The sequence below is a fragment of the Micromonospora sp. DT31 genome, assembly GCF_049841795.1.
Lineage (GTDB): Bacteria > Actinomycetota > Actinomycetes > Mycobacteriales > Micromonosporaceae > Micromonospora.
This window is the reverse complement of sequence record NZ_JBNCKZ010000019.1, coordinates 1-56,340: the sequence shown is the minus strand read 5'-3', so window position 1 is coordinate 56,340 and position 56,340 is coordinate 1. Positions and strand designations below refer to the sequence as shown.

52 protein-coding genes (1 of these 52 only partly in view) are annotated in these 56,340 nt (G+C 74.0%); 28 read left to right on the top strand and 24 right to left on the bottom strand.

Annotation, left to right across the window (positions count from 1 at the left end; all coding sequences use genetic code 11):
- The 4 genes from ACLQ2X_RS24140 to ACLQ2X_RS24125 all read right to left on the bottom strand — a co-directional run.
- Positions 1-1,164 carry the 5' portion of a cytochrome b N-terminal domain-containing protein gene (locus ACLQ2X_RS24140; protein WP_425683380.1) on the bottom strand. Its footprint begins 468 nt before the window's first position, so 1,164 of the gene's 1,632 nt are visible here — the first part of the coding sequence; it begins with the start codon at positions 1,162-1,164; its stop codon lies beyond the left edge, outside the window.
- Complete coding sequence (locus ACLQ2X_RS24135) at positions 1,161-2,249, bottom strand: ubiquinol-cytochrome c reductase iron-sulfur subunit (protein WP_425683379.1); 1,089 nt, start codon at positions 2,247-2,249, stop codon at positions 1,161-1,163. Before ACLQ2X_RS24135 ends, ACLQ2X_RS24140 begins: the two co-directional genes overlap by 4 nt.
- Positions 2,250-2,316: 67 nt before the next feature.
- Complete coding sequence (locus ACLQ2X_RS24130) at positions 2,317-3,150, bottom strand: cytochrome c (RefSeq protein ID WP_425683378.1); 834 nt, start codon at positions 3,148-3,150, stop codon at positions 2,317-2,319.
- Positions 3,151-3,222: 72 nt separating this feature from the next.
- Complete coding sequence (locus ACLQ2X_RS24125; RefSeq protein WP_425683377.1) at positions 3,223-3,822, bottom strand: cytochrome c oxidase subunit 3; 600 nt, start codon at positions 3,820-3,822, stop codon at positions 3,223-3,225.
- A gap of 108 nt (positions 3,823-3,930) precedes the next feature.
- On the opposite strand from ACLQ2X_RS24125, the gene ACLQ2X_RS24120 reads away from it, so the two are divergent.
- The 4 genes from ACLQ2X_RS24120 to ACLQ2X_RS24105 all read left to right on the top strand — a co-directional run bounded on the left by ACLQ2X_RS24120 (position 3,931) and on the right by ACLQ2X_RS24105 (position 6,856).
- Entirely contained in the window at positions 3,931-4,884 is a 954-nt protein-coding gene (locus ACLQ2X_RS24120) for a cytochrome c oxidase assembly protein (protein WP_425683376.1), read from the top strand.
- A 103-nt stretch (positions 4,885-4,987) separates the two neighbouring features.
- Positions 4,988-5,386 carry a hypothetical protein gene (locus ACLQ2X_RS24115; protein WP_425683375.1) on the top strand — a complete coding sequence of 133 codons (399 nt, stop codon included), beginning with the start codon at positions 4,988-4,990 and terminating at the stop codon, positions 5,384-5,386.
- An 84-nt stretch (positions 5,387-5,470) separates the two neighbouring features.
- Complete coding sequence (gene trpD / locus ACLQ2X_RS24110) at positions 5,471-6,517, top strand: anthranilate phosphoribosyltransferase (protein ID WP_425683374.1); 1,047 nt, start codon at positions 5,471-5,473, stop codon at positions 6,515-6,517.
- A gap of 132 nt (positions 6,518-6,649) precedes the next feature.
- Complete coding sequence (locus ACLQ2X_RS24105) at positions 6,650-6,856, top strand: hypothetical protein (RefSeq protein WP_425683373.1); 207 nt, start codon at positions 6,650-6,652, stop codon at positions 6,854-6,856.
- Between the two features lie 122 nt (positions 6,857-6,978).
- On the opposite strand, the gene ACLQ2X_RS24100 is transcribed toward ACLQ2X_RS24105, so the two are convergent.
- Together ACLQ2X_RS24100 and coxB are read right to left on the bottom strand one after the other, a co-directional pair.
- Positions 6,979-7,407 (bottom strand): cytochrome c oxidase subunit 4, encoded by a 429-nt coding sequence (locus ACLQ2X_RS24100; protein ID WP_425683372.1) that lies wholly within the window; start codon positions 7,405-7,407, stop codon positions 6,979-6,981.
- Positions 7,408-7,417: 10 nt separating this feature from the next.
- Positions 7,418-8,377, bottom strand: a complete 960-nt coding sequence (gene coxB, locus ACLQ2X_RS24095) for a cytochrome c oxidase subunit II (RefSeq protein ID WP_425683371.1) — start codon at positions 8,375-8,377, stop codon at positions 7,418-7,420.
- 170 nt (positions 8,378-8,547) lie between these two features.
- Between coxB and ACLQ2X_RS24090 the strand changes: the two genes are divergently transcribed.
- Together ACLQ2X_RS24090 and ACLQ2X_RS24085 are read left to right on the top strand one after the other, a co-directional pair.
- A complete protein-coding gene (locus tag ACLQ2X_RS24090; RefSeq protein WP_425683370.1) occupies positions 8,548-9,699 on the top strand; it encodes a cysteine desulfurase family protein in 1,152 nt (383 codons plus the stop codon).
- Entirely contained in the window at positions 9,696-9,932 is a 237-nt protein-coding gene (locus ACLQ2X_RS24085; RefSeq protein ID WP_425683369.1) for a sulfurtransferase TusA family protein, read from the top strand. The genes ACLQ2X_RS24090 and ACLQ2X_RS24085 overlap by 4 nt, the downstream gene beginning before the upstream one ends.
- 40 nt (positions 9,933-9,972) lie before the next feature.
- Here ACLQ2X_RS24085 and ACLQ2X_RS24080 read toward each other — a convergent pair whose 3' ends face one another.
- The 4 genes from ACLQ2X_RS24080 to ACLQ2X_RS24065 form a co-directional block, all read right to left on the bottom strand.
- A complete protein-coding gene (locus tag ACLQ2X_RS24080) occupies positions 9,973-10,518 on the bottom strand; it encodes an AAA family ATPase (protein WP_425683368.1) in 546 nt (181 codons plus the stop codon).
- Positions 10,515-11,489, bottom strand: a complete 975-nt coding sequence (locus tag ACLQ2X_RS24075) for a carbohydrate kinase family protein (RefSeq protein WP_425683367.1) — start codon at positions 11,487-11,489, stop codon at positions 10,515-10,517. The genes ACLQ2X_RS24080 and ACLQ2X_RS24075 overlap by 4 nt, the downstream gene beginning before the upstream one ends.
- A 164-nt stretch (positions 11,490-11,653) precedes the next feature.
- A complete protein-coding gene (gene erpA, locus ACLQ2X_RS24070; RefSeq protein WP_425683366.1) occupies positions 11,654-12,025 on the bottom strand; it encodes an iron-sulfur cluster insertion protein ErpA in 372 nt (123 codons plus the stop codon).
- A 139-nt stretch (positions 12,026-12,164) separates the two neighbouring features.
- Positions 12,165-13,325: a glycerate kinase gene (locus tag ACLQ2X_RS24065; RefSeq protein ID WP_425683365.1), complete on the bottom strand. Its 1,161-nt coding sequence runs from the start codon at positions 13,323-13,325 to the stop codon at positions 12,165-12,167.
- Between the two features lie 43 nt (positions 13,326-13,368).
- On the opposite strand from ACLQ2X_RS24065, the gene nadA reads away from it, so the two are divergent.
- From nadA to ACLQ2X_RS24050, 3 genes are all read left to right on the top strand, one after another.
- The gene (nadA, locus tag ACLQ2X_RS24060; protein ID WP_425683364.1) at positions 13,369-14,544 is read left to right on the top strand and encodes a quinolinate synthase NadA; all 1,176 of its coding nucleotides are present in this window, start codon (positions 13,369-13,371) and stop codon (positions 14,542-14,544) included.
- Positions 14,545-14,701: 157 nt separating this feature from the next.
- The gene (murA, locus tag ACLQ2X_RS24055) at positions 14,702-16,114 is read left to right on the top strand and encodes a UDP-N-acetylglucosamine 1-carboxyvinyltransferase (protein WP_425683363.1); all 1,413 of its coding nucleotides are present in this window, start codon (positions 14,702-14,704) and stop codon (positions 16,112-16,114) included.
- 70 nt (positions 16,115-16,184) lie between these two features.
- Positions 16,185-16,793, top strand: a complete 609-nt coding sequence (locus ACLQ2X_RS24050; RefSeq protein ID WP_425683362.1) for a DUF3043 domain-containing protein — start codon at positions 16,185-16,187, stop codon at positions 16,791-16,793.
- Between the two features lie 58 nt (positions 16,794-16,851).
- Here the strand turns inward: ACLQ2X_RS24050 and ACLQ2X_RS24045 are convergent, their stop codons facing one another.
- The gene (locus tag ACLQ2X_RS24045; protein ID WP_425683361.1) at positions 16,852-17,160 is read right to left on the bottom strand and encodes an AzlD domain-containing protein; all 309 of its coding nucleotides are present in this window, start codon (positions 17,158-17,160) and stop codon (positions 16,852-16,854) included.
- Positions 17,154-17,951 carry an AzlC family ABC transporter permease gene (locus ACLQ2X_RS24040; RefSeq protein ID WP_425683360.1) on the bottom strand — a complete coding sequence of 266 codons (798 nt, stop codon included), beginning with the start codon at positions 17,949-17,951 and terminating at the stop codon, positions 17,154-17,156. The genes ACLQ2X_RS24045 and ACLQ2X_RS24040 overlap by 7 nt, the downstream gene beginning before the upstream one ends.
- Positions 17,952-18,019: 68 nt before the next feature.
- Between ACLQ2X_RS24040 and ACLQ2X_RS24035 the strand changes: the two genes are divergently transcribed.
- Positions 18,020-18,580 carry a helix-turn-helix domain-containing protein gene (locus ACLQ2X_RS24035; protein WP_425683359.1) on the top strand — a complete coding sequence of 187 codons (561 nt, stop codon included), beginning with the start codon at positions 18,020-18,022 and terminating at the stop codon, positions 18,578-18,580.
- Here the strand turns inward: ACLQ2X_RS24035 and ACLQ2X_RS24030 are convergent.
- The 3 genes from ACLQ2X_RS24030 to ACLQ2X_RS24020 form a co-directional block, all read right to left on the bottom strand.
- On the bottom strand, positions 18,564-19,559 hold the full coding sequence (locus ACLQ2X_RS24030; protein ID WP_425683358.1) for an ABC transporter ATP-binding protein: 996 nt from the start codon (positions 19,557-19,559) through the stop codon (positions 18,564-18,566). The genes ACLQ2X_RS24035 and ACLQ2X_RS24030 overlap by 17 nt on opposite strands.
- Complete coding sequence (locus ACLQ2X_RS24025; protein ID WP_425683357.1) at positions 19,556-20,395, bottom strand: ABC transporter permease; 840 nt, start codon at positions 20,393-20,395, stop codon at positions 19,556-19,558. The genes ACLQ2X_RS24030 and ACLQ2X_RS24025 overlap by 4 nt, the downstream gene beginning before the upstream one ends.
- Positions 20,396-20,468: 73 nt before the next feature.
- Complete coding sequence (locus ACLQ2X_RS24020; protein ID WP_425683356.1) at positions 20,469-21,320, bottom strand: ABC transporter permease; 852 nt, start codon at positions 21,318-21,320, stop codon at positions 20,469-20,471.
- A gap of 162 nt (positions 21,321-21,482) precedes the next feature.
- On the opposite strand from ACLQ2X_RS24020, the gene ACLQ2X_RS24015 reads away from it, so the two are divergent.
- Together ACLQ2X_RS24015 and ACLQ2X_RS24010 are read left to right on the top strand one after the other, a co-directional pair.
- The gene (locus ACLQ2X_RS24015) at positions 21,483-26,186 is read left to right on the top strand and encodes a WG repeat-containing protein (RefSeq protein WP_425683355.1); all 4,704 of its coding nucleotides are present in this window, start codon (positions 21,483-21,485) and stop codon (positions 26,184-26,186) included.
- A 25-nt stretch (positions 26,187-26,211) separates the two neighbouring features.
- On the top strand, positions 26,212-27,210 hold the full coding sequence (locus ACLQ2X_RS24010; protein WP_425683354.1) for an aldo/keto reductase family protein: 999 nt from the start codon (positions 26,212-26,214) through the stop codon (positions 27,208-27,210).
- Between the two features lie 49 nt (positions 27,211-27,259).
- On the opposite strand, the gene ACLQ2X_RS24005 is transcribed toward ACLQ2X_RS24010, so the two are convergent.
- Positions 27,260-28,057 (bottom strand): site-2 protease family protein, encoded by a 798-nt coding sequence (locus ACLQ2X_RS24005; RefSeq protein ID WP_425683353.1) that lies wholly within the window; start codon positions 28,055-28,057, stop codon positions 27,260-27,262.
- Positions 28,054-28,254 carry a hypothetical protein gene (locus ACLQ2X_RS24000; protein WP_425683352.1) on the bottom strand — a complete coding sequence of 67 codons (201 nt, stop codon included), beginning with the start codon at positions 28,252-28,254 and terminating at the stop codon, positions 28,054-28,056. Before ACLQ2X_RS24000 ends, ACLQ2X_RS24005 begins: the two co-directional genes overlap by 4 nt.
- Before the next feature lie 154 nt (positions 28,255-28,408).
- Here ACLQ2X_RS24000 and ACLQ2X_RS23995 point away from each other — a divergent pair, with 154 nt between their 5' ends.
- From ACLQ2X_RS23995 to ACLQ2X_RS23985, 3 genes are all read left to right on the top strand, one after another.
- Positions 28,409-30,352, top strand: coding sequence for a bifunctional adenosylcobinamide kinase/adenosylcobinamide-phosphate guanylyltransferase (locus tag ACLQ2X_RS23995; protein ID WP_425683351.1), 1,944 nt, complete (start codon positions 28,409-28,411; stop codon positions 30,350-30,352).
- Positions 30,342-31,115: an adenosylcobinamide-GDP ribazoletransferase gene (locus tag ACLQ2X_RS23990; RefSeq protein ID WP_425683350.1), complete on the top strand. Its 774-nt coding sequence runs from the start codon at positions 30,342-30,344 to the stop codon at positions 31,113-31,115. The genes ACLQ2X_RS23995 and ACLQ2X_RS23990 overlap by 11 nt, the downstream gene beginning before the upstream one ends.
- A 62-nt stretch (positions 31,116-31,177) precedes the next feature.
- A complete protein-coding gene (locus ACLQ2X_RS23985) occupies positions 31,178-32,467 on the top strand; it encodes a DUF2314 domain-containing protein (RefSeq protein ID WP_425683349.1) in 1,290 nt (429 codons plus the stop codon).
- Between the two features lie 10 nt (positions 32,468-32,477).
- On the opposite strand, the gene gcvT is transcribed toward ACLQ2X_RS23985, so the two are convergent.
- Entirely contained in the window at positions 32,478-33,602 is a 1,125-nt protein-coding gene (gene gcvT, locus ACLQ2X_RS23980) for a glycine cleavage system aminomethyltransferase GcvT (protein WP_425683348.1), read from the bottom strand.
- Positions 33,603-33,767: 165 nt separating this feature from the next.
- On the opposite strand from gcvT, the gene ACLQ2X_RS23975 reads away from it, so the two are divergent.
- Positions 33,768-35,336, top strand: a complete 1,569-nt coding sequence (locus ACLQ2X_RS23975; protein WP_425683347.1) for a leucyl aminopeptidase — start codon at positions 33,768-33,770, stop codon at positions 35,334-35,336.
- 66 nt (positions 35,337-35,402) lie between these two features.
- Here the strand turns inward: ACLQ2X_RS23975 and ACLQ2X_RS23970 are convergent, their stop codons facing one another.
- Positions 35,403-35,732, bottom strand: coding sequence for a hypothetical protein (locus tag ACLQ2X_RS23970; protein ID WP_425683404.1), 330 nt, complete (start codon positions 35,730-35,732; stop codon positions 35,403-35,405).
- A gap of 179 nt (positions 35,733-35,911) precedes the next feature.
- Here ACLQ2X_RS23970 and lpdA point away from each other — a divergent pair, with 179 nt between their 5' ends.
- From lpdA to ACLQ2X_RS23940, 6 genes are all read left to right on the top strand, one after another.
- Positions 35,912-37,303 carry a dihydrolipoyl dehydrogenase gene (gene lpdA, locus ACLQ2X_RS23965; RefSeq protein ID WP_425683346.1) on the top strand — a complete coding sequence of 464 codons (1,392 nt, stop codon included), beginning with the start codon at positions 35,912-35,914 and terminating at the stop codon, positions 37,301-37,303.
- Between the two features lie 67 nt (positions 37,304-37,370).
- Positions 37,371-39,230, top strand: a complete 1,860-nt coding sequence (gene sucB, locus ACLQ2X_RS23960; RefSeq protein WP_425683345.1) for a 2-oxoglutarate dehydrogenase, E2 component, dihydrolipoamide succinyltransferase — start codon at positions 37,371-37,373, stop codon at positions 39,228-39,230.
- Between the two features lie 155 nt (positions 39,231-39,385).
- Complete coding sequence (locus ACLQ2X_RS23955; RefSeq protein ID WP_425683344.1) at positions 39,386-39,643, top strand: hypothetical protein; 258 nt, start codon at positions 39,386-39,388, stop codon at positions 39,641-39,643.
- Between the two features lie 66 nt (positions 39,644-39,709).
- Positions 39,710-40,072, top strand: a complete 363-nt coding sequence (locus tag ACLQ2X_RS23950; protein ID WP_425683343.1) for a DUF6086 family protein — start codon at positions 39,710-39,712, stop codon at positions 40,070-40,072.
- Positions 40,073-40,194: 122 nt separating this feature from the next.
- Positions 40,195-41,142, top strand: a complete 948-nt coding sequence (locus ACLQ2X_RS23945) for an LLM class flavin-dependent oxidoreductase (protein ID WP_425683342.1) — start codon at positions 40,195-40,197, stop codon at positions 41,140-41,142.
- Positions 41,143-41,260: 118 nt separating this feature from the next.
- Positions 41,261-42,160, top strand: a complete 900-nt coding sequence (locus ACLQ2X_RS23940; protein WP_425683341.1) for a TIGR01777 family oxidoreductase — start codon at positions 41,261-41,263, stop codon at positions 42,158-42,160.
- Between the two features lie 28 nt (positions 42,161-42,188).
- On the opposite strand, the gene ACLQ2X_RS23935 is transcribed toward ACLQ2X_RS23940, so the two are convergent.
- Entirely contained in the window at positions 42,189-43,439 is a 1,251-nt protein-coding gene (locus ACLQ2X_RS23935; protein WP_425683340.1) for an extracellular catalytic domain type 1 short-chain-length polyhydroxyalkanoate depolymerase, read from the bottom strand.
- 170 nt (positions 43,440-43,609) lie between these two features.
- Here ACLQ2X_RS23935 and ACLQ2X_RS23930 point away from each other — a divergent pair, with 170 nt between their 5' ends.
- Genes ACLQ2X_RS23930 through ACLQ2X_RS23920 form a run of 3 tightly spaced genes read left to right on the top strand, consistent with a single transcriptional unit; the run spans position 43,610 to position 46,519 of the window.
- Positions 43,610-45,427 carry a DUF2079 domain-containing protein gene (locus ACLQ2X_RS23930; protein WP_425683339.1) on the top strand — a complete coding sequence of 606 codons (1,818 nt, stop codon included), beginning with the start codon at positions 43,610-43,612 and terminating at the stop codon, positions 45,425-45,427.
- 52 nt (positions 45,428-45,479) lie between these two features.
- Positions 45,480-46,121, top strand: a complete 642-nt coding sequence (lipB, locus tag ACLQ2X_RS23925; protein ID WP_425683338.1) for a lipoyl(octanoyl) transferase LipB — start codon at positions 45,480-45,482, stop codon at positions 46,119-46,121.
- A gap of 5 nt (positions 46,122-46,126) precedes the next feature.
- Positions 46,127-46,519 carry a VOC family protein gene (locus ACLQ2X_RS23920; RefSeq protein WP_425683337.1) on the top strand — a complete coding sequence of 131 codons (393 nt, stop codon included), beginning with the start codon at positions 46,127-46,129 and terminating at the stop codon, positions 46,517-46,519.
- Between the two features lie 368 nt (positions 46,520-46,887).
- Here ACLQ2X_RS23920 and aspS read toward each other — a convergent pair whose 3' ends face one another.
- Positions 46,888-48,174 (bottom strand): aspartate--tRNA(Asn) ligase, encoded by a 1,287-nt coding sequence (gene aspS, locus ACLQ2X_RS23915; RefSeq protein ID WP_425683403.1) that lies wholly within the window; start codon positions 48,172-48,174, stop codon positions 46,888-46,890.
- 357 nt (positions 48,175-48,531) lie between these two features.
- Between aspS and lipA the strand changes: the two genes are divergently transcribed.
- Positions 48,532-49,578: a lipoyl synthase gene (gene lipA / locus ACLQ2X_RS23910; RefSeq protein WP_425683336.1), complete on the top strand. Its 1,047-nt coding sequence runs from the start codon at positions 48,532-48,534 to the stop codon at positions 49,576-49,578.
- Positions 49,579-49,638: 60 nt separating this feature from the next.
- Entirely contained in the window at positions 49,639-51,345 is a 1,707-nt protein-coding gene (locus ACLQ2X_RS23905) for a DUF423 domain-containing protein (RefSeq protein WP_425683335.1), read from the top strand.
- 98 nt (positions 51,346-51,443) lie between these two features.
- Here the strand turns inward: ACLQ2X_RS23905 and ACLQ2X_RS23900 are convergent, their stop codons facing one another.
- Both ACLQ2X_RS23900 and ACLQ2X_RS23895 read right to left on the bottom strand, forming a co-directional pair.
- Positions 51,444-54,368, bottom strand: coding sequence for an ATP-binding protein (locus tag ACLQ2X_RS23900; protein ID WP_425683334.1), 2,925 nt, complete (start codon positions 54,366-54,368; stop codon positions 51,444-51,446).
- Between the two features lie 185 nt (positions 54,369-54,553).
- A complete protein-coding gene (locus tag ACLQ2X_RS23895) occupies positions 54,554-54,724 on the bottom strand; it encodes a hypothetical protein (RefSeq protein ID WP_425683333.1) in 171 nt (56 codons plus the stop codon).
- A gap of 213 nt (positions 54,725-54,937) precedes the next feature.
- On the opposite strand from ACLQ2X_RS23895, the gene ACLQ2X_RS23890 reads away from it, so the two are divergent.
- Entirely contained in the window at positions 54,938-55,627 is a 690-nt protein-coding gene (locus tag ACLQ2X_RS23890) for a DUF4191 domain-containing protein (protein ID WP_425683332.1), read from the top strand.
- Positions 55,628-55,684: 57 nt separating this feature from the next.
- Here the strand turns inward: ACLQ2X_RS23890 and ACLQ2X_RS23885 are convergent, their stop codons facing one another.
- Positions 55,685-56,086, bottom strand: coding sequence for an RDD family protein (locus ACLQ2X_RS23885; protein WP_425683331.1), 402 nt, complete (start codon positions 56,084-56,086; stop codon positions 55,685-55,687).
- Between the last annotated feature and the right edge of the window lie 254 nt (positions 56,087-56,340).

Below are 56,340 nucleotides of genomic sequence, written 5' to 3'. Positions count from 1 at the left end.
GGCCAGCGCCATGGCGCCCACCGCGGTGCGCGCCGGCACGTCCCGGGGCCGCTGGAGCAGGTTGTGGTGCTTGTGGTCCTTGAGGCGACGCGCCTCCAGGAACGGGTACATCGTCGACAGGCCCACCAGGATGCCCGGGAGCACGACCGTCGGCCAGAACAGCGGTGGGATGACGTACCCGTCGCCGATCGGGATGCTGATCTCCCAACCCGGCATGAGTCGGGTCGAGCCGTCGAGGAACATGACGTACCAGTCGGGCTGGCTGGCCGCGGAGACCACCCACGCCTCGTACGGGCCGAACAGCCAGATCGGGTTGATCTGGAACAGACCGCCCATCAGCGCGATGACGCCGAAGACGACCATGAAGAAGCCGCCCTGCTTGAGCGCGTAGCGCGGGAACATCCGCTCGCCGACCACGTTGTCGTTGGTCCGGCCGGGGCCGGGCCACTGGGTGTGCTTCTGCTTGAACACCAGGCCCAGGTGCACGCTGATCAGCGCCACCAGCAGGCCCGGGACGAGCAGCACGTGGGCGATGAAGAAGCGGCTGATGATGATGGTGCCGGGGAACTCCCCGCCGAAGATCGACGAACTGACCCACGAGCCGATCACCGGGATCGACAGGATGATCGCGGAGGCGATCCGCAGGCCGGTGCCGGACAGGCCGTCGTCCGGCAGCGAGTAGCCGGTGAAGCCGGCGAGGAAGCCGACCCAGAACAGCAGCGAACCGATGATCCAGTTGGTTTCCCGCGGCTTGCGGAACGCGCCGGTGAAGAAGACCCGCAGCATGTGCACGACGATCGCGGCCATGAACAGCAGCGCCGACCAGTGGTGCATCTGCCGCATGATCAGACCACCGCGGACATCGAACGAGATGTCCAGGCTGGAGGCGTAGGCGGCCGACATCGGGGTGCCCCGCAGCGGGGCGTAGCTGCCGTTGTAGATGACCTCGGTCATCGCCGGCTCGAAGAAGAACGTCAGGAAGACGCCGGTCAGCAGCAGGACGATGAACGAGAAGAGCGCGATCTCACCGAGCAGGAACGACCAGTGGTCGGGGAAGACCTTGTTCAGCAGCTTGCGCAGGGGCGTGGCCACCTGGAAGCGGTCGTCCACCGCCCGCGCGCTCTTGGCCGGCAGCGCGGCCGCATCAAACTTTCGGCGCTTCATGGCCGCTCCCAGAAGTCGGGACCGATGGTCTCGGTGTAGTCGGACTTCGCCACGAAGAAGCCTTCCCCGTCCACCTCGATCGGCAGCTGCGGCAGCGGCCGGTTCGCCGGGCCGAAGATCGGCTTGGCGTTGTCGGTGATGAGGAACTGGGACTGGTGGCAGGGGCAGAGCAGACGGTTGGTCTGCTGCTCGTAGAGGCTCGCCGGGCAGCCGGCGTGCGTGCAGATCTTGGAGTATGCGACGAAGTTGCCCCACATGTAGTCGCCGTGCCCCTTACGGGCGTTCGCCTCCCGCGACTTCTCCGCGTCGTCCTCGCGCAGGTGGATCAGCAGGGTGGGCGAGTCGGCGTGCAGGTTGCTGACGCCGCCGTCGATGCCGGGGAACACGGTGAGCTGGCCGCCGACGCTGACGTCCGCCGGGCGGATGGGTCGGCCGTCCTCGCGGATCAGCCGGATCTTCTCGCCGCCCTCGCCCGGCTGGAAGCCGGTGGTGAACATCTGGTTGTTCTTGTGCGGCTGCTCGATCAGACCGCCGATCAGCGGCGCCGCGGCCACCGCGCCGACCGGCGCGAGACCGGCCAGCAGCGAGATGCCCAGCAGCGGACGACGCTTCACACCCAGCTCGTCGGCCAGGTAGAGCATGGTCTGACCGGTGACCTTGCGGTCTTCCGGGTTGTCGACCTGGTCGTGCCGGCCCTGGACCGAGACCTCCTTGGGCAGCAGCTTCTTGCCCCAGGTCAGGATGCCGAAGCCGATGCCCAGCAGCGCCAGGCCCAGGGTCAGGCCGAGCAGTGGGGTGTAGAGCTTGTCGCCGCCGCGACCCGGCTCCCACTGCCACGGCCACCAGATGAAGATCACCAGGAAGGCGGTGGCGGCGGCGCCGGTCAGCAGGAACATCAGCGCGACGGTACGGGTCAGCCGGCGCTCGGCCTTGCTGCCCGGGACCACCTGTGGCTCGTAGTGAACGATCTCGATGTCGTCGCGCCGGGCGCCTTCCTGGACGACGTCGAACCGGGAGAGCCCGGGATCGTTCACGTCGACCGGCTCCCGGCCCGGCTGGGCCTGGTGCTCGGTGTGGGTGCTCATGCCGTCACCTCGCTACGGGTGGCGTCGGGTGCCGACGTCACAGCGCTCGAACCATTGATCCGCCCGGTCACGACTTGCCCGCAATCCACAGGCTCGCGAAGACCAGTGCCACGATGCCGACCAGGAAGATCGCCAGACCCTCGGTCGACGGGCCGTACCGGCCCAGGTTGAAGCCGCCCGGGTCACCGTCGTGCTTCAGCGTCTCCTGGATGTAGGCGATGATGTCCGCCTTCTCCTGCGGGGTGATCTGGTTGTCGCCGAACACCGGCATGTTCTGCGGGCCGCTCAGCATGGCGGCGTAGATCTGCCGGTCGCTGGCCGGGGCCAGGCTCGGGGCGTACTTGCCGGAGGACAGCGCGCCGCCGCCACCGCCGAAGGCGTGGCACTGGGAGCAGTTGATCCGGAACAGCTCGCCGCCGGTGGACAGGTTGGCGCCCTCACGAAGGTCGCCGTTGGGCACCTCCGGGCCACCGCCGAGCTCCTGGACGTACTGCGCGAGCTGGCGCACCTGCTCGTCGGTGAACTGCGGCGGCTTGCGCATGGCCTGGGCCTCCTGCCGGGCCATCGGCATGCGACCGCTGCTGACCTGGAACTCCACCGAGGCCCCGCCGACACCGATCAGGCTGGGGCCCCGGCCCTCGACGCCCTGGGCGTTGCGACCGTGGCAGGTCACACAGCTCACGTCGAACAGCGCCTTGCCCTCGTTGCCGGCGGCCGTCAACGGCGGGTTGTCCTGCGCCTGCACCCCGGGGGCGAAGACGGTGTAGGCACCGCCGGCCAGCATCAGCGCGGCGAACAGCCGGACCGCGGCACCCAGCCGGCGGCGGCCCCTGCTGCGCGCTGCGGGCCGCCCGCGCAGCCGCGCGAGCAGACCGCGTCGGCGGTCGTTGTCAGAAGTCATGACCTGTGTCCTTAACCGGTTGGACCTTGTCTCAGGGGACGGAGCAGCGGCGCGGTTCGTGACGCGCCAAGATCACTGGAGCCAGTAGATCATGCCGTAGAGCCCGATCCACACGACGTCGACGAAGTGCCAGTAGTAGGACACGACGATCGCCGAGGTCGCCTGGGCCGGGGTGAACCGGCCCATGGTGGTGCGGATCATGAAGATGATGAAGGCGATCAGACCGCCCGTCACGTGCAGACCGTGGAAGCCGGTCGTGAGGTAGAACACCGACCCGTAACCGTCTTCGTTGATCTTCACACCCTCGTGCACCAGGGTCCGGTACTCGTTCAGCTGACCGAGCACGAAGATCAGACCCATGATGAAGGTGATCGTGAACCACCGACGCAGGGCGTGGACGTCGCCACGCTCGGCCGCGAACACGCCGATCTGACAGGTGATCGAGGAGAGCACCAGGATCACCGTGAACGTGGTCGCGTACGGGATGTTCAGCACCTCGGTGTGCTTCTCCCACTGCTCCGGCGCGGCGGCGCGGATGGAGAAGTACATCGCGAACAGCGCCGCGAAGAACATGAGTTCGCTGGAGAGCCACACGATCGTCCCGACGCTGACCATGTTGGGTCGGGTCAGGGAGTGGATCCGGCTCTTGTCAATGGCTGGGGCCGCAGTCACGCGGTCATTATTGCCCCTGACCGGGACCGACGATCAGCGGGGTGGCAAACCTGGCCCTTCCGTGGCCCGATCGTGGTGGTCCGCTTCGTCTGACCTACCCTGAAAAGCGTGCTGCACGTCGATCAGATCCGCGCCGTCGCCTCGGTCGTTCCGGCGACTCTGGCCGCGGGGGGCGAGGGCGCCCCACCGCCGTTCACCGTCGCTCGGGTGTTCACCGAGACCCGGCTGGACAGCTGGCTCATGCTGGGCATCGTGCTGGCCGCCGGCCTCTACCTCTACGGGGTGCACCGGCTGCGGCTGCGCGGCGACCGCTGGCCGGTCATCCGCACCGTGGCGTTCCTCGGCCCCGGCCTCGGCGGCATCGCGGCGGTCACGGTCAGCGGCCTCGGCGCGTACGACACCGCGCTGATCTCGGTGCACATGGTGCAGCACATGGTGTTGTCGATGATCGCGCCGATCTTCCTGGCGCTCGGCGCCCCGGTGACGCTGGCGCTGCGCACGCTGCCGGTACGCCCGCGCAAGCGGCTGCTCGCGATCGTGCACAGCCGGGTGATCCGGATCTACAGCTTCCCCCTGGTGGCGTTCGCCATCTTCGTGGTGAACCCGTTCGCGCTCTACTTCACCGACCTCTACGAGGTCACCCTGCGCAACGAACTGGCGCACGAGCTGGTGCACGCGCACTTCATCGCCACCGGCTGCGTGTTCTTCTGGCCGCTGCTCGGCCTGGACCCGCTGCCCGGCCGCTGGCCGTACCCGGCGCGGGCGCTGCTCATGCTGCTCTCGGTGCCGTTCCACACCGTGCTCGGGCTCACCATCATGCAGAGCACCACCCTGCTCGGCGGCGACTGGTACCAGTCGCTGAACCTGTCCTGGTCCGACCCCTGGAACGACCAGGTGGTCGCCGGTGGCATCCTCTGGGCCGGCGGCGAGTTCGTCAGCATCACCATGCTGGCCGTGCTGGTCGTCCAGTGGGTCAAGCAGTCCGAGCGGGAGGCCCGCCGGCTGGACCGTGAGCTGGACCGGCAGGAGGCCCGCCAGCGGGCCGCGGAGGCGAGCGTCTGAAGCTTTGCCCGGGGTACGTCCCGGGCACGCCCGGACAGGTGACCGGGCCGGATGTGACGCCCGCTACGATCAGCGGGCAGCTACGAAGGGGAGCCACGTCACGATGAGCGATCGTCTTTGCACCGTCCTGCTCTACAGCGACGACCCGAAGATCCGGGACCGGATGCGGCTCGCCGTCGGCACCCGACCGGCCCCCGGCATCGAGATCGAGTTCGTCGAGGCCGACGACTACGCCGGCTGCATCCGGCTGGTCGACGACTACGAGATCGACCTGCTCCTGCTCGACGGCGAGGCGAGCCCCGGCGGCGGCATCGGCATCGCCCGCCAGGTCAAGGACGACCGGGACGACTCGCCGCCGACCTGCGTGGTGCTGGCCCGGGCGGCCGACCGCTGGCTGGCCGCGTACGCCGAGGTCGACGCCACGCTCACCCACCCGCTGGACCCGGTGGTCGCCGGCAGCACCGTGGCCGAGCTGCTGCGCAACACCCGCGCCGCGGCCTGACCCCCGCGCACACCCGCGCCGCGGCGACGCGGCCGTGGCGCACCCCCCCCAACCGCTTTCCTCACGCCGCTCGGGAGGCCCGCCGTGGGCGAACGGACCTGGCCGCTTCTGCTCAACGCGCTGCTGCGCGGCGAGGAACTCCCCACCGCCGACACCGCCTGGGCGATGGGCGAGATCATGGCCGGCTCGGCCAGCCCGGCGCAGATCGCCGGCTTCGCCGTGGCGCTGCGCAGCAAGGGCGAGACGCCCGCCGAACTGGGCGGGCTGGTGGAGACCATGCTGACCCGCGCGGTGCCGGTGCGGCTGCCCGAGGACGTCCGGGCCACCGCGCTGGACGTGGTCGGCACCGGCGGCGACCTCGCCCACACCGTGAACATCTCCACCATGGCGGCACTGGTGGTCGCCGGGGCCGGGGTGCGCGTGGTCAAGCACGGCAACCGGGCCGCCTCCTCCTCCTGCGGCACGGCGGACGTGCTGGAGCAGCTCGGCGTGCCGCTCGACCTGGGGCCCGAACAGGTGGCCCGGTGCGTGACCGAGGCCGGCATCGGTTTCTGCTTCGCCGCCCGGTTCCACCCGGGTATGCGCCACACCGGGCCGGTCCGGCGGGAGATCGGCGTACCCACCGCCTTCAACTTCCTCGGCCCGCTGACCAACCCGGCGCGGCCCCGCGCGGGCGCGGTGGGCTGCTTCGACAGGCGGATGGCGCCGGTGATGGCCGCCGTGTTCGCGGGCCGGGGCGACTCGGTGATCGTGGTACGCGGCGAGGACGGCCTGGACGAGGTCAGCACCGGCGCACCCACCCGGGTGTGGGTGGCGCAGCAGGGCACCGTCAGGGAGGCGCTGCTGGACGCCGCGGACCTGGGGGTCCCCCGGGCCACCCTGGCCGACCTGCGCGGCGGAGACGCCGTCCACAACGCCGACGTGGTGCGCCGGCTGCTCGCCGGCGAGACCGGCCCGGTGCGGGACGCGGTGCTCGTCAACGCCGCGGTGGCGCTGGCCACCCAGGGCCCGCTGGACGGGGACCTGCACGAGGCGGTGCGGGCCAACCTGGACCGGGCGGCCGAGTCGGTCGACTCCGGTTCCGCCGCCGCCGCTCTGGAGCGCTGGCTGGAGGTGGCGCGCTCCGCCTGACGCGGAGTCCCACCCGGCTTGTTGTCGTACCCGCGTGCCAAACTACACGGGAGTTATTTTCCGTTTTCGGTCTTTGGTCCGGCCGCCCGGCGCTTCCCGCCGCGGCCGGCACCGGAGCGAGAGGAGACACCCGTGTCGAACCGCGAGCTGCACTGCGACACGTGCGAGGGCGTCGTGCTGTTCGAGGCGCCGCCCTGCGGCGACGGGCACGACGCCGACTGCCCCGAGCTGGTCTGCACCGGCTGCGGCACGGCCGTGGTGATCGCCACGTTCGCCTTCCACCCGACGCGCCTGTCCGGCCGCCGCACCCCCCGCACGTCCCACCCCCGGGCGGCCTGACCCCCACTCGACGGCCCGCGGAACCGACCCGAACGCGTTGCTCGCCAAGGCGAGGGCGGACGGGAAGCAGTCAGGCCCGCGCCCCTGGGGGGGCGCGGGCCTGACTGCGAGAAGGGGTCGGGTCAGTGCTCGGCGGTGCGGCGGGTGCCCGAGTAGTACTCGAACAGCAGCCCGCAGGCGGCCAGGATCACCGCCACCAGGCCCAGGCCGAGCAGCCAGAACTGCCAGAACACCAGTCCCAGGCCGGCGAGGGCCGCGGCCATCGCCAGACCGAACGGCCAGTAGCTGCCGGGGCTGAAGAACCCGACCTCACCGGCGCCGTCGGCGATCTCGCCGTCCGGCCGGTCCTCCGGGCGCAGGTCGATACGCCGGGAGACGAACCAGAAGAAGCCGCCGCACATGGCGCAGAGCAGGAACGACAGCAGCAGCGCCACGGTGCCGATCCACTCGACGTGACCGTCGCTGTCGGCGTACGTCCACGCGCCGTAGAGGATGGTCGCGCCGAGGAGGAACGTGGCGATGGTCAGGAAGATCTTCCACTCGGTCTTCATGCCGAACCCCTCAGCTTCCCGCGTCGGACGGGTTGAAGTTGGCGCCGTCCCGCCGGGTGTCGAACGGCTTCGTCTCGGTGGCGTACTCGGGCTCACCGATCTCGCCGAGCGCCTCCTGGGTCGACTTGCCGGCCTTCTTCGCCGCCAGGAACTGCTCGTACTTCTCCGGCGAGACCACCCGCATCTCGAAGTTCATGAAGGCGTGGTAGCTGCCGCACAGCTCGGCGCAGCGGCCGACGAACGCGCCCTCCTGGTCGATGCTGGAGACCTCGAAGCTGTTGCGCACGTTGCCGGGCATGACGTCCCGCTTGAACAGCAGCTCCGGCACCCAGAACGAGTGGATGACGTCGCGGCTGTGCTCCTCGAAGCGGACCGAGCGGCCGCTGGGCAGCACCAGCACCGGGATGACCTCGCTGGTGCCCAGCACCGAGGCGACGGTGTTGGCCTCGGGCCCCTGGCCGTCGCGGTAGTTGAACTGCCAGTTCCACTTGAACGCCACGACCTCGACGGTGACGTCCGGGTTCTTCGACTGCTTGTTCACGTCGGTCTGCACGACCGCCGTGTAGTAGAAGAGCACGGAGACCACGAGGATCGGCGCGATGGTGTAGAGGAACTCCATCGGCAGGTTGTAACGGGTCTGCACCGGCAGCTCGTTGCCGCGCTTGCGGTAGCGGACCACGCACCAGAAGATCAGGCCCCAGACGAACACGCCGACGGCGAGCGCCGCGATGCAGGACGCGATCCACAGGTCGTACATCTGGTTCGCCTCGGGGGTGATGCCCCCCTGCGGCCAGCCGAACCCGCCGAACGCCTTGCCAACGTCACAACCGGTGAGCAGAACCAGCAGCGCCGCCCCGCCGAGACCGAGCCCGGCGACTCGACCAGCACCACGCCGCCGGCGTCCACCGACCCCTGGGGAAGCGCTGTGCCGTACGGCCGACGGCCGTACCTCCGAACTCCTTGCGACCACCTGGTCCTGCCTCCCTAGCGCGCCGCGGCGGTTGTTCTCCCTGAACCGACGGCAAAGGCGTCACCGACGGTCGCAGATTACTCGACCATGGCGGACCTGGCCGTGGTGGGGTCGTCCTGCACCCCTATCGGGGGGATCTTGGACGTAACCGGACGATAACGTGGGGCGTCATGAGCGTCTCCCCGGTCTACCTGGACGCGGCCACCGCCGCTCCGCTGCATCCGGTCGCGCGGCAGGCGATGCTGGCCGCCCTGGACGACGGCTGGGCCGACCCGGCCCGGCTCTACGCGTCGGCCCGCCGGGCCCGCCAACTCCTCGACGCCGCCCGGGAGGCCGCCGCGCAGACGCTCGGCGTCCGCGCCGACGAACTGTCCTTCACCCCCAGCGGTACGGCGGCAGCGCACGCCGCGGTGCTTGGTGGCCTGGCCGGGCGGCGGCGGGCCGGGGCGGCACTTGTGCACTCGGCGATCGAGCACTCGGCGGTGCTGCACGCCGCGCAGCGGCACACCGCGGGCGGCGGCGCGGCGGTGTCCGTACCTGTGGACCGGCTGGGCCGGCTGGACCTGGACGCCTGGGCGGCGGCGGTGGCCGGGCCCGGCGTGGCCCTGGCCGCGCTGATCGGGGCCAGTCACGAGGTGGGCACCGCGCAGCCGGTGCCGGCGGCGGCGGAACTGTGCGCCGAGGCGGGCGTGCCGCTGTACGTGGACGCGGCGCAACTGGCCGGCCGGGTGCCGCTGCCGTCGGGCTGGTCGGTGCTGAGCGCCAGCGCGCACAAGTGGGGCGGGCCGCCCGGCGTGGGGCTGCTGGTGGTGCGCAAGGGCACCCGGTGGGAGTCGCCGTACCCGCCCGACGAACGGGAGTCGGGGCGTACCCCGGGGGTGGTGAACCTGCCGGCGGTGGTCGCGGCGGCGGCGAGCCTGCGCGCGGCGGCGGCCGACGCGGCGGTCGAGGCGGCCCGGCTGGGGCCGCTGGTGGACCGCATCCGGGCCCGGGTGGCGGCGGAGGTGCCGGATGTGGAGGTGGTCGGCGACCCGGTGGACCGGCTGCCCCACCTGGTGACGTTCTCCTGCCTGTACGTGGACGGGGAGGCGCTGCTGCACGCGCTGGACCGGCGCGGGTTCGCGGTGTCCTCCGGCTCGTCCTGCACCTCGTCGACGGTGCGCCCGTCGCACGTGCTGGAGGCGATGGGGGTGCTGTCGCACGGCAACGTGCGGGTGTCGCTGCACCGGGAGACCACCGCGGCGGACGTGGACCGGTTCCTGGCCGAGCTGCCGGGAATCGTCGCCGATCTGCGGGCGCAGGCGGGGGTGACGGGCCTGTGAGCGAACCGGACGAGGTGCTGGACTGTCGCGGGCAGCGCTGCCCGCTACCGGTGATCAATCTCGCCCGGCTGGTGCCCGGCCTGCCGGCCGGCACGGTGGTGCGGGTGCTCGCCGACGACCCGGCGGCGGCGGTGGACATCCCGGCGTGGTGCCGGATGCGCGGCCACGAGTTCCTCACCGCGCACCCGGGCCCCGCCTACGACGTCCGGGTGCAAGGAAGGGCCCCTTCCTAACGCCTGCGGTAGAGGAAGGGCCCCTTCTTAACAGCGGCGCTCAGCGCAGGTAGGCGAGGATGCCGGGGAGGGGATCGGTGGCCACGGCGGTGTCGACCACCAGGCGCGGGCCGATCAGTGGCTCGTACTCCGCGCGGCGGCGCAGCGTCTGCTCCCAGGTGCCGTGCTCCTCGGGCGGCCGGGCCTCGACCCGACGCCGGTGTTCCGCCTCGTCGCCGCAGTGCACCTCGATCACCCGCAGCGGCACCCCGGCCCGTTCGGCCACGTCGTGCCAGAGGCCGCGGGCGCCGGCGACCGGGTTGACCGCGTCGACCACCACGCTCAACCCGAGACCGAGCTGCACCTCGGCCAGCCCGGCGACCGCGCCGTACGCGGCCATGCCCGGCACGTCACCGGTGAGGCCGTAGCGGTGCAGCGCCCGCTCGACCGGGTCGACCGGCAGGACGGGTGCGTGCAGGGCGATGCCGACCCGGGTGGCCAGGGTGGTCTTGCCCACGCCGGGCAGACCGGCGAAGGCGACCAGCACCGGTGAGCCGGAGCCGGGGCGGACCGCCTCCGGGTCCACCCGACCGGCCGGCCCGCTCACAGCAGGTGCGGCCGGACGTCCTCAGCGGCCGCGTCACCGTACGACTCGGCGAGTCGCTTCACGAACAGGTCCCGGCGGACCGTGTACTCCTGGCCGCCGAAGTTCTCCAGCACCAGCGTGGCCAGCAGGCAGCCCACCTGCGCGGCGCGCTCCAGGCCGACACCCCAGTCGAGGGCGGCGAAGAAACCGGCCCGGAAGCCGTCGCCGACACCTGTCGGGTCGGCCGCCTGGATCTCCCGCGCGATCGGCACCCGGATGACGCCGGTGTCCCGGCCGGCGATCTCCACCCCCTGCTTGCCCAGCGTGGTGACCCGCACCTTCACCCGGTCCAGCAGTTGCTCGTCGCTCAGGCCGGCTTTGCTCTGCAGCAGCGACTTCTCGTACTCGTTGGTCATCAGGTACTCGGCGCCCTCGATCAGGCCGAGCACGTCCTCGCCGTCCATCCGGGCGAGCTGCTGGGACGGGTCGGCGACGAAGGCGTACCCCCGGTCCCGGCACTCGGCGGAGTGGCGGGTCATCGCGGCCGGGTCGTTGGCGCTGACCAGGACCAGGTCCAGCCCGCCGAGACGCTGCGCCACCGGGTGCAGCTCGATGTTGCGAGCCTCGCTCATCGCACCGGCGTAGAAAGAGGCGATCTGGCACATGTCGGTGTCGGTGGTGCAGACGAAGCGCGCGGTGTGCGCGACCTCGCTGACGTGCACCGAGTCGCAGTCGACGCCGTGGCGTTCCAGCCAGGAGCGGTAGTCGGCGAAGTCCGCGCCGACCGCGCCGAGCAGCACCGGGCGCAGCCCGAGCTGGGCCATGCCGAAGGCGATGTTGGCAGCGGTGCCGCCGCGCCGCAGCACCAGCTCGTCGACGAGGAAGGAAAGCGAGACCTTGTCGAGCTGGTCGGCGATGAGCTGGTCGGCGAACCGGCCGGGGAAGCTCATCAGGTGGTCGGTCGCGATCGAGCCGGTCACGGCGATCTTCATGTCAACCCTCGTGGTCGGAAGCACGGCGCGGTCAGCCTACCGGTCCCGCTGGGCGGACAGGCCGCTCGGACCACCGGGCGACCGGGGGCGCCGCCGCACGGGTACGACGAACCGGCGGGCCTCCCCTTCCGGGGTGGCCCGCCGGTTGCGGTCGGCCCGCAGACTCAGCTGAACGAGTCGCCGCAGGCGCAGGAGCTGCCGGCGTTCGGGTTGTCGATGGTGAAGCCCTGGGCGTCGATCCGGTCGGCGAAGTCGATGGTGGCGCCGGTCAGGTAGGGGGCGCTCATCCGGTCGACGACGACCTCGACACCGTCGTAGTCGGTCACGACGTCGCCGTCGAGCGAGCGCTCGTCGAAGAACAACTGGTACCGCAGGCCGGAGCAGCCGCCCGGCTGCACGGCGACCCGGAGCCGCAGGTCGTCGCGGCCCTCCTGCTCGATCAGGGCCTTGACCTTCTGCGCCGCGACGTCGGTGAGGACGACGGTGCTGGGGGCCTCCTTGGCCTCGGTCGACTCGGTCTGCGCTGGCGTGGTCACGTGGAAGTCTCCCTGCGCGGTATGAGGTCCGGACGTCCTGGCCAACGCCGCACGTCCGCCAGTGATTCCCGGTGTGGTCCGTCCTCCGATCGTACGCCGCTGCCGGCGTGGTCACCCGGCGGCGTGAACAGCCGGGGGTTCAGCGGCTCCACTGGCCGGCGAGGCGGGCGCCGAGCGCCCGCAGTCCCTGCGCCGGACGGGTCATCGCCGCGTCCACTCCCCCGCGCTGCTCGCCGCCGAAGTGTTCGACCAGGCTGTGCGTCTCGGTCACGCCCGCGGCGGCGGCCTCCCGCCGCCCGGTGCTCACCCGTCCCGCCAGCACCACGCAGGGCACCCCGCGGTCGCGGGCGGCGCCGGCCACCCCGGCCACCACCTTGCCGCGCAGCGACTGGTGGTCGAACGAACCCTCCCCGGTGACCACCAGGTCGGCGGCGTCCAGCGCGGCGTCCAGCCGCACCGCGCGGGTGACCAGTCCGATACCGGACTCGCACCGGCCGCCCAGCGCCAGCACGGCCGCGCCGAGGCCACCGGCCGCGCCACCGCCGGGCAGTACGCCCAGCCCGGGCGGGCAGCCGGGCAGCCCTTCGGTCAGCACCTCGGCCCAGCGTTGCAGCGCGGCGTCGAGCAGCAGCACGTCGGCCCGGGTGGCGCCCTTCTGCGGGCCGAACACGCTGCTCGCGCCGTGCAGCCCGAGCAGCGGGTTGTCCACGTCGGTGGCGGCGACAAGCGTCGCGCCGCGCAGTCGTGGCACGCCGTCGAGCGCGGCCACCGCGGCCAGGGCCGCCCCGCCGTACGGCAGTGCCCGGCCGCCGCCGTCCAGCGGGGTGACGCCGAGGGGGACGAGCATCCCGGCGCCCCCGTCGTTGGTGGCGGAGCCGCCCAGCCCCACCACCACGGTCCGCGCGCCCGCCTCGACCGCGGCGGCGATCAGCAGCCCCAGCCCGTACGAGGTGGTGGCCTTCGGGTCCCGCTCGGCGGCGGACAGCAGGTGCAGCCCGCACGCCTGGGCGCTCTCCAGGTAGGCCACCCCGTCGTCGGTGAGCAGGATCTCACCGGCGGCGGGGCGGCCCAGCGGATCGACCGTGGGCACCGGCAGCAGGCGCCCGCCGAGCGCCTCGGCGAGCACGGGGACGAACCCGGGACCGCCGTCGGCCAGCGGCCGGACCAGCAGTTCGTCACCGGGTGCGACCTCGCGCCAACCCTCGGCCACCGCGGCGGCCACCTCGAGGGCGGACAGCGTGCCGGCGAACTTGTCGGGGCAGAGCAGCACGCGCATGGGAAGCAGTGTGGCAGGCCACATCGGCGATCGATGCGCGGCGGGCGCGCTGTGGGACCATGGGAGCGTGACGTCGACCTGGGTTGAGCCCTCCAACACCGCCACTGCGCTGCTGCTTCTCGGCCGCGGCAGCGACCCCGCCACCGAGCGTGGCGTGGAGTGTCCGGGTGATCTCCCGGCGCCCAGCGATCCCGACCTGGTGGCTCGCGCCGCCGCGGCGAAGGCCGCGCTCGGCACCCGGGTGTTCGTGCTGGGGCACCACTACCAGCGCGACGAGGTGATCCAGTTCGCCGACGTGACGGGTGACTCGTTCAAGCTGGCCCGGGAGGCGGCGGCCCGCCCGGACGCGGAGTACATCGTCTTCTGCGGCGTGCACTTCATGGCGGAGAGCGCCGACATCCTCACCTCGGACGCGCAGAAGGTGATCCTGCCGGATCTGGCCGCCGGCTGTTCGATGGCGGACATGGCGGTGCTGTCGCAGGTCGAGGCGGCCTGGGACGCGCTGACCGACCTGGGAGTGGCCGCCGAGACGGTCCCGGTGACGTACATGAACTCCTCGGCCGACATCAAGGGTTTCGTCGGCCGGCACGGCGGTGTGGTCTGCACCTCGTCGAACGCCAGGCGGGCGCTGGACTGGGCGTTCGAGCAGGGCCGCCGGGTGCTGTTCCTGCCCGACCAGCACCTGGGCCGCAATACGGCGGTGCTGGAGATGGGCTTCTCGCTGGACGACTGCGTGCTCTACGACCCGCACAAGCCCCATGGCGGGCTCACCGCGGAGCAGGTACGCGACGCGAAGATGATCCTGTGGCGGGGGCACTGCTCGGTGCACGGCCGCTTCACGCTGGACAGCGTGCACGACGTGCGGTCGCGGGTGCCGGGGGTGAACGTGCTGGTGCACCCGGAGTGCCGGCACGAGGTGGTCACCGCCGCCGACCTGGTGGGCTCGACCGAGTTCATCATCAAGGCCATCGAGGCGGCCCCGGCCGGGTCGGCGTGGGCGGTGGGCACCGAGCTGAACCTGGTCCGCCGGCTGGCGCTGGCCCACCCGGACAAGCAGATCATGTTCCTGGACCGGGCGGTCTGCTACTGCTCCACGATGAACCGGATCGATCTGCCGCACCTGGTGTGGGCGTTGGAGGAACTCGTCGCCGGCCGGGTGGTGAACCGGATCACCGTCGACCCGGACACCGCCCGACACGCCCGGACGGCGCTGGACCAGATGCTCGCGCTTCCCGGGACCTGATCACCATCGGTGACCGTCCTGGCACGGAAACGCACCGGTAGCCCCGGTTCGTTCCCTGATTGGTGATGTGACCGATTCCATTTTCGTCACCGAGGGCTATGCTGCCGGGGCGACGACACACGCGGCCCGTTTTCCCGTGACCGCGTACCGGGTAGCGATGAACTTCGTGGGCCCCCTCTCTTACCCGGCAACACCCAACGCGCTGGAGGTTGCGTTGACCGATGACGTCCTGGTCGTACACGGAGGCACTCCGCTGGAAGGGCGGATCCGCGTGCGCGGCGCGAAGAACCTGGTCTCCAAGGCGATGGTCGCCGCGCTGCTCGGTGACACACCCAGCCGGCTGTTCGACGTGCCGCGGATCCGCGACGTCGAGGTGGTCCGCGGGCTGCTGGGCCTGCACGGGGTCAAGGTCAGCGACGGCGACGAAGAGGGCGAGCTGGTCTTCGACCCCTCGAACGTCGAGAGCGCCAGCACCGACCAGATCAACGTGCACGCCGGGTCCAGCCGGATCCCGATCCTGTTCTGCGGTCCGCTGCTGCACCGCCTCGGCCACGCCTTCATCCCCGACCTGGGCGGCTGCCACATCGGCCCGCGCCCGATCGACTTCCACCTCCAGGCGCTGCGCGAGTTCGGCGCCACCATCGAGAAGACCCCGGAAGGGCTGCACCTGTCCGCGCCCAACGGGCTGCACGGCACGAAGTTCTCGCTGCCGTACCCGAGCGTGGGCGCCACCGAGCAGGTGCTGCTCACCGCGGTGATGGCCGAGGGCGTCACCGAGCTGCGCAACGCGGCCGTCGAGCCGGAGATCGTCGACCTCATCTGCGTGCTGCAGAAGATGGGCGCGATCATCAAGGTGCACACCGACCGGGTGATCGAGATCCAGGGCGTCAAGAAGCTGCACGGCTACATGCACCGGCCGATCCCGGACCGGATCGAGGCGGCGAGCTGGGCGGCGGCCGCGCTGGCCACCCGCGGCCACGTCGAGGTGCTGGGCGCCCAGCAGGCCGACATGATGACGTTCCTGAACATCTTCCGCTCCGTCGGCGGCGAGTACGAGGTCACCGACCTGCGTCCGCCGCGCGGCGGCGGCCCGGGCCAGGAGGGCGGCATCCGGTTCTGGCACCCGGGCGGCGAGCTGAACGCGGTGGCGTTGGAGACCGACGTGCACCCCGGCTTCATGACCGACTGGCAGCAGCCGCTGGTGGTCGCGCTCACCCAGGCCCGGGGCCTGTCGATCGTCCACGAGACGGTCTACGAGCAGCGACTCGGCTACACCGAGGCGCTGAACACGATGGGCGCCAACATCCAGGTCTACCGGGACTGCCTGGGCGGCACCCCGTGCCGCTTCGGCCGGCGCAACTTCAAGCACTCCGCGGTGATCGCCGGCCCGAGCAAGCTGCACGCGGCCGACCTGGTCATCCCGGACCTGCGGGCCGGGTTCAGCCACCTCATCGCGGCGCTGGCCGCCGAGGGCACCTCCCGGGTCTACGGGGTGGACCTGATCAACCGGGGCTACGAGGACTTCGAGGCCAAGCTGGCCGACCTCGGCGCGCACGTCGAGCGCCCCTGAGCACCGCCTCCCCGGCGTCCGGCGCACCGCGATGTGCACCGGACGCCGGGGCTTGGCTACCCTTGCCGACGTGCCGTCGCTGTTTCGCCGCAAGTCCGCCGACCTCGTCGAGGAGTCCGTCACCACGGTGACGACCGACGAGGAGTCCGCCGCCGCCCGCCCCCGGGGCTACACGCCCAGCAAGAAGGAACTCGGGCAGGTCACGCCGAAACGTCCGGTCGCCGGTCGCCGGCCGACCGCGCCGGCCCGACCGCTGACCAAGCAGGAGGCCCGCGAGCAGCGCCGCGCCGCGCGCGCCGAGGCCGCCGCCGAGTTCCGCCGCGAGGGCGGCCCGCGGGACCGGGGACCGGAACGGCTGCTGGCCCGCAACGTGGTCGACTCCCGGCGTACGGTCGGCACCTGGTTCTTCGGCGGCGCGCTGATCGTGCTCGTCGGTTCCAACCAGGCCATGCCGCCGATCGTGCGACTGGTGTCCAACCTGCTCTGGGGGGCGCTGGCGCTCGGCGTGCTGATCGACTCGGTGCTGATCGCCCGGAAGATCAAGAGGCTGGTCCGGGAGCGCTTCCCGAAGAGCACCGTCAAGCTCGGCTCGCTCTACTTCTACGCGATCATGCGGTCGATCACGTTCCGCCGGATGCGCGCGCCGGCCCCCCGGGTCAACATCGGCGACCAGGTCTGACCGGGGCGACCCGGAGCCGGCCTCTCCCCGCCCTGGCGGGGAGAGGCCGATGTCGTCGTCAGGCCACGCCGAGCAGGCGCAGCAGCGCGGTGGTTCCCGCCGCCGCGACCACGATCAGGACGAAGGGCGCCCGGCGCCAGGCGAGCAGCAGGCCGACCAGCACGCCGGCCGGCCGGGCGAGGCCGGCGAAGCCGCCGGCCTCGGTGAGCGCCGCGGTGGCGGCGAGCGCGGCCAGCAACGCGGCGGCGCCGACCGGCAGCAGCCGGCGGGCCCACTCGGGCAGGTCCAGCCGGTCCCGCAGCAGCACCCCGGCGACGCGGAACCCGTAGGTGCCGGCGGCCAGGGCGAGGATCACGGCGATCAGCACGGCACGTCCCCGGCCCGCGCACCCCGCCCGGCCCTGTCGCCGTGCGGTCCGCCGCCGGTCCCGGCCGGCCCGGCACCGTCAGAACCCGGCGCGGGATCGGGGCCGGTCGGAGTGGTGGGCGGGCGGTGGCGGCGCAGCAGGAGCGGTACCAGCGCGGCGAGCGCGAGCAGCACCGGCAGCCCGGCCGGCAGCAGCGGGGTCGCCAGCACGGCCAGGCCGGCACCGGTGAGTGCCACCCGGCGGGTCTCCCGGTCGCGCAGGCTGGGCAGCAGCAGGGCGGCCAGCCCGGCCGGGAAGGCGGCGTCGAGCCCCAGGGCGGCCGGGTCGCCGACCGCGCCACCGGCGAGCACGCCGAGCGCGGTGCCGGCGTTCCAGGCCAGGAAGAGCAGCACCCCGGCCAGCCAGAACGCCCGATGCCGCCCCGGTCCGGCCGGGCGGGCCAGCGCGAACGCGGTCGTCTCGTCGGTCATCAGGTGGCTGCCGAGCAGCCGCTGACCGCGCCGGGAGCCCAGGGCACCCCCGAGGGCCAGGCCGAAGGGCAGGTGCCGGGCGTTGAGCAGCAGGCCGGCGAGGACCGCCGCGAGCGGGCTGCCGGCGGCGACGAGGCCCACGGCCATGAACTGGGCGCCGCCGGCGTAGACGAGCGCCGACATGGCCAGGGTGGCCCAGGCGGGCAGGCCGGCGGCCACCGCCACGGCCCCGAACGACGCCCCCACGGCGAGCATCGCCGCCCCGATGGCGGCGATGTCGCGGAGCAACCGGGCGTCGCCCGTTCGGTACGCCGTACGCATGGTCCATTATCCTGAACGCACACGCGCTGGTTCGTCAAACCGAACAAATCGATTGATGGAGCGAACACATGGCGATCGACCCCGCTCCCCCGCTCGCCACCATCGCCGCGGCGCTGCGCCGCGAACGAGACCGGGCGGGACTGTCCCTGACCGAGCTGGCCCGCCGCGCCGGCATCGCCAAATCCACCCTGTCCCAACTGGAGTCGGGCGCCGGGAACCCCAGCGTGGAGACGCTCTGGGCGCTCGGCGTGGCACTGGACGTGCCGTTCAGCCGCCTGGTCGAACCGCCGACCGTGGCCGTGCGGGTCGTCCGCGCCGGGCAGGGCCCCCGGTTCCGCTCAGAGCACGCCGACTTCTCCGCCACCCTGCTCGCCGCCGGCGCGCCGCACGCCAGGCGGGACGTCTACCTGATGGAGCTGGAGCCCGGGGCCGTACGGCTCGCCGAGGCACACACCCCGCGCAGCGTCGAGCACGTCGTGGTCGCCGCCGGGGGGATGCGCGTCGGCCCCGAGACCGACCTGGTCGAGCTGGGACCGGGCGACTACGCCACGTTCCCCGGCGACACCCCGCACCGGTACGAGGCCCTGTCCCCCGGCACCTTCGCCGTGCTCGTCATGGAGCACCCGTGACCGCGGACGCCCCGCCCGGCCCGGCCGGCGCACGGTAGAGCCGGGCCACCACCTCCTCGATGTCCGGCTCTACGATCGAGATGTCACGCAACGTGGCCAGGCCGGCCAGCCCCGCCACCACCTCGGCCACGCTCGCGTGCTCCAACGCGTAGAACAGCCGCCGCCCCTCCGCCTCCACCCGCTGCACCGGCGCGCCGGGCAGCACCGGCGGCTCGGGCAGTGCGGCGTCCAGCTCGGCCACCACCATCCGGCGCGAGCCGTACCGGCGGTGCAGCTCGGCTATCGACCCGTCGTGCACCACCCGCCCGTGGTCGATCACCACGAGCCGCCGGCAGAGCCGCTCGATGTCGGCCAGGTCGTGCGTGGTGAGCACAAGCGTGGTGTCCCCGGCCCGGCCCAGCTCCGCCAGGAAACCGCGCACCGCCTGCTTGCTCACCACGTCCAGCCCGATGGTCGGCTCGTCGAGGAAGAGCACCTCCGGTCCGTGCAGCAGCGCCGCGGTCAGCTCGCCGCGCATCCGCTGCCCCAGGGAGAGCTGGCGCACCGGGACGTCCAGGAAACCGTCCAGGTCGAGCAACTCCCGGCAGCGGGCCAGCCGCGCGGCGTGCGCGCCGGCCGGCACCCGGTAGACGTACCGCAGCAGGTCGAACGACTCCCGTAGCGGCAGGTCCCACCACAGTTGCGAGCGCTGCCCGAACACCACCCCGATCCGCAGCGCCAGCCGGGTCCGGTCGGGCACCGGTCGCAGCCCGCAGACGCGGGCCGCACCGGCCGACGGCATCAACACGCCGGTGAGCATCTTCAACGTGGTCGACTTCCCGGCCCCGTTCGGGCCGATGTAGCCGAGCATCTCGCCGCGCTCCACCCGCAGGTCGACCCCGTCGACCGCGGTCACCGTCCGCTTGCGCCGGCGCAGCGGCCCGGCCTTGACCCGGACCGTGAACTCCTTGCGCAGCCCGTCCATCTCGATGACGTTCATGACCCCGTACTCCGGTAGTGGCGGACCCCGACGCGCCAGGCCGTGGCCGCGACCGCCGCCGCGACCAGCGCGACAGCCGGCGACGCCCAGCCCGCCCAGGGCGGCAGGCCCAGCGGGTCGGCGCGGCCCAGCAGGGCCAGCGCCGGGTGGTAACTGACGAAGGCGAACCCCATGCCGTACGCGAACAACGCGCGGAACCAGCCGCCGTAGACGGTGATCGGGTACGAGGTGAAGTCGCGCCCACCGTAGGTCACCGAGTTGGCCAGCTCGCCGGAGTCGACCCAGTAGAACGACACCGTGGCGGTGGTGACGAAGACGGAGGCGAAGAAGACCACCGCAGCCGGCGGGGCGACCACGGCCAACGCCACCCGGCCCGGCGTCCAGTCGATCCCCGCCGAGGCGAGCGCGAACAGCAGCACGGCCAGCCCGAACCCGGCCCGGGACAGTTTGCGCAGCGGCAGGTCCATCAGCAGCAGTTGGGGCAGCGCCCCGAGCGGGCGCACCAGCACGGCGTCGAGAAGCCCGGTACGCACGTACCGGGGAAGCCGTTCGATGTTGCCGACCAGCAGGTCGGCGGCGGCGAACCCGCACGACGACAGCCCGACCACGACGAGCGTCTCGCGCAGCGTGAACCCGCCCAGCTCCCGGGTCACCCCGAAGATCACCAGGACGGTGACCACGTCGAACACGGTCGCGCCCACGTTGCCGACCAGGTCCACCACGAACGAGGTGCGGTAGGACGCCTGTGCGCGCGCCTGCGCACCGAGCAGGGCCCGGTACGCCCGCAGCACACCCCCACGCCCGCTCGGCCCGGCGGCGCTGCCGCCCTCAACCACCCTGCCGGCGCCGCCGCCCTCAACCACCCTGCCGGCGCCGCCGCCCTCAACCACCCTGCCGGCGCTGCCGCCCTCAACCACCCTGCACGACCAGCCGGCGCTCCGCACGGCGCTGGACCAGCCGGCACAGCGCCAGCAGCAGCACCGCCCAGCCGGCCTGCGCCCCGACCAGGGCCAGACCGACAGGCATCGGCTCCCGCTCGACAAGCACGTCCAACGGCACCTGCAGGATGCTGGGGAACGGGGTCGCGTACCGCAGCGTCGCCTCCAGCCAGCCAGGCAGAAAACCCAGCGGGAAGTAGAGCCCGGCCAGCACGCCCGAGCCCAGCGTCCAGAGGATCAGCGGCCCCCGGACGTCCTGCAGCCAGTACGCGGTGGCGTTGACCAGGTAGCGGCAGCCGAAGCAGACCACCACCGCGAGCAGCGCGGAGAACAGGAACAACGGCACCGTGGCCCAGTGCCGGGGCACGTACACGGCGAAGAAGAGCGGGCCGATCACCAGCGGCGGCACCAGCCGGGCCAGCGCCGCGAACCCGGCCCGCCCCAGGTCGGTCGCGAGGTAGCTGGTCACCGGGTGCACCGGGCGCAGCAGGTCGGCGGCCACCTCGCCGGTGCGGATCCGATCGGCCAGGTCGGTCCAACCCCAGACCGCGATCACCGCCAGCAGCCCCTGACCGGCCCAGACGAACGTGGCGAGCTGCGCCCGGTCGTAGCCGGCAACGACGCCCGCCGCACCGGTCGCGGCGAGGAAGATGTAGCAGCGCAGGAAACCGAACACGGTGTTGGTGCACACGCCCGCCACGGCCGCCTGCCGGTAGGTCGCGTGCCGCCGGAAGCCGGCCGCCGCGATCGCGCCGAATGTCCGAAACCATGGGGTAACGTGTGCGCCGGTGGGTGGTGCCACAGTGGCGGTGACCGAGCCCACGCCGTTACCCTCCTTCCGCAGCCATGACGTGCTGGACCGGGCGACTCTACCGGCGCGTCCGGCGCCCCGCGCGAGATTTTCCAATGAGGTGACACCCGCCGTGAGCGAGCGACGCGAGCCGGCCCCGGGGCCGTGCTGCGCGAGCGGCGGGAGGGACTGCCGATGAGCGGCTGGGGCAGCTGGCGCGAGCCGAACGAACCCGCCTGGGCCGCCGAGCCCACCCACGAGTGGCGGCCGCAGTTCCCCGGGCAGCGCTACCCGGGTGACATCGGCATCGAGAACCTGACGCCGCGGCGTCGCGCCGTGATCGGCCGGGCCGAGGTACGGTCGGTCGGCCCCGCGCCCGACGCCGACGCGTACCCGGTCAGTCCCGCCGGCGACCAGCCGGTCAGCCCGGCCGGTCCACGTGACGCCTACCCGGTCAGCCCGGCCGGGCCGCACGGCCCGCACCCGGTCAGCCCGGCCGGGCCGCACGGTTCGCACCCGGTCAGCCCGGCCGGGCCGTACACGGTCGATCCGGTCAGTCCCGCCGGCGCGCGCGACGCGTACCCCGTCAGCCCGGCCGGTCCGCACGGCCCGCACCAGGTCAGCCCGGCAGGTCCAGGTGGGGGGCATCCGGTCGGCCCGGCCGCTGCACGCGGGGCGTACCCGGTCGGTTCCGCGGGTCACGGCGGGCAGCGCCCCGCCGGGACCGCACCGGAGGACCGGCGCGGACGGCCGGACGGGCTCGGCGCGGACGGCCGTCGGCCGTGGCCGGAGGACCGGCACCATCCCGGACCGCCGGCGCCGCCCGATCGTCTCGACCAACGCTGGGTACGCCCCGACGCCGCGCCGCGCCGGCCGGCTGCGCCCGGCTGGGTGCCGGAGCCGAACGAGTTCCCGCACGGTGCCGCGCGCCCGCACCCGGGCGACGGCCGCCGCGCCCCGGCCGGGGGCCCTCCGGCCGCTTCGGGGCAGCGGTGGGGCCCGGCACCCGACGCGCGACCGGACCACTCCCCCGCCGGGCGTCGCGAATCCCGGCCCGACGGGCGCCGTGGCGTCCTCCCCGACGAGCGGCAGGAACCCGCGTTCGGCGGCCGGCGTGACCCCGGCCCCGGGCGGCCGGTCGACCGGCGCGACGAGGCGATGTCACCACCGGAGCGCGGCGCGCCCGGGTGGGCCGAACCGCGCCGTGACGGTTGGCGCGAGCCGCACCGCGACGGCTGGGGTGACCCGGGCCGGCGTCCTGCGGCGGACCGGCGCGAGCCGGCGGATGGCCGGGTGCCTTGGGACGACCGGCCGACGCCGGCCGACGGCCGCGCGCCGGGCCGGGAGGCCGCCGCGCACTCCGACACCCAGCGCCGGGTGCCCGAGAACGGGCGACCCCAGACCGAGCCCGACCGGTACGGCGCGCCGCGTCCCGCCGCCGACCAGCGGTGGCACGGTCAGCGCCCGCCGGTCGACCGGCCCCGCCCGCACCAGGGTGAGTGGCCGGTCGTCGAGCCACGACCCCGTCCCGAGCCGGACGCGCGCCGGCCGGACGAACGGCAGCGCCCACCCGCGGATCGACAGCCGCCGCAGCGGTACCCGATGCCGCCGTCCGAGGCCGCCCGCGCCGACGCACGCCACCCCGAGCAGGGCGGGCCCGGCCGTCCGGGCTCGCGGGGCCACCGGCCCACCGGCCCGGGCAACCAGCCCGACCTCGCCGGTCCCCGCGACGAGCCGCGTTCCCAGCCCGCTGCCACCCGACCGCCCACCGCCGTACCCCGCCCCGAGCCCCGTCGGCCGCAGCCGGACGTCGCCGCCGCCCGGCCCGAGGCCCGCGCCCAGCAGAGGCCGGCACGGCCGGACGAACACCGGCCGGGACCGCCCGACCCGGGTCCGGCCCAGCCGGACGATCGCCCTACGCCGCCGGATGCGCGCAGGTCGATGCCGCCCGCACAGTGGCCGGTCCGGCCGGCCGGGCACCCGCCGGACCGGGTCGCCGACGGTCGGGAGACAGCACCTGCCGAACCGGCGGCGCCCACCCGCCCCGACGACGGTCGCCGGTTCACCCCGGGACGACCCGACGCGGTCCAGCCGCCGGGCGCGCCCGTTCGTCCCGGCGACGGCTCGGCCCTGCCTCGGACCGGCGACACCCCGCGATCCGCGTCTCCCACGCCGGGGTCCGGCATGCCTGTCGCGGGCACCCGGGCCTCCGGCGCGGTCACCCCTGCGGCGCCGCCTTCCGGTGCGCCCGTCTCCGCCCCGCCCACCTCCGACGCGCCCGCTGTCGGGGCACGTGCTTCCGGCGCACCTGTCTCCGGGATGCCCGCTGCCGACGTGCCGGGCCCGGGTGACACCACCACGACGGACCGGGTCGCTTCCGCGCCCCGGTCCACGCCACCGCAGGCCCGGACCGGCGAACGGCACGACCGGCCGGCTGCCGATCCGGCGAACCCGGCCCAGGCCGGGTCGGCTCCTCCCGCGCCGCCCACCTCCCCCGGTTCCGCGACTGCCCGGCCGACCGCCGGCGGGCCGGACGGGCCCACGCCGGACGGCCCGGCCGCGCAGCGGACCCCGACCACGCCCACCGAGCCGGTGGGGCATCCCGCGGCCCCACCGACTCCGACCGTGCCCCGGCCCGCCGTCGAGGAGGGCCGGCCCGAGCCCGGGGCGGACACCGGGTCCACGCCGGACGCGGATGCCGATCGTCGTGAGTCCGACGTAGGCGCCCCACCCACGCCGGCCCCGGAGCCCGACCGTCCCGAGGGCGGTGTGAACACCGGACCCACCCCCGGGGCGGACCAGCCCGGAACCGGGGCGGCCGTCGACCGGCGGGTCGAACCGTCTCCGCCGGCGGAGCCCGGCCGCACGGAGAAGCAGACCACCCCGTCCTCCGCGGCCTCGGCCGCCGGCGCCGAGGCGTGGTTCCGCCCGAGCCAGCCGGCGTCCCCCGCACCCCAGCCCGCCGGGAACGCGCAACCGCAGGAGATCGCGGAGGCTGTCGGCCCCGCCGAGGGCCATGTCGTGCCGGCATCTCCGGCCGGCGGAGCCGAGCCGACGCGCCCACCCGCCGACGCGGCGCCCCTGAGTACGCGTCCGTCCGCCGAGGACCGGCCGCAGGCGAGGGGGCCTTCCCCCGCGACGCCGCCCGTGCCCGCGGTGGACGCCACTGCGGCGCCTGCCCCTGCCCCCGCGTCGGCCACACCCGGTGGCACCGCTTCGACGCCCGCGACCGGCGCCCCCACACCGTCCGAGAGCGGACCCGGCACGGGCGACCCGACCGTTCCGGCCGCCGCCAGCACCAGCACCAGCACCAGCACCAGCACCAGCACCAGCACCAGCGAATCCGCACGCACCGCGGACGTGCCGACCGAGCCCACACCCGCCGCCGGCGGACCGAGCAGCCCCGCTTCCGGCAGCCAGGCCGCGCAGGGCGGGGGGTCCACGGGCGCCGGCGACACGGACCGTCCGGCCGCCGAACCGGACGGCGCGCGGGGATCGGCCGACGTCGACGACACCGACGACACGCCGGCCGAGCCCGCAACCGACGACACGCCGGATCCGGCCGCCGCCGAGCCTGCGACGGCGCCCCTGGCGGACCCGGAGCAGGCCCTCGCCGCGATCGCCTGGCGGCTGGATCCGCGTACGCTGCGCGAGGAGACGCCCGATCCGGCGCGGCTGCGGGTGATCCGGGACGGCCTGACCGGCAAGCTCGACACCACACTCGACAACCGCGGCCGGGCCCGGCTGCTGAGCCTGCGCGCGGTGGCGTCGCGCATCCTCGGCGACCTGGACGACGCGCTCGGGGACGCCCGGCTGGCCGTCACGTACGCGGAGACGACAGGTGAGCTGCGCCGTACCGCGCTGGCCCGCGCGCGTCTCGCCGAGGTCCTGCGGTGGCGGGGCGAGCACGCGGAGGCCGACCGGCTCTTCGCCGAGGCGAACTCGCCGGAACTGCCCGACCGGCTGCGCGCGCTGCTGCACGAGCACGCCGGGCGCTCCTGCGTCGACCAGGGCCGGCTGACCGAGGCGTGCCTGCACTTCGAGCGGGCGCTGGACCTGCGCCGGGGCGAGGACGTACACCTGAACGACCGGGCGGCGGCGGCGCTGGACGCGGTCGCGGCGCGGGCCGCTGACGACGGTTTCGGTCCCGCTCCCCGCAGCCGCGAGGAGCTGCTCGGCGCCCCGCGGCACCCGGCGGTGACGTTCGACGAGGAACAGCAACTCTGGGGGTACGCGGACGCCGACGGCGAGATGGTCATCGCGCACCGGTACGCCGAGGCGCAGCCGTTCCACGAGGGACTGGCCTGGGTGCGGCGCCCGGAGGCGTCCCGCTGGGCGTTGATCGACACCACAGGTGCGGCGTTGATCGAGGCGAACAACGGTTACCGGGCGGTGGGCGCGTTCTCGGAAGGGCTGTCCTGGGTGTCGATGGACGGCGCGGGCCGCTGGATGGCCGTCGACCGGATGAACATCGTGCGCGTCCCGCCCGGGTACGAGGAGGTCCGGCCGTTCCGCAACGGCCTGGCGACGGTACGGCAGAACGGCGGCTGGGGCGCGGTGGACCGGAGCGGCGAGGTGGTGGTGCCGACCCGGTACCACGGCCTCGGTACGCCGCTGGCCGACGGACGGCAGGTGGACGGGTTCACCGCCGACGGCCTGGCGGTGGTCGAGATGGCGGGTCGCCGAGGTGTGGTGGACCGGACCGGCCGGGTGGTGGTGGCACCGGCGTACCCGACGGTCGTGGTGCATCCGGTGGCGCTGCTGGTCGCCACGGAGTCCGGCCGGTGGGGCGCGCTGGACCGGCGCGGCGAGCCGCTCATCGACCCGGTGCGCCCGGGCCGCGCGGCGGTGGTGGCGGAGATCGACAGGCTGCTCACCGACGCCAGCCCGGTGCTCTGACCCCGGCGGGTCTAGGGTCGGGAGCATGGAATTCCGTCACCTGGGCCGTTCCGGCCTGATGGTCAGCGAGATCTCGTACGGCAACTGGATCACCCACGGCTCGCAGGTCGAGGAGGACGCGGCCGTCGCGTGCGTCCGCGCCGCGCTCGACAGCGGCATCACCACGTTCGACACCGCCGACGTGTACGCCGGCACCCGGGCCGAGTCGGTGCTGGGCCGCGCGCTCAAGAGCGAGCGCCGCGAAGGGCTGGAGATCTTCACCAAGGTGTACTGGCCGACCGGCCCGGGCCGCAACGACCGGGGCCTGTCCCGCAAGCACATCATGGAGTCGATCGACGGCTCGCTGCGCCGCCTGCAGACCGACCACGTCGACCTCTACCAGGCCCACCGCTACGACTACAGCACCCCGCTGGAGGAGACGATGGAGGCCTTCGCCGACGTCGTGCACTCCGGCAAGGCGCACTACATCGGCGTCTCCGAGTGGAAGGCGTCCCAGCTGCGCGAGGCGCAGGCGCTCGCCCGTGAGCTGCGCATCCCGCTGATCTCCAACCAGCCGCAGTACTCGATGCTGTGGCGGGTCATCGAGACCGAGGTGATCCCGGCCAGCGAGGAACTGGGCATCGGCCAGATCGTCTGGTCGCCGATGGCCCAGGGCGTGCTGTCCGGCAAGTACCTGCCGGGCCAGCCCCCGCCGGCCGGTTCCCGGGCCACCGACGAGAAGTCCGGCGCGAACTTCATCGCCCGGTTCATGACCGACGACGTGCTCACCCGGGTGCAGCGGCTCAAGCCGCTGGCCGAGCAGGCCGGGCTGACCATGCCGCAGCTCGCCGTCGCGTGGGTGTTGCAGAACCCGAACGTCGCCTCGGCGATCGTCGGCGCGTCCCGGCCCGAGCAGGTGCACGACAACGTGAAGGCGGCGGGCGTGAAGCTCGACGCCGGCCTGCTCAAGGCGATCGACGAGATCGTCGAGCCGGTCACCGAGCGGGACCCGGCGAAGACCGAGAGCCCGGCACAGCGCCCGTGACACCGCGTGGTTCCCGGGCCGGCGTCACGCCGGCCCGGGGGCGGGTGGCTCAGCCCTGCCAGAAGCGGATCAGGTAGAAGCCGATCTGGTAGAGCTCGCGCGGCAGGCCCAGCGCGTCGCCGACGGCGAAGACCGCGCCGAAGAACGCGCTGTTGATCTGCGGGCTCCACAGCAGCGCGAAGAGCAGGATGAAGCCGTACGGGGCGAACAGGTCGTACATCCGCCGATAGGCGGGGCTGAGCCACGGTTGGAGCATGTTGCCGCCGTCCAGACCCGGCACCGGCAGCAGGTTGAGCACGCTGGCGGTGAGCTGGAGGAACGCGAGCAACCCGACACCCGCCCAGAACTCCAGCGGCCCGCCCAGCTCCGGCCCCCAGGCCACGGCCGCCACCAGCACCAGCGTGAACGCCACGTTGGTGGCCGGGCCGGCCAGGCTGACCAGGGTGTGCCGCAGCCGGCCGGGGATGGCGTGCCGGTCCACCCACACCGCGCCGCCGGGCAGGCCGATGCCGCCGAGCAGCACCACCGCCACCGGCAGCACGATCGACAGCAGCGGGCTGGTGTACTTCAACGGGTTGAGCGTGAGGTAGCCCCGGTGGGCGATGTCCCGATCACCGGCGCGGAACGCGACCACCGCGTGCGCGTACTCGTGCAGGCACAGCGAGACCAGCCACCCGGAGACCACGAAGAGGAACACGTCGAACCGGACGTTGCCGTACCGGTTCCAGGTCATCACCCCGCCGGCCACGAAGAGCGCGACGAGCGCCAGGAAGATCGGGCTGGGCCGGAACGCCGCCCGGGGCACGCCGAGGACCAGCGGCTCGCCGGGGCGGTCGTAGCCGGTCATTCGGCCGGGGGTTGCAGGCTCATCCGGTAGTCCACCCGGTCGTCCTCGACCAGCACGACGGTGGTGACGCCGGATGCCGCGAGCTCCCGCCAGGTCTGGCCGATCCACGACTCGGCGTCGGCCTGACTGGGGAACGACTCACCCGGCCCGTCGACCGCATCGCCGTTCGCGCCCTCGTACCGCCAGCTCCACGCCATGCCCGCGTCTCCCCTCGCCGTCGCCCCGTGGGGCGCCAAACCTCCGCAAGCCTAGTCGCCCCGCCCGAGGACGGCCCGCCCGGCGAGGCCCGCCGCCGTCGACCCGTACCGGGCCGGCAGGCGCGGACCGGCCGGGCGGCTTTAAGGTACGGACATGTCCGTTGACGGGTGGCACACCCTCCTGGTGCTCGGCGGTATCCGCTCCGGCAAGTCCGAGTTCGCCGAGTCCCTGGTCGCCGACGCGCCCACGGTCCGCTACGTGGCCACCGCTCCCGCCGGGGACCCGGAGGACACCGAGTGGGCGGTGCGCCTCGCGGCGCACCGGGCCCGCCGGCCGGGAAGCTGGGGCACCGAGGAGACCGCGACCGACCCGGGCCGGCTGGCCGAGGTGATCGCCGCCGCCGGTCCGAACGACACGTTGCTCGTGGACGACCTGGGCGGCTGGGTCACGGTGCTGCTCGATCCGGCCCACCAGCCGGCCGACGACACCGCCACCATCGCCGAGCTGGCCACGGCGGTACGCGCCAGCCCGGCCCGGCTGGTGCTGGTCAGCCCCGAGGTGGGGCTGTCCCTGGTGCCCACCACGCCGTTGGGCCGGGCGTTCACCGACGCGTTGGGTGCGACGAACCGCGCGGTCGCGGACGCCTGCGACGCGGTCGCGCTCGTGGTGGCCGGGCAGACGGCCTGGTTGAAGCCGACCACTGCGGCCCCGCCGGCCCCGACCTCGCCGGCCACTGCCCCGACCTCGTTCGACGCCGCGGCGTCGGCCGCGCCGGCCCCGGCCGACCCAGGCACCGCGGTCGACCTCGGCGCCCGGGACGTGGCGCTGCCCGAGGTGCTGACCCCGACCGCCGCCCCGGTGCCCGCGCCGACCACCTCCGGGGGGCCCGGCTCGGCGGACTGGGCCGCACCCACCATGGCGCTGCCGATGATCGCCACCGGGCTGGTCATCCAGCCCGGCATGGAACTGCCGATGCCCGACGACTACACCGGCCCGCAGGCGGTCGACCGGCTCGCCACGCTCGACGTGCCCGGCGCCGGTCTCGGCGTGCTGGAGCAGGTGGTCGGCTTCGCCGCCGCCACCCAGGGCACGTCCACCCCGCGGCCGTGGGACTCCGTCCGGGTGCTGCTGATCCGCGGTGAGCACGCCGGCGGCGCGTCGGCCGGCGCGGCACCGGGCGAGTCGGCCCGCCGCGCCAGCCAGGCCCGCGCCGGTCGGGGCGCGCTGGCCCGCCTGGCCGCGGAGAACGGCGCCAGCCTCCAGGTCGTCGAAGCGCCCGCCTCGGCGCCCATCGAGGACGGCCCGGCGCTGTCCGCGGAGGAGGTCGACGCGGCGCTGCGCTACGGCTGGCGGCTGGCCGAGCAGGCCGCCGACGCGGGTGTGCACCTGCTGGTGCTGGCCGCGTGCGGGGCCGGCGCCGACGCGGCGGCCGCGGCGGTGCTGGCGGCCACGGCCGGCGCGGAGCCGCCCGCGGTGCTCGGCCGGGTGGTCACCGAGCAGGGCGAGTTCGACGACAACGCCTGGATGGTCCGCTGCGCGGCGGTGCGGGACGCGCTGCACCGCACCCGGCGCTCCGCCCGGGAGGCCAAGGACGTCCTGGCCGAGTTGGGCGGCGGTGACATCGCGCTGGCCACCGGCGTGCTGCTCGGCGCGACCGCCCGCCGGCTGCCGGTGCTGCTGGACGGTCCGGTCGGCACCGCCGCGGGCATGGTCAGCCGCGACCTGGCCGGCCAGGCCCGGCACTGGTGCCTGCTGCCCGACCACGGTGGCCGGCCCGGTGTCCGGCTCGCCGCCGACGTGCTCGGCCTGACCCCGCTCGTGGACCTGCGGCTCGACCTTGGTGAGGGGGCGGGCGCGCTGGCCGCGCTGCCGCTGCTGCGCTCGGCGCTGACCCTCGCCGCCACCCTGCCGGCGCACCCGTCGCTGGGCGGCGCCCTCGACGACACCGACACCGAGGACACCACCGACGAGCCGGACTTCGCCGAGCCGGAGCCCGCCGGTCCGGGACCGACCGCCACATGGTCGGACGCGGCCGGGCCGGGACCGGCCACCACCGGGTCGGACCAGGTGGCCGCTCCCGGCCGACGTGCCGACTGAGAGCCGGCTCGCCGACGGCCTCCGGCTGGCGTTGACCACGTTCACCACCGCCCCGGTGCGCGCCGGCCGGGTCGACCGGGCCGCCGCGGGCACGGCGATGGCCCTGGCCCCGCTGGTCGGCGCGCTGCTCGGTGCCCTGCTCGGCGGGGCGTTGCTGCTCACCGGCGCGCTCGCCCCGCCGCTCGTGGCCGCCGTGGTCACCGTCGGGTCGGGCGCGCTGCTGACCCGGGGCCTGCACCTGGACGGGCTCGCCGACACCGTGGACGCGCTCGGCTCGTACCGGCGCGGACCGGCCGCGCTGGAGATCATGAAGCAGCCGGACGTCGGCCCGTTCGGGGTGGTCGCGCTCGTGGTCGTCCTCCTGCTCCAGAGCGCGGCGCTCACCGAGCTGGCCGGGCGGGACGCGCCCGCGGCGCTCGCCGCGGTGGTCGCGGCCACGGCCGCCGGCCGGCTGGCCGTCGGTCTGGCCTGCCGGCGCGGCGTACCCGCGGCCCGTCCGGACGGGCTGGGCGCGCTGGTCGCCGGCACCGTGGGGTGGGGCGCGCTGACGGCCGGCACGCTCGCCGTCGCGCTGCTGGCCGTGCCCGCGGTGCCCGGCCGACCGTGGCAGGGGCCGCTCGCCGTGCTCGGCGCACTCGCCGTCGCGGCCGGGCTGCTGCGACACCTGGTACGCCGCTTCGGCGGCATCACCGGCGACGTCCTCGGCGCCCTGGTGGAGGTCGTCACCACGCTGTCCTACCTGGGACTGGTGCTGACCGGCTGAGACCCACCCGGTCGGACAGGTAGCGTTCGGGGCGGGTGCACCGGCGGGTAAAGGGAGACGGCATGCTCATCACGGACGACTTCCTGCCGGTACCGGTGCCCGAGTCGCTCGACGCGACCTACCTGGTGCCGCTGGCCGGGCTGCCGAAGGTCAGCCCGAAAACGGCGGTGGAGCGGCTGGCCGGCCGGCTCGCCGAACCGGTGCACGGGCTGGCCCGGCAGATGCTGGACAGCCCGCTGATGACCGTGGACACCCGCACCGTCGACGAGTTCCCCGAGCTGCCGCCGGACCTGCTCACCGCGTTCGGCGCCACCGAGGAGCAACTGGCCCGGCTGGCCGCCGCCACCCATCTGGTGGTCGTGCAGGCCGAATACCGGCCCGGCTGGCCGCCGGCGCACGAGTGGGCGGCGCGGGCGGTGGCCGCGGCGGTCGCCGAGACGGTCGACGGGGACGTGGTGGACGTCTTCGGGTTGCAGTTCCTCGACCCGGCGGCCGCGCTGCGCTCGCTGCCGGACGCCGACGGCCGGATCCGGCTCGTCGACTGGGTGCTCGTGCCCTACTCCTCCGACTCCGACGGGCTCTGGTTCACCACGAAGGGGCTGCGCCGGTTCGGGTTGATGGAGTTGCAGGCCCAGGGCGTACCGGACCATCTCACCCGGGCCTGGGGCGCGGTGATGACAGGCGCGGCCCGGCGGCTGCTGCGGGACTGGACCGACGGGCTGGCCGGCGAGGAGGTGCCCGCATTCGTGCAACTGCCGGTGCTGGCCACCGTGACCGGGCACGACATCGCGGTCGCGTACGGCAACCCCGAGCAGCACGGTGCGACCGCGCCGGTGCTGCTGCGGTTGGAACTGGACCCGGCCACCGACCCGGACGCCGACTCGTTCCTCAGCCTGAGCCCGCCGCCCGGGCATCCCGGCCCGCCCGGCCGCTACTTCGCCGCCGCCTGCGCGACGCTGTTCAACGGCATCCAGCCGGACGTGCGCTACACCCGCACCGGTGACGCGATGAGCCGGGCGGTGGCCACCGCCCGGGCCTCGCTCGGTGACATCCGGGCCCGTTTCCTGGCCGGCCGGCTGCCCGAGGAGAGTCAGCTCGTGGTCAAGTACGGCCTGCCCGGCGACGACGGCCCCGAGTACGTCTGGGCCGGCGTGACCTCATGGGAGGCCCCGGAGCGGATCGTCGGCGCGAGCGCCACCGACGCCAACACCGATCCGGGCGTGCGGATCGGCTCGCCGGTGGTGGTGGAGGCGTCCGACGTGGTCGACTGGGCGGTGCTGGACGGCACCGGGGTGCTGGAGGGCGGCTGGACGCAGGCCGTCCTCGACGCCGGCGAGCGCGGCGAGGACTGACCCGCGCCGCTCAGCGGACCGAGGGTTGCACGAACGGCGGCTTCGTCAGGCGCATCCGGGCGCGCCGGCCCCGGATGTCCACCGCCAGCTCCGCCCCGTCGGGCAGCTTCGGGTCGGTGTCGATCAACGCCAGGGCGACGCCCTGCTTGAGCGTCGGGCTGAACGTGCCGCTGGTGACCGTGCCGACCCGGGTGTCACCGGCGTAGACGGCCATGCCGGGGCGCGCGATGGCCCGGTCGACCGCGGTGAGGCCGCGCAGTGTACGGGCCGGACCGGCGGCCTTCTCGGCGCGCAGCGCGTCGCGGCCCCAGAACGCCGGCTTGTCCCAGCCGACCGCCCAGCCGGAGCGCCCCTGCACCGGGCTGATCTGCGGGGACAGGTCCTGCCCGTGCAGCGGGTAGCCCATCTCGGTGCGCAGCGTGTCCCGGGCGGCCAGCCCGCAGGCGCGTACGTCGTCGGCCGCGGCGAAGATCGCGTCCCAGACGGCGACCGCGTGGTCGGCCGGTACGACCAGCTCGTAGCCCAGCTCGCCGGTGTAGCCGGTGCGGCACACGGTCAGCTCCACCCCGGCCAGCGTGGCGGTGGAGAAGCTCATGTAGTCGTGCCCGGTGGGCAGGCCGAGGGCGTCGAGCAGTTCCGCCGAGCGCGGCCCCTGCACCGCGAGCACCGCGTACGCCTCGTGCTCGTCGGTGACGGTCACGCCCTCGGGCGCGGCAGCGCGCAACCGGCGGGCCACCTCGGCGGTGTTCGCCGCGTTGGGCACCAGGAACACGTGGTCGCCGGCGTGCAGGTAGGCGATGATGTCGTCCACCACGCCGCCGGTGGCGTCGTCGCAGCACAGCGTGTACTGCGCCTTGCCGGGCGCGATCCGGCCGAGGTCGTTGGTGAGGCAGGCGTTGACGAAGTCCGCCGCGCCGGGCCCGGTGACGCGGATCTTGCCCAGGTGGGAGACGTCGAACACGCCCACCCCGTCGCGGACGGCCGTGTGTTCCTTGAGCACACCGCCGCCGGCGTACTCCAGCGGCATCTGCCAGCCCCCGAAGGGGGCGAACTTCGCGCCGAGCGCGGTGTGTCGCTCGTGCAGCGGGGAGCGGCGCAGCCGGGTCTCAGCGGCGTCGGAGGTCACCTCGGTCATGGGTGGGAACTTACCGGCCGGGACACCTGTGGTTAGCATCGGCGGGATCCCGTTGACTCGCATCGGCGGGACAGCCCCGCCTCCGACGGGTAGGTTGCCGCCGGAGAGACCTTCATCGCCGGTACGCGACGACGCGACCGGCCCGGCCCGCCCGGAGTAGCTTTCGTGACATCGCCCCGTACCACTCTCAGCCTGGTCGACACCGACCCCGCCGAACTCGCCGTCGACGCGATCGTGATCGGCGTGCACAGCCAGACCACCGAGCCGGGCAGCGGCGTACCCGCCGACGCCCTGCTGCTGGCCAGCGGCGCGGAGAGCATCGCCGCCGCGTTCGACGGCAAGCTGACCGAGACGCTGGCCCTGCTCGGCGCGACAGGTGGCCCCGGCGAGGTGATCAAGCTGGCCACGCTGGGCACGGTGACCGCCCCGGTGGTCGCCGCCGTCGGCCTCGGCCCGGAGCCCACCGGCGCCGCCCCGGTCCCGGAGTCGCTGCGTCGGGCCGCCGGAGCGGCGGTCCGGGCGCTGGCCGGCGCCACCCGCGTCGCGCTCGCCCTGCCGCTGCCGGACGACGCCGACGCCCCGGCCGCGCTGCGCGCGGTGGCCGAGGGGGCGCTGCTCGGCGGCTACCGGTTCGCCGGTTACAAGACCAAGCCGCAGCCGGCCCGGCGGGAGCCGGTGGCCGAGGTGCTGGTGGCGGTGCCGGACGCGGCCGACGCGCCCGCCCAGGCCGAGGTGGACCGGGCGCAGGCGGTGGCCGGGGCGGTGCGCACCAGCCGGGACTGGGTGAACACCGCACCGAACGAGCTGCGCCCGCCGGCGTTCGCCGACGTGGTCTCGGCCGCCGCCCGGGAGGCCGGGCTGGAGGTCGAGGTGCTCGACGAGGCGGCGCTGGCCGCCGGCGGCTACGGCGGCATCCTCGCCGTCGGCCAGGGCTCCGAGGCCCCGCCGCGCCTGGTGAAGCTCACCTACACGCCGGCGGACGGCGGCACCGGCAAGCGGGTCGCGCTCGTCGGCAAGGGCATCACGTTCGACACCGGCGGCATCTCGATCAAGCCGGCCCAGGGCATGTGGGAGATGAAGTCGGACATGGCGGGCGCGGCGGCGGTCGGCGCGGCCATGCTGGCGGTCGCGGCGCTCAAGCCGGCGGTGACGGTGACCGGCTACCTGCCGATGGCGGAGAACATGCCGTCGGGCACCAGCTACCGGCCGGGCGACGTGATCAGCATGTTCAACGGCAAGAAGGTGGAGGTGCTCAACACCGATGCCGAGGGCCGGATGGTGCTGGCCGACGCCATGGCGCGGGCCTGCGCGGACGGCGCGGACTACCTGTTCGAGACCTCGACGCTGACCGGCGGTCAGGTGATCGCGCTGGGCAAGCGGATCGCCGGTGTGATGGGCACCCCGGAGCTGTGCGAGCGGGTACGGGTGGCCGGTGACGCCACCGGCGAACCGGCGTGGCCGATGCCGCTGCCGGAAGAGGTGCGCAAGGGCATGGACTCGGACGTGGCGGACATCTCGCAGGTGAACGCCGGCATGGACCGGGCCGGTCACATGCTTCAGGGCGGGGTGTTCCTGCGCGAGTTCGTCACCGACGACGTGGCGTGGGCGCACATCGACATCGCCGGTCCGGGCTACCACTCGGGCGAGGCGGTCGGCTACTGGACCAAGGGCGGCACCGGCGTGCCCGTCCGCACCCTGCTCCACCTGGTCGAGGACGTCGCCGCCAACGGCTGAGGCGTGCACAGGAAGGGCCCCCGCTCCACGCGTTCCGCGCGGGCGGGGGCCCTTTCGCACCTGCGCTCAGAACAGCTCGGGGCGGCGCTTGCGGCGCTCGTTGTAGTCGCGCATCCGCTGCGGGTAACCCATCAGCCGTACGTCGTAGATCGGGATGGCGGTCCGGTGCGCCCAGCGGCGGGCCTCGTCCGGGCTGCCGACCCGTCGGCGGGTCCACTCCCCGTCGTCGGCGATCAGGATGACTGTCGTCTCGGTGACCGTCGTGCGGGGTTCGAGGTACGCCTCGACGCCCTTGCGGGTGCGGACGAAGTTCTCCAGGTGGTCCAGATCCCCGCGGTCGGCGGCGCGGTCGCGGCTCGCCGGGGCCACCCGCTTGCGTCGTCGGAACAGCCCCACGAGATCCACTCCTCCCCCACACCCGTCGTCGAAGACGGTGCCAAGGGTACGGGTCACCGACGTGTCGTTGGGCACCTCGGTACGCGCTCGGTCGGTGGTGGTGACAAGATGACCGAGGTGGGGTGTGCCTGTTGCTCCCCCGTAACCCCCGATGCAGCGACGCGACCTGGGAGTTGGATGTGAGCGAGCCGAACGACACGACCTTCGACATCGTCATCCTCGGAGGTGGTAGCGGCGGCTACGCGGCGGCGCTGCGTGCCGCCCAGCTGGATCTCTCCGTCGCGCTCATCGAGAAGGGCAAGCTCGGCGGGACGTGCCTGCACAACGGGTGCATCCCGACCAAGGCGCTGCTGCACGCGGCCGAGGTCGCCGACCAGACCCGCGAGTCCGAGCAGTTCGGCGTGAAGGCCGAGCTGGTGGGCATCGACATCGCGGCGGTCAACTCGTACAAGGACGGCGTGGTCGCCCGCCTGTACAAGGGCCTCCAGGGCCTGGTGGGCAGCAGCAAGAAGATCACCTTCGTGGCGGGCGCCGGCAAGCTGGTCGGCAAGAACGTCGTCGAGGTGGACGGCAAGCGCTACACCGGCCGCAACGTCGTGCTGGCCTCCGGCTCGTACGCGAAGAGCCTGCCCGGCCTGGAGGTGGACGGCGAGCGGATCATCACCAGCGACCACGCGCTGACCCTGGACCGGATCCCGTCGTCGGCGATCGTGCTCGGCGGCGGTGTGATCGGCGTGGAGTTCGCCAGCGTCTGGAAGTCCTTCGGCGTGGACGTGACGATCGTCGAGGCCCTGCCCCGCCTGGTCGCCGCCGAGGACGAGGAGTCGTCGAAGGCGTTGGAGCGGGCATTCCGCAAGCGGAAGATCAACTTCAAGGTGGGCAAGCCGTTCGAGAAGGTCGAGAAGACCGACAAGGGCGTGAAGCTGACCATCTCCGGTGGCGACACGGTCGAGGCAGAGCTGCTGCTGGTCGCCGTCGGCCGTGGCCCGAACACCGCCGACCTGGGCTACGAGCAGCAGGGCGTCAAGATGGACCGCGGCTATGTGCTGACCGACGAGCGGCTGCGCACCAGCGTGCCGAACGTCTACGCGGTCGGCGACATCGTGCCCGGCCTCCAGCTCGCGCACCGCGGCTTCCAGCAGGGCATCTTCGTCGCCGAGGAGATCGCCGGGAAGAACCCGGCCGTGATCGACGAGGCCGGCATCCCGCGCGTCACCTACTGCGACCCGGAGCTGGCGTCGGTCGGCCTGACCGAGGCGAAGGCCAAGGAGCAGTACGGCGCCGACAAGGTCAAGACCTACACCTACCCGCTGGGTGGCAACGGCAAGAGCCAGATCCTCAAGACCACCGGCCACGTGAAGCTGGTCCGGGTGGACGACGGCCCGGTGGTCGGCGTGCACATGGTCGGCGCCCGGGTGGGTGAGCTGATCGGCGAGGCCCAGCTCATCTACAACTGGGAGGCGTTCCCGGCCGAGGTGGCGCAGCTCGTGCACGCCCACCCGACGCAGAACGAGGCTCTGGGCGAGGCGCACCTGGCCCTGGCCGGCAAGCCGCTGCACGCGCACAACTGACCACGACAACCGCGGCGTCCGGCGACGGGCGATGATCCCACCAGGGGAACAAAGGAGTCTGGAGAACATGCCGGTATCGGTCACCATGCCCCGGCTCGGCGAGAGCGTCACCGAGGGCACCGTCACGCGCTGGCTCAAGCAGGAGGGTGACACCGTCGAGGTCGACGAGCCCCTGCTGGAGGTGTCGACCGACAAGGTCGACACCGAGATCCCGTCGCCCGCGGCGGGCGTGCTGAGCCGGATCGTGGTCGGCGAGGACGAGACCGCCGAGGTCGGCAGCGAGTTGGCCGTCATCGCCGGTGAGGGCGAGGACGCGGGCGCCGCCCCGCAGGAGGAGGCCGAGCCGGCCACCGAGCCGACGGCCGCCGCCGAGGGCACCGGTCCCGAGCCGGAGCAGGCCGAGCCGGAACAGGCCGAGCAGGCCGCCGCCGAGCCGGACGCCGAGGCCGAGCAGTCGGCCGTCGAGGAGCCGGAGCAGCCCGCCGCGCCGTCCGGCGAGGGCACCCCGGTGACCATGCCGGCCCTGGGCGAGAGCGTCACCGAGGGTACGGTCACCCGCTGGCTCAAGCAGGTCGGCGAGACCGTCGAGGTGGACGAGCCGCTGCTGGAGGTCTCCACCGACAAGGTGGACACCGAGATTCCGTCGCCTGTCGCCGGCACGCTGCAGGAGATCAAGGTCGCCGAGGACGAGACCGCCGACGTCGGCGCCGTGCTGGCGATCGTCGGGGTGGCCGGCGGCGCGCCCGCGAAGGCCGAGCCGAAGCCGGAACCCAAGGCCGAGCCGAAGGCCGAAGCGAAGCCGGAACCCAAGGCGGAGCCGAAGCCGGAGCCCGAGGTCGAGGAGCCGACCCCGGGCCTGTCCTACAACGAGCCGGCCGCCGAGGCCGAGCAGGCCGCGCAGCCGGCCAAGGCGGAGCAGGCCGCCCAGCCGGCCGCGCCGACCGCCACGCAGCGCCCGAGCGTCCCGGCCGAGTTCGGCGAGGACGCCGCCGGATACGTGACGCCGCTGGTCCGCAAGCTCGCCGCCGAGCACGGCGTGGAACTCGCGTCGGTGAACGGCACCGGCGTGGGTGGCCGGATCCGGAAGCAGGACGTGCTGGAGGCGGCCGAGAAGGCGAAGGCCGCCAAGGCCGCGCCGGCCGCCGCCGAGCCCGCCGCCGCCAAGGCCCCGGCCCAGCCGGCCGCCAAGGCGCAGCCGAGCAACAAGCGGGGCACCACGGAGAAGCTGCCGCGGATCCGGGCGACCATCGCCAAGCGGATGCAGCAGTCGCTGCACGAGACGGCGCAGCTCACCACCGTCGTCGAGGTGGATGTCACCCGGGTCGCCAAGCTGCGGACGCGGGCGAAGGAGTCGTTCCAGGCCAAGCACGGCGTGAAGCTGTCCTTCCTGCCGTTCTTCGCGCTGGCCGCCGTGGAGGCGCTGCAGACGTACCCGATCGTCCAGGCCAGCATGGACCTGGACGGCGGCACGATCACCTACCCGGCCGCCGAGCACCTGGGCGTCGCCGTGGACACCGAGCGCGGGCTGCTCGTGCCGGTCATCCACAACGCCGGTGACCTGAACATGGGCGGCATCGCCAAGCGGATCGCCGACCTGGCCGAGCGCACCCGGGCCAACAAGATCACCCCGGACGAGATGGCCGGGGCGACGTTCACGATCACCAACACCGGCAGCCGGGGTGCGCTGTTCGACACCCCGATCGTGCCGTCGCCGCAGTCGGCGATGCTCGGCACGGGTGCCGTGGTGAAGCGCCCGGTCGTGGTCAACGACCCGGAGCTGGGCGAGGTCGTCGCCATCCGCTCGATGGTCTACCTGGCCATGTCGTACGACCACCGTCTGATCGACGGCGCCGACGCCGCCCGCTTCCTCACCGCGGTGAAGGAGCGGCTGGAGGCCGGCAACTTCGAGGCCGAGCTCGGCCTCTGAGCACTGCCGAAAGGGGCGCGCGGCAACCCGCCGCGCGCCCCTTTCGCGTCTGCCGGATCAGCCGCGCAGGTGCTCCTGCGAGACCGTCCAGAGCCGCTCGGCAGCCTCCGGGTCCCGGGCGTACGGGGACGTACCACCTCGCCACCAGGCGGGGCATGGCGGACGCGCTGCGCCTGGCCATCGCCTCCGGCGCCAACCCGTACGCACACAGCTGGGACCGCCTGCTCGCCGCGCTCGGAGAGCTGCTCGGGGCCGGTGCCGCCGCCGGCACCGTACGCGCCGACGTGGCCGCCGCCGACGTCCTCGCCGGCCTCAGCGGGGTGTCCCTGGTGGCCGGCGAGCCGGACCAACGCGCACAGGCCGGACGCCTGCTCGACCTGCTGATGGACGGGCTGCGCCACCGGGCGGACTGACCGGAAGCCGGCGGGCCGAAGCGTTCGGCAGCGAATGCCGGGCCCGCGCGACGATAGGGTCGCGGCGTGAGCTACCCGTTTCAGAGCACCGGGACGCCCCTCTGGGACCCCGCCCTCCGGGTCGGCGAGGTGTATCTGGGCCAGGCACACTCGGTGGCGGACGTGCTCGGAGTGCCGTCCGGGCTGACGCCGCTGCGCAACGGCACCTGCGATCTCGACCCGGAGACGTTCGCGGCCTTCGTCGAACACCTTCTCCGTTTCCACAACAAGGGCCGCCACCAGAGCCTCTCGCGGATGCTGCACGGCGTCCTGGTGGTTTCCCTGGTCCTGATGGGACGCGCCGGCTGTCCCCCGCCACCGCCGGGCGGGGAGGTACGCGACGCGCTGCTGGCCGAGGCGAGCGCGCTGGAACCCACCATGCCCCGCTAGCCCGGGGGCCCTTTCACCCGTTGAGGCGTTAACAAGGGACCCTTCCTTACGGCGGTTCGGCCGTCGGCAGAATCGGGGCGGGTGGGGTGGCCGGCGGCACGGCACACACTGATGCTGAGGCGATGGCGACCTTCTCCGTACAGGCCCAACCCACCGACGCGGCGAGCTGGACCGAGTTCGCCCGCACCGTCGAGGCCGCCGGCTTCGACGCGCTGTTCGCCGCCGACCATCCCGGCTCGTGTGCGTCGCCGTTCGTCGCGCTGGCCGCCGCGGCGGCGGTGACCAGCACGTTGGGCCTCGGCTCGTACGTGTCGAACGCCGGCCTCCGGGAGCCGATCCTGCTCGCCGCCGACGTGGCCACCCTGGACGTGGTCTCCGGCGGGCGGGCCCGGTTCGGGGTGGGCGCGGGCCACACGCCGGTCGAGTGGCGGGCCGTCGGGCGCGAACGTCCCGACGTCGCCGGCCGGGTCCGCCGCTGCGTCGCGGTGACCGAGGCGGTCCAAGCGCTGCTGGCCGGCGACGAGGTCACCGTGGACACCGAGGAGGTGGCCGCGTACGCCGCACGCCTGGACGAGCCCCGGCCGGTGCAGGCCCGCGTGCCGCTCACCGTCGGCACCGCCAACTCGACGCTGCTGCGTTGGGCCGGCGCGCACGCCGACGTGGTGGGTCTGACCGGGTTCGGCCGGACGCTGGTCGACGGCCACCAGCACGAGGCCAGGTGGCGGGCCGACCAGATCGAGGCGCAACTCGCGCAGGTGGCGGCCGGCGCGGCGGGCCGGGACACGCCACCGGTCCTGGAGGCGCTGGTGCAGCACGTCACCCTCACCGACGACGCCGAGGCGGGGGCCGCCACGACGGCCGCCGAGACCGGTCTCACCCCGGCGGAGGTGCTGGCCACCCCGTTCGTGCTGATCGGCACGGCCGACGAGATCGTCGCCGCGGTGGCCGGGCACCGGCGCCGCTGGGGCGTCACCCGTTTCGTGGTACGCGCCGGCGCGGTCGACGCGCTCGCGCCGCTGCTGCCCCGACTGGCGGAAACGGGCGTGGACGTCGCGCACGCTCGACAGTGAACACCGCGTCCACGGCACCGCCCGGCTGACGGCGCAGGGGTGGCCGGCGGGCGCGACGGGTGAGTGAGTGATGTCGCCGTGTGCATCCGAATCGCACTCCATACCGGAAGATGTGTGCATGCGGATCCTCATGGCCGGTGCGTCCGGCTTCCTCGGCACCCGGCTGGCCGACTGTCTCGCCGCGGACGGCCACCAGATCATTCGCCTGGTCCGCCGCTCCCCCCGCACACCCGCCGAGCGGCAGTGGAACCCGTCCGCCGCGCAGCTCGACCCGCAGGTCGTCGCGGACGCCGACGCGGTGGTCAATCTGGCCGGCGCCGGGGTGGGCGACAAGCGCTGGACCGACGACTACCGGAGGTTGATCCGGACCAGCCGGGTGGACACCACCACCACGCTGGCCGTCACGATCGCCGGCCTGCCCGCCGGGGACCGCCCGGAGGTACTGCTCAACTCCTCCGCCGTCGGCTGGTACGGCAACACAGGCGACCGGACGGTCACCGAGGACGCGCCGGCCGGCGACGGGTTCCTGGCCGACGTCTGCCGGGTGTGGGAGGCCGCGACCCGCCCGGCCGAGGATGCCGGCGTACGGGTGGTGCGGCTGCGCACCGGCCTGCCGCTGCACCGCGACGGCGGTCTGCTCAAGCCGCAACTGCTGCCGTTCCGGCTCGGCGTCGGCGGCAAGCTGGGCAACGGGCGGCAGTGGGTGCCGTGGATCTCGATGCGGGACTGGCTGAACGCGACGGCGTTCCTGCTGGCCCGGACCGACCTGGCCGGCCCGGTCAACGTGGTCGGCCCGACGCCCGTCACCAACGCCGAGTTCACCCGGGAACTGGCCCGGCAACTGCACCGGCCGGCGATCATGCCGATCCCGGCGGTGGCGTTGAAGGTCGCGTTGGGCGGGTTCGCGCAGGAGGCGCTCACCAGCGCCCGGGTGCTGCCGGGCGTGCTCGACCGGGCCGGCGTCGTCTGGGCGCATCCGGACCTGCCGGGCGCGCTGCACGCCGCCCTCACCGAATGAACCCGGCGGGGCGGCGCGCCGCGGCGGATCAGCAGCCGATCACCCAGTAGCCGGGGCCGGTCTGCTTGAGCGTGCTGGTGTAGAAGGTGTTGTAGAGGCCCATCCGCTGGCCGCTGCCCAGCGCGTAGGCGTACCCGCCGGACTGGTAGGCCCGCCCGGCCACCACGTGCGCGTAGTTGCTGGCGGTGACGCAGACCGGCGCGGTGGTCGGCGCGGGCGTCGGCGTCGCGCTTCGGGTGGGCGTCGGGCTGGGGGTGCGCGACGGGGTCGCCGTCGCCGTCGGGGTCGGCCCGGGTGTCGCGCCGGTGCCCAGGCCGAAGAAGAGCGCGTCCCGGTACGTCGAACAGATGGTGTCCAGGAAGTACGCCCCGGCGGTGCCGCACTGGTCGGCGCCCGCGCCCGGGTCGACGGGGGTGCCGTGGCCCATGCCGGCGACCCGGTAGAGGCGCACCTGGTCGTCGCCGTAGACCTCCAGGGTGGTGCCGGCCGGCAGCGTGGAGGTGCTTGTCGGAGTGGGCGGCACGGCGAGCACGTCCGTCCACTGCTCGCGGGACTCGCCGGCGTTGGCCACCGCCACGGTGGTGTCGCTGCTCCCGTGCCAGATCGCCACCCGGGGCCGCCGGCCGGCATAGCCCGGGTACGCGGCACGGACCAGGTCGCCCCACTGCGCCGGTGTCTTGTTCACGCCCGGGTTCATGCAGCTGAACGCGCTCGTGGTGCTGGTGGCGCAGCGGTACGGGATGCCGGCGACGATCGAGCCGGCGGCGAACACGTCCGGGTAGGCGGCGAGCATGGCCGCGCTCATCGCGCCGCCCGCGGAGAGGCCGCTGACGTACACCCGGTTGGGGTCGGTGCCGTAGTTCGCGCGGGCGTGGTCGACCATCTGCTTGATCGACAGGGTCTCGCCCTGCCCGCGGGCGGTGTCGCCGGTCTCGAACCAGTTGAAGCAGGAGTTGGCGTTGTTGCCGCTGGGCTGCTGCGGCACGATCAGCGTGAACTTCCACTGGTCGGCGTACTTCTGCCAGCCGGAGTTGGTGACGTAGGTGGCGGCGTTCTGCACGCAGCCGTGCAGCAGCACCACGGCCGGCGCGTTGCCGGGCAGCCCGTCCGGGCGGTACGCGTACATGGTCAGGTTTCCGGGGTTGGACCCGAACCCGGTGACCTGGGTCAGCGAGGCGGCCTGCGCGGGCAGGGCGACGGCCAGCGCGGTGGCCGCGGCCAGCACGACCCCGGCCGCCACCCCGGCGACGCGGGCGATGAGGGATGAGGAGCGGGACACGGGACCTCCCGATCATGGATGTGAACTGCGTCACTTCCGAGTTGCCGCGACGTTACGTTCGTGTGGCGCGCGCGGAAATGGTCGCCGCTCACATATTCACGACCGGCGAAGTGTGCGGCGAGTTCCGGGTCCGGCCGGTCTGCCCCGATCCGGTTGGTAACGTCCGCTGCGTGCCGTCCTCCCCGCCCCCGGCCGCCGGCCCGTCGCCGCGTACCGGCGTCCGCGACCGGCGTGCCGACCTCCTCGTGGTGTTGGCCGCCCTCGCGCTGGCCCTCTGGGTCACCAGCGGCATGTGGCGGGACCCGAACAGCCGCGCGGTCACCGTCAACTCCAGTGACCAGGCGTTGTTCGAATGGCTGCTGGCGTTCGGCGCCCACGCGCTCAGCCATGGCGAGAACCCCCTGTTCACCACGCTGATCAACGTCCCGGACGGGGTGAACCTCGCGGTGAACACGTCGATCACCGTGTACGCGGCGGTGTTCGCACCGCTGACGTACCTGATCGGGCCGCCCGCGACGTTCCTGGTGGTCCTCACGCTCAACCTGGCCGCGACCGCGGTGGCCTGGTACTGGCTGCTCAGCCGGCACCTGGTGCGCAGTCGGCTGGCCGCCGCCGTGGGGGCGCTGTTCATCGCCTTCTGCCCGGCGATGGTGTCGCACGCCAACGCGCACCTGAACTGGACCGCCGGGTGGCTGGTGCCGTTGCTGGCCTGGGGCGTGTTCCGGCTACGCCGTCCGGGCCGCGCGGTCCGCGGCGGGATCGTGCTCGGCCTGCTGGTGGCGGTCGCGTTCTCGATCGCCGCCGAAGGGCTCTTCTTCACCGCGCTCGCGCTGGGCGTGTTCCTGGCCGTGTGGGCGCTGCACCCGGCCCGGTGGCCCGAGGTACGCGCCGCGCTGCCCCGGGTGGCGGCCGGGCTCGGGGTGACCGCGCTGGTGGCGGGGGTTCTGCTGGCGTACCCGCTCTGGCTGCACTTCGCCGGACCGCAGCGGTTCCAGGGCACCGGGTTCGACCCGCTGATCCACTCCGAGGACATCGCCGCGTACGGGTCGTACCCGCGCCGGTCGCTCGCCGGCTGGGCCGGGTGGGGCACCTCGCTGGCGCCGAACCCGACCGAGGAGAACTCCTTCTTCGGGGTACCGCTGTTGCTGCTCGCCCTGGCCTGCTTCGTCCTGCTGTGGCGACGCGCCGACCGGGCGTTCCGGGCCACGCTCACCGCGCTCGGCGTGACCGCGCTGGTCTTCGCCGTGCTGTCCTGGGGGCCGACGGCCAGGTGGAACGGGCGTCGCACCGACCAGATGCTCCCGTTCGGCGTGCTGGACAACCTGCCGGTGATCAACGCCGCGTTGCCGTCCCGGCTGGCACTCGTCGTCGCGCCGGTCATCGGCCTGCTCCTGGCGTACGCGATCGACGCGCTGCGCGCGCGCCCGCCGCGACGCCGGGTGGGCGGGCTCGCCTGGACGCTCGGCTTCGCCGTCGCGCTGCTGCCGCTACTGCCGACCCCGTTGCTCACCAGCGTGCGCGAACCGATCCCGATGTTCATCACCAGCGGCGCCTGGCAGCGCTACGTCCCGCCCGACGGGGTGCTCACCCCGCTGCCGCTGACCGTCGACGTGTACCCGGACGGGCAGCGCTGGCAGGCGTACGCGCTCGCCCACCGGCAGGGCGAGTTCCGCATCCCAGCCGGCTTCTTCCTCGGGCCGGGCGGGCCGGACGGCCGGGGCCGGATCGGCCCGGTGCCGCGCACCTTCGACTCGCTGATGGACCAGGCCGGACGGACCGGGCTGGTGCCGATCATCACCGACGGCAGCATCCGGGCCTCCCGGGCCGACCTGCGCCACTGGGGGGTACGGGCGGTGGTGCTGCCGGACCGGGTGCACGGCGCCAAGTACGACGTCGACGAGGAGGCGCTGCGCCGCACCGCCACCGCCCTGCTCGGCCCGCCGGAGCGGGTCGAGGACGTGTGGCTGTGGCGGGTGCCGGCGGCGTGACGCGACGGGCGTCACGGGTCCGGTACCCGGCGCGCGGGACTAGGCTGGGCGGGTGAGCGTGACGACTTCCGGGCTGACCGCCGTACGCGCGGGCCTGCTCGACTACCGGGCGGCCTGGGACGAGCAGCGGCGGCTGCACGAGGCGGTGGTGGCCGGCGGGCAGGGCGACACCGTGCTGCTGCTGGAGCACCCCAGCGTCTACACCGCCGGCAAGCGCACCGAGCCGTGGGACCGGCCGATGGACGGCACCCCGGTGGTGGACGTGGACCGCGGCGGCAAGATCACCTGGCACGGCCCGGGGCAACTCGTCGGCTACCCCATCGTCCGGCTGCCCGACCCGGTCGACGTGGTGGCGTACGTCAGGCGCACCGAGCAGTTGCTGATCGACGTGTGCGCCGAGTTCGGGCTGACCGCCGGCCGGGTCGAGGGGCGCAGCGGCGTCTGGGTGCCGGAGGACGACCGGGGGCCGGCCCGCAAGGTGGCCGCCATCGGCATCCGGGTGGCCCGCGGCGTCACCCTGCACGGCTTCTCCGTCAACTGCGACTGCGACCTCGGCTTCTTCGACCGGATCGTGCCCTGCGGCATCCGCGACGCCGGCGTCACCTCGCTCACCGCCGAACTGGGCCGGCCGATCACCGTCGCCGACGTGCTGCCGGTGGTCGAGCGGCACCTGCCCACCCTGACCCGGGTCTGAGCCCGGTGCGGCTCGACCTGGTCACGCTCGTCGTGGCCGAGTACGACCCGGCCGTCGTGTTCTTCACCGAGGTGCTCGGCTTCGCGCTGGTGGAGGACACGCCGTCGCGGACCGACGACGGCCGGCCGAAACGGTGGGTGGTGGTTCGGCCGCCGGCCGGCGGCACCGGACTGCTGCTGGCCCGTGCCGACGGCGAGCACCAGGCCGGCGCCGTCGGTGACCAGACCCACGGCCGGGTGGGTTTCTTCCTCCGGGTCGACGACTTCGACGCCCACTACCGGCGGATGGTCGCCGCGGGCGTCGAGTTCGTCCGGCCGCCCCGCACCGAGCCGCACGGCCGGGTGGCGGTCTTCCGCGACATCGCCGGCAACCTGTGGGACCTGCTCGGCCCGGCCTGACACCTCACCCGACGCGCGCAACCGCCCGTCCCCCTCACCGGCCACCGAGCCACCGGCGGTCACCATGGGTGACAGGGTCGCGCCCACCACCTGTGCCCTCCCACTTCCCCTCTCCTCCGCAGACGTTCACCACAATGCCTGCTCAACCCCTATGCGCCGACCACAGGGGCATCCGGCCACTCCTCACGCGTGATGACAGATTGTCACCACGACCCGACCCGACCCGACCCGACCCGACCCGACATCACATCACTCTCAGTGATCAACGCGGACCGATTTCCGGTCGCAAGCGGCCACGCCGGCGGCTCCGCGGAGCAGGCGCCGCCGGGACCGGCTGCGGTCGGCCGCTGCCGGTCCCGGCGACTGCGTCAGGGCGTCAGGCGGTGCAGGTCGCGCGGGAACGCGGTCACCTCGCGGACGTTCGCGGCACCGGTGAGCCGGGCGACGAAGCGCTCCAGCCCGATCGCGAAACCACCGTGCGGCGGCATGCCGTGCCGGAACGCGTCCACGTACCCGGCGTACGGTTCCACCGGCTCACCCCGTTCGGCGAGCGCGGCCAGGTAGTCGGCGTGCCGGTGCAGCCGCTGCCCGCCGGTGACCAGCTCCATCCCGCGGAACAACAGGTCGAAGCCGTTCGAGTACGCCGGCCGGGCCGGGTCCGGGTGGGTGTAGAAGGGGCGTTTCGCCATCGGGTAGCCGGTGACGAACAGGAAGTCGCTGCCGTGCTCGCGAAGCGCCCACTCCCCCAGCGCCCGCTCGTGCGCCGGCGCCAGGTCGGGTTCGTCGGCCGACGCACCGGCGATCGTCAGCGCGTCGGTGAAGTGCACCGACGGGATGTCGGCGGGCACCGCCGGCACCGGCACGCCCAGCGTCGCCAACGCGCCACCGGCCCGCTCCTCGACGGCGGCGAGCATCCCGGCCAGGGTGTCGCGCAGCACCGCCATCACGTCCCGGTGGTCGGTGACGAAGCCCAGCTCGACGTCCAGGGAGGTGTACTGGGCCAGGTGCCGCACCGTGTCGTGCGGCTCGGCCCGGAACACCGGCCCCACCTCGTACACCCGCTCGAACACGCCGACCATGAGCTGCTTGTAGAACTGGGGCGACTGGGCCAGGTAGGCGGGGCGGCCGAACCAGTCCAGCGCGAACACGTTCGCCCCGCTCTCGGTGGACGAGCCGACCACCTTCGGGGTGTGCACCTCGACGAAGTCCCGCCGGTCGAGCGTGCCCCGGAAACCGGCCACCGCCGCCGCCGAGATTCGCAGCGCGGCGGACCGCGTCGGATGCCGCAACGCGGTCGACGCGTGGTCGAGCTGGGTGGCCAGGCCGGCGGTGAGCGTCGGCCGGTACAGGTCGAACGAGGGCGGCACGGCGAGTGGCCCCAGCGGACGTACCGTCGGCTCGACGACCTCGACCCCGGCGGGCGCGGTGGGGTTCGCGACCACCGTGCCGACCACCTCGACGACGGTCTCCTCGGTGAGCGCCTCGACCTGCGCGCGCACGGCGGGCGCGGCGACCACGACCTGGGCGAGGCCGGCGGCGTCCCGCACGATCAGGAAGGCCACCGACTTGAGCAGCCGGCGGCGGTGGACCCAACCGGCGAGCCGGACGGTCGCGCCGACGTGGGCGGACAGATGGTGGGACAGGATGCGTTGCACGGCGGTTACCTCCTCGGTCAATCGCAACGCGATCCCCAGGGAGGTGTGGGCGAGCGGGAACCTCGCGGTGCCACCACACCTTCGCCCCCGCCTCGGCGGGAGCCTCGTTCGTCGCCTTTTCACCGGGGCCAGCCGGGCGGGCTCTACTGGGCGCGCAGCGCCGTTCTTCCCGCAGCTCGGGAGGGTCTTCGCGGACCGGCGCCAGACCGCCTCACAGCAACCGGCGGCTCTCTCGGACTGGCGGGGCGGTCCGCTACTCGGCTCCGTCACAGCTTCGCCGGGAAGGCTAACACCAGGCCCGCCGCGCTGTGACCGGGTTTTTTCGGCCTTCGTGTCCGGTGTCACATCGATTCCGGCGTGACGGGCGTCGCCCGCCGGGCATCGACCGGCAACGACCGGCGTACGCTCGGATTTGTGACGATCGAGCAATCCGCGCCGACGACCGAGCAGCCTGCGCGCTCCGCGACTGTCGCCCCGGAGGGGCGGCGGATGCTGCGGATCGAGGCGCGCAACGCCGAGACGCCGATCGAGCGCAAGCCGCCGTGGATCAAGGTCAAGGCCAAGATGGGCCCGGAGTACACCCAACTGCGCGGGCTCGTCTCGCGCGAAGGGCTGCACACCGTGTGCCAGGAGGCCGGCTGCCCCAACATCTACGAGTGCTGGGAGGACCGGGAGGCCACCTTCCTCATCGGTGGCGACCAGTGCACCAGGCGCTGCGACTTCTGCCAGATCGACACCGGCAAGCCGGCCGAGTTCGACGCCGACGAGCCGCGGCGTGTCGCCGAGTCGGTGGCCGCGATGGGTCTGCGCTACGCGACCATCACCGGCGTGGCCCGCGACGACCTGCCCGACGGCGGCGCCTGGCTCTACGCCGAGACGGTCCGGCAGATCCACGCCCTGCGGTCCGGTTGCGGCGTCGAGCTGCTGATCCCCGACTTCAACGCGGTGCCCGAGCAGCTCGCCGAGGTCTTCGGCTCGCGCCCGGAGGTGCTGGCGCACAACGTGGAGACCGTGCCGCGCATCTTCAAGCGCATCCGGCCGGCGTTCCGCTACGACCGCTCCCTCGACGTGATCCGTCAGGCGCGCGCCGACGGCCTGGTCACCAAGAGCAACCTGATCCTCGGCATGGGCGAGGAGCGCGCGGAGGTCTCCCAGGCGCTGCGCGACCTGCACGAGGCCGGCTGCGAGCTGATCACCATCACGCAGTACCTGCGCCCCTCCCCCCGGCACCACCCGGTCACCCGCTGGGTCAAGCCGGAGGAGTTCGTGGAGCTGCGCGAGGAGGCCGAGGAGATCGGCTTCGCGGGTGTGATGAGCGGCCCGCTGGTCCGTTCCTCCTACCGCGCCGGCCGGCTCTACCAGCAGGCGCTCGCCGCCCGCCAGGAGGTCGTGGCCGCCGGCTGAGGCCGGCCGCCCACCGCGTCACCCACCACCGGCCGCCCGCCGGATGCCATGATCACAGGCATGACCGCCGGGGTACGCGAGGAGCCGCGCGAGGCCGTGCCTCCGGCCACGCCCCGGTGGCTGCCGCTGCCGACGCTGCTCGCCCTGCTGGTCGGGTGCGCCGGGGTCGGCTACCGGTTGGCGTTGCTGCTCGCCGACGCGCCGCCCACCAACAGCGACGAGGCGACGATGGGGCTGGCCGCGCTGCACATCGCCCGCGGTGACGCCTTCCCGGTCTGGTTCTACGGCCAGGCGTACATGGGCACGCTTGAGGCGTACCTGGCCGCGCCGCTCGTCGCGCTGGCCGGGCCGTCGGTGCTCGTGCTGCGGTTGCCCACGCTGGCGTTGTACGCGCTGTTCCTGCTGCTGTCCTGGCGGCTGACCCGGCGGCTCGGCGGCGACCGCTGGTATGCGCTGCTGGTGGTGGCCGTGCTGGCGCTCGGCGCGGACCGGGTGGTGAAGAACCAGCTCATCGCCGGTGGTGGCTATCCCGAGCTGAACCCGGCCGGTGTGGCGTTGGCGCTGCTCACGGTCGGGCTGTGTGTGGGTGGGCCGGGGGCGCGGTTGCCCCGCTGGGCGGCGTGGGGACTCGTCGCCGGGGTGCTGCTCTGGGTGGACCCGCTGATCCTGCCGTACGTGTTGACGCTCGGCGCGCTGCTGCTGGCGTGGCGACGTCGGGAGCTGGCCGGCCCGGCCGGCGCGGTGCTGGTCGGCGCGCTGCTGCTGGGCACCGCACCGATGCTGCTGGACAGTCTGCGCCACGGCCGGGACCCGGTGGGCGCGGTGCTGGCGGCCAGTGCCTCCGATGGCGGGGCGGTGGGCTGGGCCGAACGGCTGCACGGCGGCCTGGTCCTCGGGCCGCCGCTGGCCATGGGGTTCTGCTCGCCGGGCCACTGCGCCACCTGGCAGCTCTGGTGGGCGGTGGCGTTCCCGGTCCTGTTGCTGCTCGCCACGGTCGCCGCGCTGCGGGAACTGCGCCGCCGCCCGCCCGGTCGTCCCGGTCCGGCCGGTGAGCGCGGGCGGTTGTCACCGGCCACCGACGGGGGCGGTCCGGCCTCGGCGCCGCGCGTCTCGTCGGGGGTACGGGCGGCGTTGCTCGTCGCGACGGTTGCGGTGCTGGCGGCGTACGTGGCGAGCAGGGCGGCGGGGCGCACACCTGTGGAGAGCAGCCGCTACCTGTCCGGTCTGCTGATCGCCCTGCCCGCGCTGCTCTGGCCCCTGTGGCAGACCGCCCGCCGGCACGCCGCCCACCCGCGCGGTCACCGCCGGCCGGGCGGGAGGGCCGCCGGTGGGCCGTTGCGGCGGGCGGCGGGCTTCGGGGCGGCGGCGGTCCTGGCGGGTGTGTTCGTCACCGGCACGGCGGCCACCGTGGACGTCGTGCGTGCGGTGCCCGCCGTCCACGCCGAGGCCGACCGGCACCGGTCACTCGTGGACACCCTCGGCGCGCTCGACGTCCGGCATGTCCGCGGCGGCTACTGGACCTGCAACCGGCTCACCTACGCCACCGGGGAGGACGTGCGCTGCGCGGTGGTCGACGACGAGTTGCGGCCCGGCTTCGACAGGCTGTCCGCGTACCGCCGGGAGGTGGCCGCCGACCCGGGCGCGGGCTGGGTGGCCCCGGCCGGTTCGCCGCTGGCCGCGCGGCTGGACACGCTCGTGGGTCCCACGTCGGGGGCGCTGGACGTCGTCACGGTGGCCGGCTGGCGCATCTACCTGCCGCGCCGCTGACCGGCCCGACCGCTGACCGCCCGCCGCACCGACCGGCCGACCGCCGACCGGCCCTACCGCGCTGACCCGGGCCCGCCGCGCTGACCGGACCCGCCGCGCTAGCGGTTGCGGCGCTGCGCCGGGACCGGCGGTGTCCGGTCGAGCAGGCCGAGGCGGTGGGCCAGCGCGGCGGCCTCGCCCCGGTTGGTGACGTCGAGCTTGGCGATGATCCGGGAGACGTGCACGCTCGCGGTCTTCGGGGAGATGAACAGCCGCTCGGCGATCCGGCTGTTGCTGTGCCCCTCGGCGACCAGCCGCAGCACCTCCCGCTCCCGGTTGGTCAGCAGGTCCGGTCCGGGTGCTCCGGTGCCGCGCAGCCCCACCCGGCGGGCCAGCGTGGCCGCCTGCTCGCCCAGCCGGGCGGCGCCCAGCCGGCCGGCCAGCTCGCTCGCCTCTCGTACGGCGGCGACCACCTCGTCCCGCTCGCCCGCCGCCGCGGCCGCCTCGGCCAGCCCGAGCAGCGCCCCACCCAGCGGGTACGGCTGTCCGGCCGCCCGCCACGCCCTCACCGCCGCCCGCCAGGCGGCGAGCGCCTCGGCGCAGGTGGTGGACGTCGGACCGGTCAGGACGGCGGCGACGTGCGCCGCGTGGGCCTGCTCGGCCGGGTGCCGGGCGGGCAGCGCGGCGGCCACCGTGGACACCTCGGCGGCCAGCGTCACGTCACCGGTCAGCGCGGCGGTACGCGCCACCGCGTTGAGCACCGGCCAGCCCTCACGCGGCAGGTCGGCCAGGTGCGTGTCGGCCAGGGCGGCGCGCGCCGCGCGTACCGCCTCCGGCTTGTCGTCGGCGGCGAGCGCGGCCTCGACGCGCAGCTCGTGCAGCGGCAGCCGGTGGTTCGGCCAGAGGTAGGGCCGGCTGAGGAACGCCAGCGCCCGCCCGACGAGTTCGTCGGCGGTGGGGTTGGCCCGGGCCAGCCGGAGCCCGGCGCGCAACTGGAGCCAGTGCAGTCCGGAGACGCCCGGGGGGTCGATGCGGGCCGCCTCGGCGCAGGTGGCGTCGGCCTCGTCCCAGCGACCCAGCGCGATGAGCGCCTCGGCCCGGTTGGACAGCAGGTACGCCCCGATCGAGCGGCTGATGCCGACCCGGCGTGCCTCGCTCACCCCGGCCGCGGCGGCCTGTTCGGACTCGTCGTAGCGGCCCAGCTCGTAGAGCACGTCGGAGAGGAAGACCAGGGCGCTGACCAGGGCCCACGAGTCGCCCGCCGCGCGGGCCCGCGCCTGCACCCGGCGCAGCTCGGCCAGCCCGAGCTCCGGGGTGCCGTCGATGCGGTGCAGCAGGGCGATCCGGGTGGGCAGCAGCACCAGGTCGGTGCCGACCTCGGAGGCGCCGGCCGCCGCCTCGGCGGCGACCGAGGCGGCCTCCCGGGGGTCGATCTTCATCAGGTGTGCCGCGATGTCGGCCAGCACGGCGAACCGTTCCGCGCCGTCGGGGGCGCCGGCCGCCAGCCGGTGCGCCTCGCGCAGCTCGGGCGCGCCGTCGCTCTTGCCCAGCAGTGCGAACAGCCGGCCCCGGTGGTCGAGCAGGCGCGCGGCGCGCAGCGGTTCGGCGTCGGGGTCGACCTCGGCCAGCGCGGCCCGGGTGAGGGTGAGCGCCCGGCCGAGGTCACCGGCGGTGACCGCGGCGGTGAGCGTCTCCTCCAGCACCCGCAGGTGGTCCATGCCGAGGCGGTCGGCGGCGTCGGGCACCAGCTCCCACAGTTCGAGGACGCGCTCCAGCAGCCGGCTCTGCTCGGCGTACGCGTACCGGTCGGCCGCCGCCTCCGCGGCGACCCGGGCGGCGGTCAGCGCACGCGGGTGGTCGTGCGCGGCGTACCAGTGGTGGGCGATCTCGGCGGGCGCGCGACCGGCGGCCACCAGGTGCGGGTGGGCCTCGATGGCCGCGGCGTAGCGGGCGTGCAGGCGGGCGTGTTCCCCGGGGAGCAGGTCGTCGTGCACCGCCTCGCGGACCAGCGCGTGCCGGAACTCGTAGTCGCCGTCCGGGTCGGCGACGACGAGTTGCCCGGCGACGGCGGCGCGCAGCGCCTCCTCCAGCTCGGCCTCGGGCAGGCCGGCGACCTCGGCGAGGAGCTGGTGGGCGAAGCGGGTGCCACCGGCGGCGGCGATCCGCAGCACCCGCTGGGCCGGCTCGGGCAGCCGGTCGACCCGGGCCAGCAGCAGGTCACGCAACGTCTCGGGGAGGGCGGCGCAGCCGACCGGGTCGCCGGCGGCGGCCAGTTCCTCGATGAAGAAGGGGTTGCCCTGGGTGCGTTCGTGCACCTCGTCGACGGCACGGGCGGTGGGCTCCAGGCCGAGCAGGTCGGTGAGCACGGCGGCGGTGCCGTCCCGGTCGAGCCGGCCCAGCTCGACGCGGTCCACGCCGCGGACCCGGTCCAGTTCGGCCAGGAACGGCCGCAGCGGGTGGCCCCGGTGCAGCTCGTCGGTGCGATAGGTGCAGACGACCAGCAGGCGGGTGGCGCGGGTGGCGCGCACCAGGAAACCGATCAGGTCCCGGGTGGACCGGTCAGCCCAGTGCAGATCCTCGATGACCAGCACCAGCGGGCGTTCCTCGGCGATCCGCCGGAACAGCTCGGCGACCAGGTCGAACAGGTAGCCGCGTGGGGTGTCGGCGAGGGCCGGCCCGGCGGGTACGGCGGCGCCGGCCGGCATCCGGGCCAGCTCGGGCAGCAGCCGGGCGAACTCCGCCTCGTAGCCGGCGAAGGCGGCCGGCCCGTCGTGGCGCAGCACGTCGCGCAGTGCCGCCGCGAACGGGGCGAACGGCAGGCCGGCCTCGCCGAGTTCGAGGCACTGGCCGATGAGCAGCCGCGCCCCCACGGCGTGGACGTGCACGCCGAACTCCTCGATCAGCCGGGTCTTGCCGACGCCGGCCTCGCCGCCCACCAGCACCGTGCTGGGGTCCCCGCCCCGGGCCCGGACCAGCGCCTCGTCCAACGCGGTCAGCTCGGATTGGCGGCCGACGAGGAGGGTGCTGGTGGCGCGTGCGGTCACGCCGTCGAGCATGCCACGGCGGTGCGCCGGCCTGTCCAGGCCGATCGGCGGGCGCGGCGCGGCCGGCCCGGTCGCCCCCGTGACGACCGGACCGGAACCCCACCCGCCTGCCGGGCCGCCGGCGGCCACGCTGGGCCGCCGGGTCGCGGCCGGACCGGGGTGCCCGGCCGGTCGCGCCGGGGCGGTCACCGGCGGGCGTCGGCGGTGCGGTGGGCGTGCTGTCGGCGGTGCAACCAGCCGCGTGGGTGGCGGCGCGGCAGCGACCGGGCGAGCCGGTCGAGCGCCGCGTCGGCCTGCAACTCGGCGGCGTGGCTGCGGTGGAAGTTGAGCATCAGGTCCGCGTCGGTGCCGAACATCTCGGTTCTCCTGTCGTGCGGGGTGGTCGCTGTCGAGGTCCACGTTCCGTGCGAAGGTGCCTCCGGGGCATGGGTACGCCGCCTGATCTTCGTCCCGCTCCGCCTCCTTACCTGAGGTCGGTACGGGACGGGACGGGGGTAAGGTACTCAGCCCGCGCCGGAAGGGGCGGCCACGGATCAACGGCGCGTGCGGCGACCACTAGACTCTGCGGCATGGCAAAGCCCCAGGAGAAGGTCTCGTTCGGCCAGCGGCTGAAGCAGATCGGGATGGTGTTCCGGTTCACCGCCAAGCAGGACAAGTGGTTCGCGCCGCTGACCGCCGCGGCGGTGCTGATCCCGCTCGCGCTCACCGTGGTCGCGGTGCTCGCCTGGGGGTGGCTGTGGCTGCCGATCGGCATCCTGCTCGCCCTGCTCGCCGTGCTGATCGTGCTCAACCTGCGCTCCAACAAGGCGATGATGAACGCCGCCGAGGGGCAGCCGGGCGCGGCGGCGCAGATCATGGAGACCATGCGCGGTGACTGGCGGGTCACCCCGGCGGTCAGCTCCACCACGCAGATGGACATGGTGCACCTGGTGGTGGGCCGGCAGGGTGTGATCCTGCTGGCCGAGGGGCACCCGCAGCGCGTCCGGGGTCTGCTCGGCCAGGAGAAGCGCCGGCTGGCCAAAGTGATCGGCTCGGCCCCGCTGCACGACTACGTGATCGGGCAGGGCGAGGGTGAGCTGCCGGTGCGCAAGCTGCGGATGACGCTGATGCGGCTGCCGCGCGCCCTGTCCCCGAAGGACGTCAACGCGCTCGACAAGCGGCTCAAGGCGCTGACCGCCCGGCCGCAGATGCCCAAGGGCGCGGTCCCGAAGAACATGCGGCCGGCGCGCGGCGCGTTCCGGCAGACCCGGGGTCGCTGACGTCCGGTGTACGCGCGAAGGAGCCGGTCCCGCGGGGCCGGCTCCTTCTTCGTGCGGTCAGCGTCGGGGCGCGTCGGTGACGACCGAGCCGGTGAGCCGGTCGTGCAGGCCGCGCCGGTGCTGGTCCATCAGCAGGGCCGGGACCGCGAGGGCCAGCAGGAAGCCGCGCAGCAGCGCCCGGGGCAACCCGATCCGGCCGCCGTCGAGCCAGGCGACGCAGCGCAACCGGGTCAGGTACATGCCGGGGGTCTGGGCGAACAAACCGATGAAGAAGCCGTACTCCAGGATCAGCACGAGAACCGGCGGCCAGCCGTCGCGGACCGGGTCGGAGAAGGTCCGGGCGATCATCAGGCACAGCACCCAGTCGATGATCAGCGCGCCGAAGCGGCGGCCCAGGCTGGGCGGGGTGAAGGTGGGGTCGGTGGCGGGCGGCACCGGGGCGGCGGCGGTATCGGTCACAGCGGCCAGGGTAGTCCCGGGTCGACCCGCAACGAAAATTCCGACAATACCGTCGATTAGGCGTTGCCGGACGCCGTGATGACGCTCCGCGAGCGACGTAACACGGCGGAAACGAGCGGGACACGGCAGGGCAACCCCTCGGCCATAGCGTCGCCGACAGCCAGCTACCGGAGTGGACCTGCCAGGAGGACGTGTGTTCGCCAATTCCGAGGAACTCCTGCGATACCTCGCCAACGAGGACGTCAAGTTCGTCG

What these genes read in the sequence shown, in the direction of transcription:
- ACLQ2X_RS24135 (WP_425683379.1), bottom strand. Translation starts at nt 2,249, where the DNA reads ATGAGCACCCACACCGAGCACCAGGCCCAGCCGGGCCGGGAGCCGGTC.
- ACLQ2X_RS24130 (WP_425683378.1), bottom strand. Translation starts at nt 3,150, where the DNA reads ATGACTTCTGACAACGACCGCCGACGCGGTCTGCTCGCGCGGCTGCGC.
- ACLQ2X_RS24115 (WP_425683375.1), top strand. Translation starts at nt 4,988, where the DNA reads ATGAGCGATCGTCTTTGCACCGTCCTGCTCTACAGCGACGACCCGAAG.
- ACLQ2X_RS24100 (WP_425683372.1), bottom strand. Translation starts at nt 7,407, where the DNA reads ATGAAGACCGAGTGGAAGATCTTCCTGACCATCGCCACGTTCCTCCTC.
- ACLQ2X_RS24090 (WP_425683370.1), top strand. Translation starts at nt 8,548, where the DNA reads ATGAGCGTCTCCCCGGTCTACCTGGACGCGGCCACCGCCGCTCCGCTG.
- ACLQ2X_RS24075 (WP_425683367.1), bottom strand. Translation starts at nt 11,489, where the DNA reads ATGAAGATCGCCGTGACCGGCTCGATCGCGACCGACCACCTGATGAGC.
- ACLQ2X_RS24065 (WP_425683365.1), bottom strand. Translation starts at nt 13,325, where the DNA reads ATGTGGCCTGCCACACTGCTTCCCATGCGCGTGCTGCTCTGCCCCGAC.
- murA (WP_425683363.1), top strand. Translation starts at nt 14,702, where the DNA reads ATGAACTTCGTGGGCCCCCTCTCTTACCCGGCAACACCCAACGCGCTG.
- ACLQ2X_RS24040 (WP_425683360.1), bottom strand. Translation starts at nt 17,951, where the DNA reads ATGCGTACGGCGTACCGAACGGGCGACGCCCGGTTGCTCCGCGACATC.
- ACLQ2X_RS24035 (WP_425683359.1), top strand. Translation starts at nt 18,020, where the DNA reads ATGGCGATCGACCCCGCTCCCCCGCTCGCCACCATCGCCGCGGCGCTG.
- ACLQ2X_RS24030 (WP_425683358.1), bottom strand. Translation starts at nt 19,559, where the DNA reads ATGAACGTCATCGAGATGGACGGGCTGCGCAAGGAGTTCACGGTCCGG.
- ACLQ2X_RS24015 (WP_425683355.1), top strand. Translation starts at nt 21,483, where the DNA reads ATGAGCGGCTGGGGCAGCTGGCGCGAGCCGAACGAACCCGCCTGGGCC.
- ACLQ2X_RS24010 (WP_425683354.1), top strand. Translation starts at nt 26,212, where the DNA reads ATGGAATTCCGTCACCTGGGCCGTTCCGGCCTGATGGTCAGCGAGATC.
- ACLQ2X_RS24005 (WP_425683353.1), bottom strand. Translation starts at nt 28,057, where the DNA reads ATGACCGGCTACGACCGCCCCGGCGAGCCGCTGGTCCTCGGCGTGCCC.
- ACLQ2X_RS24000 (WP_425683352.1), bottom strand. Translation starts at nt 28,254, where the DNA reads ATGGCGTGGAGCTGGCGGTACGAGGGCGCGAACGGCGATGCGGTCGAC.
- ACLQ2X_RS23995 (WP_425683351.1), top strand. Translation starts at nt 28,409, where the DNA reads ATGTCCGTTGACGGGTGGCACACCCTCCTGGTGCTCGGCGGTATCCGC.
- ACLQ2X_RS23985 (WP_425683349.1), top strand. Translation starts at nt 31,178, where the DNA reads ATGCTCATCACGGACGACTTCCTGCCGGTACCGGTGCCCGAGTCGCTC.
- gcvT (WP_425683348.1), bottom strand. Translation starts at nt 33,602, where the DNA reads ATGACCGAGGTGACCTCCGACGCCGCTGAGACCCGGCTGCGCCGCTCC.
- sucB (WP_425683345.1), top strand. Translation starts at nt 37,371, where the DNA reads ATGCCGGTATCGGTCACCATGCCCCGGCTCGGCGAGAGCGTCACCGAG.
- ACLQ2X_RS23955 (WP_425683344.1), top strand. Translation starts at nt 39,386, where the DNA reads ATGGCGGACGCGCTGCGCCTGGCCATCGCCTCCGGCGCCAACCCGTAC.
- ACLQ2X_RS23945 (WP_425683342.1), top strand. Translation starts at nt 40,195, where the DNA reads ATGGCGACCTTCTCCGTACAGGCCCAACCCACCGACGCGGCGAGCTGG.
- ACLQ2X_RS23940 (WP_425683341.1), top strand. Translation starts at nt 41,261, where the DNA reads ATGCGGATCCTCATGGCCGGTGCGTCCGGCTTCCTCGGCACCCGGCTG.
- ACLQ2X_RS23905 (WP_425683335.1), top strand. Translation starts at nt 49,639, where the DNA reads ATGACCGCCGGGGTACGCGAGGAGCCGCGCGAGGCCGTGCCTCCGGCC.
- ACLQ2X_RS23895 (WP_425683333.1), bottom strand. Translation starts at nt 54,724, where the DNA reads ATGTTCGGCACCGACGCGGACCTGATGCTCAACTTCCACCGCAGCCAC.
- ACLQ2X_RS23890 (WP_425683332.1), top strand. Translation starts at nt 54,938, where the DNA reads ATGGCAAAGCCCCAGGAGAAGGTCTCGTTCGGCCAGCGGCTGAAGCAG.